Genomic DNA, 54,539 nt, shown 5'->3' with positions numbered 1-54,539 from the left:
CGCGGGCCGCAGCCCGCCCCGCCCGCCGATCCCGAGGAGGCCGTCCACCACCAGGTCCGCCCGCTGCGGCACGGCCTGCGCCACCCGCCCGCCGGCGGCCCGCAGCGCGGCCAGGCCGCCCGCGTGCATCCGTGCGGGGTCCATCGGCACGGCCGTCACCCCGGCCCCGCGCCGGGCCAGCCGCGCGCCGGCGTACAGGGCGTCGCCGCCGTTGTCCCCCGGGCCGACGAGCAGCACGACCCGGGACCCGTAGACCCGGCCGGGCCGCCGTGCCAGCAGGCCGGCGCACACGGCGGCCAGTCCGGCCGCCGCCCGCACCATCAGGGCGCCCTCCGGCAGGCGGGCCATCAGCTCCCGCTCGGCGGCCCGTACGGTCTCCACGCTGTAAGCAGTACGCATGAGGTCAACCCTCCGCGATCACCACCGCGGAGGCCACACCGGCGTCATGGCTCAGCGAGATGTGCCAGGACTTCACGCCCAGCTCCAGGGCCCGCGCCCGCACCGTCCCCGACACGCGCAGCCGCGGCTGCCCGGTGTCCTCCACATAGACCTCGGCGTCGGTCCACAGCAGACCGGCGGGCGCGCCGAGCGCCTTGGCCAGTGCCTCCTTGGCGGCGAACCGGGCGGCGAGCGAGGCGACACCGCGCCGATCGCCGCTCGGCAGCGTCAGCTCGGCCTCGACGAACAGCCGTCCGGCGAGGTTCGGCGTGCGCTCCAGCGCCGCGCCGAACCGCTCGATCTCCGCCACATCGATCCCGACGCCGACAATCACAAGGACTTCCCCACTACCCGACTACTCCACGGTCACGGACTTTGCGAGGTTACGCGGCTGGTCCACCTCGTTGCCGCGGGCCGTGGCCAGCTCGCAGGCGAACACCTGCAACGGCACCGTCGCCACCAGCGGCTGCAGCAGCGTCGGTGTCGCCGGGATCCGGATCAGGTGGTCCGCGTACGGCACCACCGCCTCGTCGCCCTCCTCCGCGATCACGATGGTCCGCGCCCCTCGGGCCCTGATCTCCTGGATGTTCGAGACGATCTTGTCGTGGAGCACGGAGCGGCCGCGCGGCGAGGGGACGACCACGACCACCGGCAGGTCCTTCTCGATGAGCGCGATCGGCCCGTGCTTGAGCTCGCCCGCCGCGAAGCCCTCGGCGTGCATGTACGCCAGCTCCTTGAGCTTGAGCGCGCCCTCCAGTGCCACCGGGTAGCCCACGTGCCGCCCGAGGAAGAGCACGGTGTTCTTGTCGGCGAGGGACCGCGCGAGCGCCCGTACCGGCTCCATGGTCTCCAGGACGGTGTCGACGGCGGCGGCGATGTCGGACAGTTCACGGACCACCGCCTCGATCTCGTCGCCCCACTTGGTGCCGCGGGCCTGCCCGAGGTACAGGGCGACCAGGTAGCAGGCCACCAGCTGGGTCAGGAAGGCCTTGGTCGAGGCGACGGCGACCTCGGGGCCGGCGTGCGTGTAGAGCACGGCGTCCGATTCGCGCGGGATCGTCGACCCGTTCGTGTTGCAGATGGCCAGCACCCTGGCGCCCTGCTCGCGTGCGTGGCGCAGCGCCATCAGGGTGTCCATGGTCTCGCCGGACTGCGAGATCGCGACCACCAGCGTGCGCTGGTCCAGGATCGGGTCGCGGTAGCGGAACTCGCTGGCCAGCTCCGTCTCGCACGGGATGCGGGTCCAGTGCTCGATGGCCAGCTTCGCGATCATGCCCGCGTGGTAGGCCGTACCGCACGCCACGATGACGACCTTGTCGACCTCCCTGAGCACCGAGACGGGGATGCGCACCTCGTCCAGGCTCAGCGAGCCGCCGGCGTCGATCCTGCCCAGGAGGGTGTCGGCGACGGCCTTGGGCTGCTCGGCGATCTCCTTGAGCATGAAGTAGTCGTATCCCCCCTTCTCGGCCGCCGAGGCGTCCCAGTCCACGTGGTAGGCGCGGACGGAGGCGGCCGAACCGTCGAAGTTGGTCACGGTGACGCCTTCACGGCGGAGTTCGACGACCTGGTCCTGGCCCAGCTCGATCGCGGAGCGCGTGTGGGCGATGAAGGCGGCCACGTCCGAGGCGAGGAAGTTCTCCCCTTCCCCGACGCCGACCACCAGGGGGGAGTTGCGGCGCGCGCCGACCACCACGTCCGGTTCGTCGGCGTGCGCGGCGACCAGGGTGAACGCGCCTTCGAGGCGGCGGCACACCTGCCGCATGGCCTCGGCGAGGTCGCCGGTGGCCGAGAACTGCTCGGCCAGCAGGTGGGCGACGACCTCGGTGTCGGTCTCGGACTCCAGGCGGTGTCCCCGCTCGGCGAGTTCGGTCCGGAGCGCGGCGAAGTTCTCGATGATGCCGTTGTGCACGACGGCCACGCGCCCCGAGTTGTCGAGGTGCGGATGGGCGTTGACGTCGGTGGGCCCGCCGTGGGTCGCCCACCGGGTGTGCCCGAGTCCCGTGGAACCGGCCGGCAGCGGGTGCGCGACCAGTTCCTTCTCCAGATTGACGAGCTTGCCGGCCTTCTTGGCGGCGGCCAGGCTGCCGTCTGCGAGTACGGCGACGCCTGCCGAGTCGTAGCCGCGGTACTCCAGTCGCTTGAGTCCGGCGATGACCACATCGAGCGCAGACTGCGCTCCCACGTAACCCACAATTCCGCACATAGGGCGCAGCGTACGCCGTGGCCGGCCGTCTGCCCCGTACCTGAACACGCCGAAAACCCCGCCCCGGCGGATGGGCCGGAGCGGGGTTGACGGTGCGTCGGACGGTGCCTCAGCCGAGCTTCTTCACCTGGGTGTCGACGACGTCCTTCGGCTGCTCCGCGGCACCCTTGATGCTCAGGGCCGAGAAGGTCGCGAGGGTGTTGCCCTTGCGCACGACCACGAGCTCCGTGGTCAGCGTCTCGCCGTCCGCCTCACCCGTCACGGTGTACGCGAGTGCCTCGTCTCCCGCGCTGACGGCAGCGCCCGGGGCCACCTTCGTGATCTTGAGGGAGTCGCCGGCCTGGCTGCCCGTGTAGCCGCCGGCGCAGGCCGTGCCCGCCGTCTTGAGGGAGGCGAAGGCCTCCGCGGCGCCCTTGCCCTCGTACGAGGCGAGGTACACGGAGGTGACCGTACCGCCCAGGGCGTCCAGGCCGGCCTTGAGCTTCTCCTCGGGGCTGGCGTCGGCGGCGGGCGCCTTGCCCTTGACGACGGCGCGGGTCCCGGCCGTGCCCGCGGCGGTGCCCACCGCATTCATGGACTGCGCCGACACCAGCGGCTGGCACTCCGGCTTGTCGCTCTTGGCGCCGGCCGCACCCGCGGTCTCGGCCGCGGTGGGGGCCTTGACCACGTGGTTGGGCAGGTCGGCCTGGACCACGATCACGCCTTCCAGCTCGGCGCTCGTCTTCGCCTTGGCGGCCGGGGCGGCGGACGTCGCGGGGACCTCGGACGGCTTGGTGTCGGCCTTGGTGTCGGACGTGTCGGAGCCGCACGCGGTGGCCAGCAGGGCCAGCGAGACGGCGGAGGCGGTCATGACGGAACGGCGGACCAGGGTGCTGCGCATGAAGAATCTCCCCCACAGGGTGAAGCGGTGACGATCGGGACGGCTCGTACGACGGCTCGTACGAGGGCTCGTACGGCGCCCCGCCCCCTCCCCAGGGGGCTCGCCCGAGCCGCGATGATCAAATGTACGTGTCCCCGCTGACATGCACCCGCCCGAATACGCCGTCCCGGAGCGATCGTGACCGGGGCGAGACCTCGTGCCTCCCGAATCGAGACGGTTGCCGCCTGCCGTCCCTTTGGCCACGTGACCGACCCCACCACCCACAACCGCCCCAGAGCCCCGACAATGGCGGTGTGATCACTTCGCCGCCACGAAGCAACACGCCCGGGGGTGCAACGGAGCACACCGGCCGGGAGGGGCAGCCCCCGCGCACCGCGCACCGCCGCGGCCCCGAGGTCTCGCCGTACGTGGACCTCACCCGCGCCGAGTGGAGCGCCCTGCGCGAGCGGACGCCGCTGCCGCTGACCGCCGACGAGGTGGAGCGCCTGCGCGGCCTCGGCGACGTCATCGACCTCGACGAGGTCCGCGACGTCTACCTGCCGCTCTCGCGCCTGCTGAACCTCTACGTCGGCGCCACCAGCAACCTCCGCGGCACGCTGAACACCTTCCTCGGCGACGCCGGCAACGGCCACGGCGCGCAGGCGGGCACCCCCTTCGTCATAGGGGTCGCCGGGTCGGTCGCCGTCGGCAAGTCCACTGTGGCCCGCCTGCTCCAGGCCCTGCTCGCCCGCTGGCCCGAGCACCCGCGCGTGGAGCTGGTGACCACCGACGGCTTCCTGTACCCGATGAAGGAGCTCCAGCGGCGCGGCCTCACCTCCCGCAAGGGCTTCCCCGAGTCCTACGACCGCCGCGCGCTGACCCGCTTCGTCGCCGACATCAAGGCCGGCAAGGACGAGGTGCGGGCCCCGGTCTACTCGCACCTGATCTACGACATCGTGCCGGGCGAGGAGCTCGTCGTCCGCCGCCCGGACATCCTCATCGTCGAGGGCCTCAACGTGCTCCAGCCGGCGCTCCCCGGCACCGACGGCCGCACCCGCGTCGCCCTCGCCGACTACTTCGACTTCAGCGTGTACGTGGACGCCCGCCCGGAGGACATCGAGCGCTGGTACCTCAACCGCTTCCGGAAGCTGCGCGAGACCGCCTTCCAGAACCCCTTCTCGTACTTCCGCAAGTACACGCAGGTCTCCGAGGAGGAGGCCATGGAGTACGCGCAGACGACGTGGCGGACGATCAACCGGCCCAACCTGCTGGAGAACGTGGCCCCCACCCGCGGCCGTGCCACCCTCGTCGTACGCAAGGGCCCGGACCACAAGGTCCAGAAGCTGAGCCTGCGCAAGCTGTAGCGTGGAGACGACGGACAGCCGGCCCACCGACGCTGGTCGGCTCGCCGGGCGCGAGCCGATGCGAGGCCAGCACGGATCGAGCCGCCATCAGGTCTCCGAGGCACCGGACCAGTGGGTCCACGTCCTCGATGAAGTCGCCCCACGTTCATCGGGCGACTGGCGTACTGGCGATCACGGTGCCACTTCCGGCAAGGGCATGCGCGCTCCTACCCGCCTTCTCCGGAATTCAGCCTCGGGGACGGAACGGCGTGGAGAAGGCTCGACCCAGGACCGGCACTTGCGCAGAACCACCACGGATCCACCGTCAGGAAATCCGGCGCCCATTGTTGCGCACACGTGAATCAGGCCCTTGAATCACACCTTGTCCCGATCCCAGGTTCGCGTAGGAGCGCCGTTTTCGTCCCATTCGAATGCCTGGAGGGAAAAGCGGCCGTCCTCGCTCTGAACCAGTCTTTGCGCGAGGACGCCGTTCTCATGCCACCGCCGGGCCTCCCCGGCCAAACGCCCCGTGCGCATCACGCCCTCGGCCTGCAGGACCCCGCTCGCGTACCACTGCCGATAGGGGCCGTCCTTGATGCCCTCCCTGTAGGTCGTCAGGCTCACGCGGCGCCCGGCGACGAACTCTTCGGCCTCGCCCGTGAACAGCTCTCCCCGGTAGAGCAACCGGTGAGCGTAGTCGCCGTCCACATCCGGGTCGTCAATGTCAATACGCTGCATGCCCTCACCAAGCCTGGAAGTTCGTGTTCATCTCCGGCGGGAATCCTGTGAACCTGCCAAAGCCCCCCTCGACGTCCTGAAGCACATGGGCTCAGTTGGCACAGAAAGGAGCCCGCCTCGGCGGCATCTTGGCTCCGGCGTCGTTCGCCTCCTTCATGAAGGGGAAGTAGACAGAGGCTTAACCTGGTCGCCGACCACTGGGACGACTTGGTGCGTCTTGCGGGGTCGCTGAAGTACGGGCACGCCACCGCCTCCCTGAGCGTGGGCAAGCTGTCGGCGTCCTCCCGGCAGAACGCGCCGTCAGCTCCACTACTCCCGTGAGGGCACGGTAGCCCGCCGCCGGCCCGAGCAGCAGAACGAGCAGGCGTGGTGCCTGACCGTCGTGACCAACAGCGTGGTCTGCTGGCACACCGAATATCTGGGCCTGGCCGTCGGCGAACTACGCACCGCCGGCCGCGAGGTGGACGCCGAGGTCCTCTCCCACATCTCCCCGGCCCGCAGCTCGTCCGTCAACTACTACGGCTCCATCACCGTCGACTACGAACGCGAACTCGCCCAGCTCGACGACCGGGGACACCGGCCGCTGCGGACCGTGTACCCGGGCGATCCCGGAGCCGGGCTGTAGAGCGGCGAATCGACCCCGACAAGGTGCCCGAAGCCAGAGCGTACGGGCCGGTCAGGGACTGGGCAGCGGAAGTCCGGACAGCTGCGGGTGCCGCAGTGCTGCCCTCTGTCGTACACGGTCGTCTCTCAGGCACGTGGACCCAACGGGGGAATCCTGGTGCGCCCGCAGGGGAACTCTTCTCGGGGGTCCTCCGCGGCAGCATTGCCCATGGAGACGTAGTGCCACAACCATCGCGATCGCACTTGGTCAAGCGACTTGAAATCGCTTGGCCACCAGTCGATTCGGTAGGTACTTTGCACGGCGTTCGAACACTCGAATCGCGTTATTGGCGTGGCCGGGGGGCATTCAGGCGCCGCATAATCCTCGTCTCGCGCCGTCCCGCTGCTGTCTCTCTGACTGGGATTGGATCGGCATGAGCCTCACGAATCGCACAACCGTACGGGGTGCTCTGGTCGGCGCCGCGCTTCTCGGCCTGGTGGCAACCACGCCCGCCTACGCGGAGGGCAGCTTCAACTCCTACATCGGCGGATGGCAGGTTGGCGGCGAATCGCGCCGCTGGGACGACCGTAACTCCGATGATGTTGCGACCTTGGTTGGCTTCGGAGGCTGCAGCACCGACAGTGGCAGCGGCTTCAGCAGTGCCTCGCTCACGCTGTACAAGGACGTCTTCGGCCCGGACGAGTCGCAGGGGACTCGGACGAACACCTGCAACTACGTCAGCTGGGGCGACAAGGCCACGGCGAAGTACTACTTCAAGCTGACGGGCCTGAAGTACGGCCAATACCTGACGGTGCAGGACGTCTACACCCAGTACTGATACACATCGCGTGACCGCCGCCTCAAGATGCCTGTTCCGCAGGGCTCTTGGGGCGGTACTCGCTCCAGCGGACCACTACCAGCCGCCCGCACGCCGGGCGGCGGATTGCGCAAGCTCATGGCTCTGGTATTCGACGGCGTAACCTTCCGGTACACCCGGAGGAACGACGTGTTCGACGGGTTCGACCTCCATCTGGACAGTCCCGCGACGGTCCTCCTGGGACCCAACGGCGCCGGCAAGTCGACGCTGATGGCGCTGGCCTCCTCGCAGCTGCGTCCCCACGGCGGCCGACTGTCCTTCAAGGACCTCGATCCCGCGAAGCGCCGCGAGAGGACTGCCTTCCGCCGCCAGGTCGCCTGGATTCCCCAGCAGGTGACGCCGATGCCCGGCCTCACCGTCCGGGAACAGGTCGCCTACGCGGGCTGGCTCAAGGGAATGTCCCGCGGTGACGCCTGGCAGGCGTCCGAACGGGCTCTTGACCGGGTACTGCTGAGCAAGCTCTCCAACCGCAAGAGCCATCAGGTCTCCGGGGGCCAGCTGCGCCGCATGGGCATCGCGGGGGCGCTGACGCACCGCAGCGAACTGATCCTCATGGACGAGCCGACCGCCGGCCTCGACCCGCAGCAGCGGTCGGTTTTCCGCAGGCTCGTCGAGGAGCTTACCGGGGACGTCCAGGTCCTGGTCTCCACCCACCAGACCGAAGACCTCTTCGACCTCTACAGCCAGGTCGTCGTCCTGGACGAGGGGACCGTCCGCTTCCAGGGCACGACCGCCCAGTTCCATGAGCTCGCCGATCACGGGGAATCGCCCCGTGCGCACGCGGAGAGCGCCTACGCCCGGCTCGTCGGCAAGGAGGTCTGAGATGCTGCTGCGCACCATCATCCGGTCCTCTTCGGCGACCTGGCTGCTGCCCCTGCTCGCCCTGTTCGTGGTCACAGCCCTGGGGGACGATCTCACCTCCTGGGTGACGCCGCTGTACTGGCCCTCCGCCACCGGCACCGCCACGTTCGCCCAGCCCTTCATCGCCGCCGCGTGCGCGGCTGCCGGCGCGTGGGAGGGTGCCCGCCTCCACCGGGGGCGGGTCTTCGACCAGGGTCCGGTCCGCTCCCCGCTCGCCATCACCTTCCCCGCCCTCGCCCCGGTCGTCATCATGGGCCTGCTCGCCCTCCTCGTCGCGTTCGCCACCGCGGCAGCCGCCGCCGACCTGGGCTTCGGCATCCCGGACCTGGGCATCCTCGCCGTCTCCACTGCCATGCTCATCGCGAACACGCTGGCGGGAGCCGTCCTGGGCCGAATTCTGCCCGGCGTCCTCGCAGCCCCCCTCGCACTGGTCGTGGGCTTCATCGCCAACGCCTACCCCGCGTCCTGGAGCGTCCGCTGGATCCGGCACATCGTCGCCAGCAGCCTCGACAACTGCTGCGCCGTCGACCAGGTCGTCGACCCTCGCGCCCTGTGGAGCGGCGCCGTCTTCGCCCTCGCCATCAGCTGCGCCGCCCTGATTCTGATCCACTTCCGGGGCACCCTCCCGGCAGGCGCGGCAGCCTTCGTCCTGGCGGTTGCGGGCGTCGGCATCGCGGGCTACCTGGCCCGGGACATCGACTACGACCCGGTGGTCGCCCGCCCCACCGCCGAGCTGGTCTGCGACGACGGCGCCCCGAAGGTGTGCTTGTGGCCAGAGCTGAAACCTCAAGCCGGCATGATCGCGACTGGTGCCCGGGCGGCGACCGATCGCCTGGCCAAGGCCGGTCTCACCATTGCGCCCGCCCTCACCATGGCGGCTGAACCCGGCCCGGGGCAGAGCAAGCTCGGCATCCCCACCCGTCCCACCCCCAGCGACCTCGCAGCCGGCGTCGCCTCCGGGTTCCTTCCGCAGCCGCCCGCCTGCGCCCTCGACGGAGACGTCTACCCCGCCGGTGCCGCCCGAGGCCCCGTCTCGGCGTGGCTCTATGCCACGGCCACCGGGGAAACCCGCCTCATCGAGGGCCGCTTCGACCCGCGCGACATCGCCTTCGTCGCCGAGAAGGTCCTCACCCAGCCGAAGAACGTCCAGCTCGACTGGTATCAGCGCAACGTCGCTGCCATGGCCAACTGCACCGACCAGCCGCCGATCGCCCTCATCGCCGGGAGCGGCCAGTGATCTGGTGGTGCAAGGCCCGCGCGGTCCCTGCCCTCGTGGCCACCCTTGTCGCCACGATCGCCCTCGGCCTCCTCATCGGCGACGCCCAGCTCCCCGTACCCGCGCTGACTGGCGCATCAGGAGACTTCCTCATCGGGCACCTGATCACCCTGGCCCCAGCGATCGTCCTCCTCTACGGCACGGGCCGCGGCGATCTTGCCACCGAGACGGTCGCGAGCCGACCTCTGCGAGCCTGGGACACCGCTCTCGCCGGGGCCATCGGCGCCCTCGGCCTCAGCACCGCGGTGGTCAGCCGCCTCGTCGGCGGAGACGGCCTCACCACCATCCTGGGCCGCAATCTCGCCGGATACACCGCGCTCGCCCTCCTTCTGATGCCCCTCTTCGGCCGACACCTGTCCACATCGGCGCTGGCCTGCGTCCCCCTCGTCTGCGCCGCCACAGGCTGGGCCCGCAACGGCCAACCCGAGCAATGGGCCTGGATCCTCCAGCCTGCCGGCTCCCTCCCCGCACTGCTCCTCGTCGCTGCTCTGCTCCCCGCAGGCATGGCGTTCGCACTGACATGGCGCCGCCCGCCCCTGACCATCCCGGGTCTTTAGTCCGCCATGCCCAGACCCGGCCTCCGCATGAGAGGCCGTCACCCCCTTCTATAAGGAGAAACGTGCATCACATACGCACGCGTGCGATCCGCGGCGCCGCCGCAGCGGCCGTCCTGACTCTGGCTGCCGGCATCGCCCCCGCGCACGCCGAGGGCTACTTCACCTCCTCGCTCAGCGGCTACACAGACGGTGGTGAGTCCCGCCGCTGGACAGACAAGAACACCGACGCCACCAGCACCTCCGTCTCCCTGTGGAGCTGCAGCGGATCGCCCCACCTGTCGACCGGGTTCCGCCTCGAAGTCTGGAAAGACGTCTTCGGACCGGACGAAGGCAAGGGATCCAAGCAGAACACCTGCAACACCAACTACTGGGGCGACCTCGCCTCCGGCACCTACTACTTCGAGACCCAACTGCCGTCCGGCTTCTCCGTGTCAGCATCCGGTGTGCGCGTCGACTACTAACACGCCAACCTGAGCCAGCATCTGGGGGCGGCTCGCGGACCCGGACCGCGAGCCGCCGTGCGGGCGGCAGGACGAGGCGAGCTGTTTCATAGGTGGTCACTCGTGAAACATCCGGCCGCCCGGCGATCCACCTGCGGCGATCATGTCTGGCATGGAACGCGAGTACATCCGCGACCGCACCCTGGAGGGCCAGGAGTCCGCCCGCAAACGGGGCAAGACCATCGGCGGCGCGGGCGTCACGGATGACGCCATGCTCTCCATGGCCCTCCACCTACGCGACCAGGAGATGAGCCTGCGCGACATCGCCGCCCGGCCAGTCATCACCACCGGCGCGGAAAAGGGCCAGCACCACCCATCCGGATCTGGTCGTCCTGGACGGCACCGCAGTTCCACGAGCACCTGCTGGGGAACGAACGGCCGGACACCGGCTTCATCCGGCAGCCCGACCCCTTCCCGTTCGTCGTGGCGCTACTCGCGGGCGCGGCCGGCATGCTCTCACTGACGTCCGCGAAGGCCGGCGCCCTGGTCGGCGTGGGGATCTCCGTGACCACCGTCCCGGCGGCCGCCAACGCCGTCGTGGCCCTCGGCTACGGCGACCTCGGCCAGATGCGGGGCTCCGGCGTCCAGCCGGCGCTCAACCTGGGCGGCATCGTCCTCTGGGCACGCTCTCCCTCATCGCCTGGAAACCGCTGTGGCGCACCCGGCAGAACCGGATGATCCGGAAACCGGGTGCGCCCCACAGGCCTGGCGGCGGCGCCCGCTAGCCGAGGGCCGACTTCACGGCGTCCGCGAGCCGGCCGGCGACCGAGCGGGCCTGCTCGATGTCGGCGGCCTCGACCATCACCCGCACGAGCGGCTCCGTGCCGGAGGGACGCAGCAGGACCCGGCCGGTGGTGCCCAGCTCGCGCTCGGCGTCGGAGACGGCCGCCGCCAGCTCGGCGGAGGTGGCGACCCGGGACTTGTCCACGTCGGGGACGTTGATCAGGACCTGCGGCAGCCGCTGCATGACGCCCGCCAGCTCCGCGAGGGACCTGCCGGTGGCCGCGACGCGGGCCGCGAGGAGCAGGCCGGTCAGGGTGCCGTCACCGGTCGTCGCATGGTCGAGGATGATCACGTGGCCGGACTGCTCGCCGCCGAGCGCGTAGCCGTGCTCCTTCATCGACTCCAGCACGTAGCGGTCACCGACACCGGTCTGCACGACCTGGATACCCTCGGCCTCCATGGCCAGTTTGAAGCCCAGGTTGGACATCACGGTGCCGACCACGGTGTTCTCGCGCAGCTGGCCGGCCTCACGCATGGCCAGTGCCAGCACCGCGAGGATCTGGTCGCCGTCGACCTCCGCGCCGCTGCCGTCCACGGCCAGGCAGCGGTCCGCGTCGCCGTCGTGCGCGATGCCGAAGTCGGCGCCGTGCTCGACCACGGCCGCCTTCAGCAGGTCGAGGTGGGTGGAGCCGCAGCCGTCGTTGATGTTCAGGCCGTCCGGCTCGGCGCCGATCGTGACGATCTCCGCGCCGGCCCGGGCGAACGCCTCGGGCGAGACGTAGGCGGCGGCGCCGTGCGCCTCGTCGAGGACGATCCTCAGGCCGTCGAGACGGTTGGGGAGGGCGCCGATGAGGTGGGAGACGTACTTCTCGAAGCCCTCGGTGTAGTCCGAGACACGGCCGACACCGGCCCCGGTGGGCCGGTCCCAGGGGGCCCCGGTGCGGTGCTCCTCGTAGACGGACTCGATGCGGTCCTCCAGCTCGTCGGCGAGCTTGTGGCCGCCGCGGGCGAAGAACTTGACACCGTTGTCGGGCATGGCGTTGTGGCTGGCGGAGAGCATCACGCCGAGGTCGGCACCCAGCGCACCGGTGAGATACGCCACCGCCGGGGTGGGCAGCACACCGACGCGCAGGACGTCCACGCCCGCGCTCGCGAGGCCGGCCACGACCGCGGCCTCCAGGAACTCACCGGAGGCCCGGGGGTCCCGGCCGACCACCGCGGTCGCCCGGTGGCCTTCGAAGGTGCCCGCCTCGGCGAGTACGTGGGCAGCCGCCACGGAGAGGCCGAGCGCGAGCTCCGCCGTCAGATCCGCGTTGGCGACGCCGCGTACACCGTCCGTCCCGAAGAGTCGTCCCACTGTTGTCCTCCCGAGTGTGCGCTTCGCGTATGACCGCTTGTGTCAGGTATGTGCCGCTTGTGGCGGTAAACGAACCGCCCCGGCAGCACAGACAGTGCTGCCGGGGCGGTTTCGTTGCGGAACAGCAGGCGCAGATTAGCGCTTGCTGTACTGCGGAGCCTTACGGGCCTTCTTGAGACCGGCCTTCTTGCGCTCGACCGCACGGTCGTCGCGGGAGAGGAAGCCGGCCTTCTTCAGCGCCGGGCGGTTGTTGTCGACGTCCGCCTCGTTCAGCGCACGGGCCACGCCGAGGCGCAGGGCGCCGGCCTGGCCGGAGACGCCGCCACCCGAGATGCGGGCGATGACGTCGTAGCGGCCGTCGAGCTCAAGGAGCTTGAAGGGCTCGTTGACTTCCTGCTGGTGCACCTTGTTGGGGAAGTAGTCCTCAAGGGTGCGACCGTTGATCTTCCACTTGCCGGTGCCCGGAACGATCCGGACGCGGGCGATGGCGTTCTTGCGACGGCCCAGGCCGGCGGCCGGCTGGGGGTCACCGAAGCGACCGGCAAGGGACTCGGAGGTGTAGTCGCCCTCGACGACGACCTCGGACTCGGTGGTGTACTCCTCGACGCCCTCGAACTCGTCGACGGGGGTCTCGGCGGTGGTCTCGGCCACGATGCTCCTCAGAATTCTCTGTGTCTTAGGGGGTGGCCGGAACTACTGCGCGACCTGGGTGATCTCGAACGGCACCGGCTGCTGGGCAGCGTGGGGGTGCTGGTCGCCCGAGTAGACCTTCAGCTTCGAGAGCATCTGACGGCCCAGGGAGTTCTTCGGGAGCATGCCCTTGACGGCCTTCTCGACGGCCTTCTCCGGGTTGTTCGCCAGCAGGTCGTCGTAACGCACGGAGCGCAGACCGCCCGGGAAACCGGAGTGGCGGTAGGCCATCTTCTGGGAGGCCTTGTTGCCGGACAGGTGCACCTTGTCGGCGTTGATGATGACGACGAAGTCACCCATGTCCATGTGGGGGGCGTAGGTCGGCTTGTGCTTGCCCTTCAGGAGGGCAGCGGCCTGGGTCGCCAGACGGCCGAGGACGACGTCCTGGGCGTCGATGACGAGCCACTGGCGCGAGATGTCGCCGGGCTTGGGGCTGAACGTACGCACGCGTATGCCTTCGCTTCTTCAGTGGTGGTATCCCACGGGCGCAAGCCCGGCGGGAAGGTCCTGACAGGGTCACCACGGACGATCACGACAGCCCACGTTCACATCAGGGACGCAACCCGAGTGAACGGCCAACTGCTGGTCATCGGTCCGGTGGACCGGCGTAAGGCCCTTTCACGTGAGAATGAGAAAGCCAATACGCATAACAAACCAGCAGGATACCCAAGCAGACCCGTACGGGTCAAAACGCGGTCCGCGATGCCGATTCTGCTGGCGTCGCGGCGCACTCCGGTTCGGTCCTGGGTGGGGACCCCGCAGTTGTTACGGGCTTCAGAATAACCCGATCCGGACGCAGTGCACGACGCGCCAGCAGGAACGCGACCCCGCACAGCGTGGCGCAGTCCTTGAAGGCGCGCCGCTTGTGGGCCAGCTCCGAGGGCCACGGGAGCAGAGCCAGCTGGGGCGTCAACGCCAGCCAGAACCAGGGCGAGCGGGGCATCGAGCCCGGCCGTACCGCCGAGGCCAGCAGCAGCGGCAGCACCACGAGCAGGTAGTGGTCGAAGGACGGCCGCGACACCAGGAATGCGGCGAGCATCACCATGCAGGCCGTCTCCACGAGACGCAGCTCACCCCGGTCGCCGTCCGCCCCGGTACGCCGCCACCGTGCCCAGGCCGCCCACAGCCCGGCCGCGGCACCCGCGAAGGCCACCGCCACCGCCACCGCCTGCGGCACCCCCAGCCGCGGCAGCACCGCTATCGGCGAGGCGTCCCAGGGCAGCGCGTACGCGTCCTGCCCCTGGAGCAGGAACGGCAGGGTCCTGGTGAAGAACAGCGTCGGGCTCGGCATCAGCAGCGCCCCGGCCAGCGAGATCGCCAGCGGCACCAGCACCGCCGCGGCCAGCCCCCGCCACCGGCGGGCGAACAGGAAGAGCAGCCCGATCGGCACCAGCATCGGCTTGCAGGCGATGGCCAGCCCGACCACCAGCCCGGCCCTCCCCCAGGCCCCCCGGTGCGCGAGCAGCAGCGCCACGGGCAGCGCGGCCGCCGAGACGGCCGTCCAGTTGCCGATCAGCACCAGGTTCACCCACGGCTTGTAGGCGAGGGCGAACACCGTGAGGACGCCGACCGCGAAGCGCGAGCGCAGCGGCACCGAGAACAGCCGCAGGGCGGCCAGCCAGCCGACGCCCAGCAGCCCCGCCATCCCGACCGGCAGGATCCAGCGCAGCACCCCCCGCGGCACCAGGGCCTCCGGCACCGCCATGAGCACGGCGCTGGGCAGGTAGAGGAAGCGCTTGTCCTCGTACGGCGACCCGCCCTCCAGCAGCGTCTGCGCCGCCTTGACGACGAAGGCGTTGTCCGAGCCCCAGTTCGCCCGCAGGCTCGTGGAGAGGCAGATCCCGAGGAGCACCGCCAGGGAGACCACCCGCCAGGACCGCGGGGCCGGCCGCAGCAGCCAGCCGACCAGCCGGTCCCCCGGGGCCGGGGCCTCCCACCTCATGAGCCAGATGCCAGGCCTCAGGCCCACGACGCCCCTCCCTCACCGCCGAGCCACCGCTCAGCGCTTGCGTTCGACCCTGCGTTCGTCCCAGACGGGCTCCTGAGTCTCCCGCACAACACCGTCCGAACCGAAGACCAGATAACGGTCAAATGTGCGCGCGAACCAGCGGTCGTGCGTCACGCACAGCACGGTCCCGTCGTAGGACTCCAGGCCGTCCTGGAGGGCCTCGGCCGACTCCAGGTCCAGGTTGTCCGTGGGCTCGTCCAGCAGCAGCGCCGTGGTGCCCGCGAGCTCCAGCAGCAGGATCTGGAAGCGCGCCTGCTGGCCGCCCGAGAGCTTCTCGAAGGGCTGCTCGGCCTGGCGCTCCAGCTCGTAGCGGCGCAGGGCCCCCATCGCCTGCCCCAGGGGCTTGGCCGCCTCCGTCCACAGGATGTCGACGAGGGTGCGGCCGAACAGCTCCGGGTGGGCGTGGGTCTGCGCGAAATGGCCGGGAACCACCCGTGCGCCCAGCTTCCAGTCACCGGTGTGCCCCACGTCCTCGCCCGCCAGCAGCCGTAGGAAGTGCGACTTGCCGGAGCCGTTCGAGCCGAGCACCGCGACCCGCTCCCCGTAGAAGACCTCCAGGGAGAACGGCTTCATGAGCCCGGTGAGCTCCAGGTTCTCCACGGTCAGCGCGCGCACGCCGGTACGGCCGCCCTTGAGCCGCATCGTGATGTCCTGCTCGCGCGGCGGCTCCGGCGGCGGGCCGGCCTCCTCGAACTTCTGGAAACGGGTCTGCATCGCCCGGTACCGCGAGGCCATGTCGGGGCTGATCGCGGCCTGGTTACGCAGCCGCAGCACCAGGGCCTTCAGCCGCGCGTGCTCCTCGTCCCAGCGCCGCTTGAGCTCCTCGAAACGCGCGAAGCGCTCCTTGCGCGCCTCGTGGTACGTGCCGAAGCCCGCCCCGTGCACCCACACGTCGGAGCCCGTCGGGCTCGCCTCCAGGCTGATGATCTTCTCGGCGGCCTGGGTCAGCAGCTCCCGGTCGTGCGAGACGAACAGCACCGTCTTGCGGGTCGCCCGCAGCTGCTCCTCCAGCCACCGCTTGCCCGGGACGTCGAGGTAGTTGTCCGGCTCGTCGAGCAGCAGCACCTCGTCCGGCCCGCGCAGCAGCGCCTCCAGCACGAGCCGCTTCTGCTCACCGCCGGAGAGCGTGCGCACCTCGCGGAACTGCGCGGAGTCGTACGGGATGGCCAGCGCGGCCGTCGTGCAGACGTCCCACAGGGTCTCCGCCTCGTAGCCCTGCACGTCGGCCCAGTCGCTGAGGGCCTGGGCGTAGGCCATCTGCGCGGCCTCGTCGTCCACCGTCATGATCAGGTGCTCGGCGCGGTCCACGGCCCTCGCGGCCTCGCGGATCCGCGGCTGGGCCACCGAGACCAGCAGGTCCCGTACGGTCGTCTCGTCGCGCACGGAGCCCACGAACTGGGACATCACGCCGAGGCCGCCGCTGATGGAGACGCCGCCGCCGTGCGGCTGGAGCTCCCCGGAGATCAGCTTCAGCAGGGTGGTCTTGCCCGCGCCGTTCGCTCCGACCAGGGCGGCCACCGCGCCCTCCCCCACGCGGAAGGAGACGTCGGGGAGCAGTACCCGCCCGTCGGGAAGGTAGTACTCCAGATGGCTGGCTTCGAGATGTCCCATGCCGGGCATTGTCGCGGTCGGCCCGCGATCCGCCCAAACGATTTGGCGGCGGCTCAGCAGCAGCCGGCGCCCGGCAGGGTCCGCATGTTGCGCGCCTCCCGGCTGCGGGCGGCCAGCAGCTCGTCGGCCGGGTAGCCGACCTCCTCCAGGGTCAGCCCGTGCGGCTTGACCACGTGCACCGAGGAGTCCCGTACGCCGGCGGCCAGCACCTTGCCGGGCCAGTCGGTGGGCCGGTGGCCGTCCCCGACGTGCAGCAGGGCGCCCACCAGGGAGCGGACCATGTTGTGGCAGAAGGCGTCGGCGCGGACGGTCGCGGTGACGATGCCGTCCTCGCCGCGCTCCCAGCCGAGCTGCTGGAGCGTACGGATCGTCGTGGCACCCTCGCGCTTCTTGCAGTACGCGGCGAAGTCGTGCTCGCCCAGCAGCGCGGCGCAGGCCTCGTTCATGGCGTCCACGTCGAGCGGCCACTGGTGCCACAGGACGTGCCCGCGGCGCAGCGGGTCCACCCCGCCCTGGTGGTCGCCCACGCGGTAGGCGTAGCGGCGCCAGACGGCCGAGAAGCGCGCGTTGAAGCCCTCGGGGGCCTCGGCGACCTTCCACACCCGTACGTCGTGCGGCAGCCGGCCGGCGAGGCGCCGCAGCAGCTTGTCGTGGTGCTCGACCCACACCTCCTCGGCGAGGTCGAACTGCGCGACCTGCCCGCGGGCGTGCACACCGGCGTCCGTGCGGCCCGCCACGGTCAGCTCGACGGGCTCCTTCAGCCGCATCACGGTCTGCAGGGCGCTCTCCAGCTCACCCTGGACGGTCCGCAGCGTGCGCTGCTTCGCCCAGCCGGAGAAGTCCTTGCCGTCGTAGCTCAGGTCCAGCCGCACCCGGACGTGCCCGGGCTCCACCTCGTCACTCACGTGACCGATCCTCTCAGAAGCACCCATATGCAGAACGGGCCCGCCCCGGGAGGGGGCGGGCCCGTTCAGAGCCGATCAAGCAAGCTCGATCCCGTAGCGGGATCAGGCCTCCTTGGTCTCCTCGGCGGGGGTCTCGACAGCCTCCGCCTCCTTGACCGCGCGCTTGGTGGCGGCCTCGGCCTCACCGGTGGCCTGCTGGGCGACCGTGAGGGCCTCGACCAGCTCGATCACGGCCATCGGGGCGTTGTCGCCACGACGGTTGCCGATCTTGGTGATGCGCGTGTAACCACCGGGGCGGTTCTCGTAGCGCGGGGCGATCTCGGTGAACAGCGTGTGCACGATGCTCTTGTCCGTGATCGTCTGCAGCACCAGGCGACGGTTGTGGATGTCGCCCTTCTTGGCCTTGGTGACCAGACGCTCGGCGTAGGGACGCAGGCGGCGGGCCTTGGCCTCGGTGGTGGTGATGCGGCCGTGCTCGAAGAGCGCCTTCGCGAGGTTCGCGAGCAGGTGCTTCTCGTGCGCGGCGGAGCCGCCCAGGCGGGCACCCTTAGCGGGACGCGGCATTGTTACTCCTTCATATCTGCACCGGCCGTGTCAGGTACCGGAGTCAGTTCCCTCAAGCGGTCGCGAGAGGGTGGGTGCGGGGGGCGCGAGCCCCCCGCAAGCTTGCTCAGTACTGCTCGGTCTCGACGAAACCGGCGTCCGCGTCGTCGTCGGCGCCGAAGGCGTCGGCGGCGGCGGTCGGGTCGAATCCGGGCGGGCTGTCCTTGAGGGCCAGGCCCATGCCGGCCAGCTTCGCCTTGACCTCGTCGATCGACTTCGCACCGAAGTTGCGGATGTCGAGCAGGTCGGCCTCGGAGCGGGCGACGAGCTCACCCACGGAGTGGATGCCCTCGCGCTTGAGGCAGTTGTACGACCGAACGGTGAGCTCCAGCTCCTCGATCGGCAGCGCCAGGTCGGCGGCCAGGGCGGCGTCCGTCGGGGACGGGCCCATGTCGATGCCCTCGGCGTCGATGTTGAGCTCGCGGGCCAGACCGAACAGCTCGACCAGGGTCTTGCCGGCGGACGCCATGGCGTCGCGCGGGCGCATGGCCTGCTTGGTCTCGACGTCGACGATGAGCTTGTCGAAGTCGGTGCGCTGCTCGACTCGGGTCGCCTCGACCTTGTAGGTGACCTTGAGGACCGGGCTGTAGATGGAGTCGACCGGGATGCGGCCGATCTCCTGGCCCAGCTGCTTGTTCTGGACGGCGGAGACGTAGCCGCGACCGCGCTCGACGGTCAGCTCCATCTCCAGCTTGCCCTTGCCGTTGAGCGTGGCGAGGACGAGGTCCGGGTTGTGCACCTCGACACCGGCCGGGGGCGCGATGTCGGCAGCGGTGACCAGGCCGGGACCCTGCTTGCGCAGGTACATCACGACCGGCTCGTCGTGCTCCGAGGAGACGACCAGCTGCTTGATGTTGAGGATGATGTCCGTGACGTCTTCCTTGACGCCCGGCACGGTGGTGAACTCGTGCAGGACGCCGTCCACGCGGATGCTGGTGACAGCGGCACCCGGGATGGAGGACAGGAGGGTACGGCGCAGGGAGTTGCCGAGGGTGTAGCCGAAGCCCGGCTCCAGCGGCTCGATCACGAACCGCGAGCGGTACTCGTCAACGACCTCTTCGGTCAGCGACGGACGCTGAGCGATAAGCATGTCTGTGTTCCTTCATTCGTGGACGCCCACTATTTGACGCCCGACGGGTAAAGCCAGGTACAGCAAGGGTACGGGCGGCACGGCCCCCCGAAGGGGTACGTACCGCCCGGACACTCAAGGACGCACAGGCGTCGCTGCGTCAGACGCGGCGGCGCTTCGGCGGACGGCAGCCGTTGTGCGGGGTGGGGGTGACGTCCTGGATCGAGCCGACCTCGAGGCCGGTGGCCTGGAGGGAGCGGATCGCGGTCTCACGGCCGGAGCCGGGACCCTTGACGAAGACGTCGACCTTGCGCATGCCGTGCTCCTGCGCGCGGCGGGCGGCCGACTCGGCGGCCATCTGCGCGGCGAAGGGGGTGGACTTGCGCGAGCCCTTGAAGCCGACGTGGCCGGCGGAGGCCCAGGAGATCACGTTGCCGGACGGGTCCGTGATCGAAACGATGGTGTTGTTGAACGTGCTCTTGATGTGGGCGTGCCCGTGAGCGACGTTCTTCTTTTCCTTGCGGCGCACCTTCTTGGCAGCGCCCTGACGACCCTTGGGGGGCATCTAAATCTCCTACGGGAGGTGGTCGGTCCTACAGCGCAAGACCGCTGAACAGGACTACTTCTTGCCCGGCTTCTTCTTACCGGCGATCGCGCGACGCGGGCCCTTGCGGGTACGCGCGTTCGTGCTGGTGCGCTGACCGTGCACCGGGAGGCCGCGACGGTGGCGGATGCCCTGGTAGCACTGGATCTCGATCTTGCGGCGGATGTCGCCCTGGATCTCGCGGCGGAGGTCACCCTCGGTACGGAGGTTGGCGTCCACGTACTCGCGGATCTTGACGAGGTCCTCTTCGGCCAGGTCACGAACGCGGGTGTTCGGGTTCACGCCGGTGGAGGCGAGGATCTCCTTGGACCGGGTGCGCCCGATACCGAAGACGTAGGTGAGTGCGATCTCCACACGCTTTTCGCGCGGGATGTCAACACCGGAAACGCGTGCCATGCAATGGCTCCTGTGTGTTCGGGGGTCTTCCACAGAACCGATCCCGACCGCCGACCACCCGAGTGGGTGATGGTACGTCCGGGTCCCCGGCCCCCGCCGGAGGTGCCGCCGGCCCTGTGCGGGGCTGGGCGGGTTCTGCGTATGTACGTTTTCTTACGTCGCGCGAAGAACTGCGTTAAGGCAGGTCGGTCGGCGTGCGTCAGCCCTGGCGCTGCTTGTGGCGCAGGTTGTCGCAGATGACCATGACCCGGCCGTGACGGCGGATCACCTTGCACTTGTCGCAGATCTTCTTGACGCTCGGCTTGACCTTCATGTTGGTGAGGTTCTCCGGGTCAGTGCCACCACCCGCACCGGGACGGACGCCCAGGCAGGAGTGAGAGCAAGATCTACTTGTATCGGTAGACGATCCGGCCACGCGTCAGGTCGTAGGGAGAGAGCTCCACGACAACCCGGTCATCGGGCAGGATACGGATGTAGTGCATACGCATCTTCCCGCTGATGTGCGCGAGGACCTTGTGACCGTTCTGGAGCTCCACCTTGAACATGGCGTTCGGGAGGGACTCGATCACGGTGCCCTCGATCTCGATGGCACCTTGCTTCTTGGCCACGCTTCGCCTTTCGAATCGGCTACCTTGATCGGCCTCGTGCGCCATGCGGACATGGAAGTGCACGAGAGCCGACGAGTCAGTCTACGTCAGGGCACCCAGAAAGACGAATCCGGAAAGTTTGCCCCAGAGTCTAGATCATTAACCGAGGGGGTCCGGGGCCGTGGTGACCCCGTACTCCGCCAGCTTCGCCTTGCCGCAGTCCGGGCTGGTCAGGACGATCGGACCGGCCTCCGTCAGCGCGATGGAGTGCTCCCAGTGCGAGGACCAGGTGCCGTCCGTGGTGATGACGGTCCAGTCGTCCGAGAGGACCTCCGTCTGGGCGGTGCCCAGGGAGACCATCGGCTCGATCGCCAGGCAGACGCCCGGGACCAGCTTGATCCCCTTGCCCCGCTTGCGCGAGACGTAGTTCAGCAGGTGGGGGTCCATGTGCATCTCGGACCCGATGCCGTGGCCGCCGTAGTCCTCGATGATCCCGAACTTGCCGCGGCTGTGCTCACCGGTGGCGGGGCGCGGCTGGCGCTTGATGTACGTCTCGATCGCCTTGGAGATGTCCACGAGGCGGTTGCCGAGCTTCATCGCGGCGATACCGGCCCACATGGACTCCTCGGTGACCCGGGACAGCTCCACCAGCTCCGCAGCGTGACCGGTGCCCACGAAGGCCGTGTACGCGGCGTCGCCGTGCCAGCCGTCCACGATCGCGCCGGCGTCGATCGAGATGATGTCGCCGTCCTTGAGGACCGTCTTGTCGTCCGGGATGCCGTGGACGACGACCTCGTTCACCGAGGTGCAGATCGTCGCGGGGAAGCCGCCGTAGCCGAGGAAGTTCGACTTGGCCCCGGCGTCCGCGATGACCTTGCGGGCCACCATGTCCAGGTCCCGTGTCGTGGCGCCCGGCACGGCCGCCTCACGGGTCGCCGCGTGGATCGCAGCGACGACCAGCCCCGCCTCGCGCATCTTCGCGATCTGCTCGGGGGTCTTGATCTGGACCATGGAACTGCCTTCCACCTCTGATGCGGGTCTTCTCAACAGTACGGCCGCGATGCCCTGGGGACACCGCGGCCGTACCTGTACTGCTGGGGACTACTTCTGCAGGGCGTCCATGGCGCGCTTGGTGACGTCCGCGACCTCGCCGAGGGCGGGGATGGTCACCAGCAGGCCCTGGGCCTTGTAGTAGTCGATGATCGGCTCGGTCTGCGTGTGGTAGACCTCCAGCCGGTTGCGCACCGTGGCCTCGGAGTCGTCACCGCGCTGGTAGAGCTCGCCACCGCAGTGGTCGCAGACGCCCTCGGTCTTCGGGGCGGCGTACACGACGTGGAAGACGTGCGCGGACTCATTGCGGCAGACGCGGCGGCCGGCGATGCGCTTGACGACCTCGTCCTCCTCGACCTCCAGGTCGAGGACGGCGTCGAGCTTCATGCCCGACTCCTGCAGCATCACGTCGAGGGCCTCGGCCTGGGAGACGTTGCGCGGGAAGCCGTCGAGCAGGAAGCCGCCTGCGGCGTCGGGCTGCTCCATCCGGTCCTTGGCCATACCGATGGTGATCTCGTCCGGGACGAGGTCGCCGGCGTCCATGAACGCCTTGGCGCGCAGGCCCAGCTCGGTGCCCTGACTGATGTTGGCCCGGAACAGGTCGCCCGTGGAGATGTGCGGGATCGACAGGTTCTTGGCAAGGAACGCGGCCTGCGTTCCCTTGCCCGCACCGGGCGGTCCGACGAGGACGATTCGCATCAGCGGAGGAACCCTTCGTAGTTACGCTGCTGGAGCTGGCTCTCGATCTGCTTCACGGTTTCCAGACCCACACCCACGATGATGAGGATGCTCGTCCCGCCGAACGGGAAGTTCTGGTTCGCTCCGAAGCCGGCCAACGCCATCGTCGGCACAAGAGCGATGAGACCCAGGTACAGCGACCCCGGCCAGGTGATCCGGTTGAGCACGTAGCTCAGGTACTCGGCGGTGGGTCGACCGGCGCGGATACCCGGGATGAACCCACCATACTTCTTCATGTTGTCTGCAACTTCCTCGGGGTTGAACGAGATCGCCACGTAGAAGAACGCGAAGAAGACGATCAGGAGGAAGTAGACCGCGATGTAGTACGGGTGGTCGCCCTTGACGAAGTGCTTCTGGATCCAGGTGGCCCAGCCCGCGGTGGACCCGCTGAACTGCACGACCAGCGCCGGGATGTAGAGCAGCGACGAGGCGAAGATGACGGGGATGATGCCCGCCTGGTTCACCTTGAGCGGGATGTAGGTGGAGGTCCCGCCGTAGGCACGGCGACCGATCATGCGCTTCGCGTACTGGACCGGGATCCGGCGCTGCGCCTGCTCGACGAAGACCACCAGGCCGACCATCGCGAGGCCGACCAGCATGACGACGCCGAACTCGACCCAGCCGTCGGCGATCTTGCCCTGGAGCTTGATCTGCCACAGGGCGCCGATGAAGCCGGCGGCGATCGAGATGAACATGAGGATCGACATGCCGTTGCCGATGCCGCGGTCGGTGATGAGCTCACCGAGCCACATGACGACGCAGGTACCGGCGGTCATGGTGACCACCATCACGACCGTGGTGAAGATCGACCGGTCGGGAACGATCTGGCTGGCGACCTGGCAGCCCTGGAACAGGGCCCCGGTCCGGGCGGTGGCGACGAGGCCGGTGCCCTGGAGGACCGCCAGCGCGACCGTCAGATAGCGCGTGTACTGCGTGATCTTCGCCGTGCCGGACTGGCCCTCTTTCTTGAGGGTCTCCAGCTTCGGGATGACCACGGTCAGCAGCTGCAGAATGATGCTCGCCGTGATGTACGGCATGATGCCGAGCGCAAAGATCGTGATCTGCAGCAGGGCGCCGCCGCTGAACATGTTGACGAGGCCGAACAGACCATTGCTGCTTCCGGCCTGTTCCACGCAGATCTGTACGTTCTTGTAGCTCACGCCGGGGACCGGGATGTGGGACCCGAGCCGGAACAGCACGATGATGCCGAGCGTGAAGAGCAGCTTCTTGCGCAGGTCGGGCGTCTTGAACGCCCGGGCGAACGCGGTGAGCACGGTGCCTCCTGCGACCCCCGCGCTACTGCGTCAGAGGTGACGGTCTGAGGGATCGACGTATACGACAAAGCAATGGTGCACGCCACCTTACCGGCGAGTGTGCCCCCCGTGGAACGACCAACCGGGGATGCCCCATATGTGAGGCATCCCCGGTCGGGTTTTGAGCTATTCAGCCACTGAAATCGTCTTAGACGAGCTCGGTGACGGTGCCGCCGGCAGCGGCAATCTTCTCCTTGGCGGAGGCGGAAACGGCGTCAACCGAAACCTGCAGCGCCACGGAGAGCTCGCCCTGGCCCAGGACCTTGACGAGGCTGTTCTTGCGAACCGCGCCCTTGGCGACCAGGTCGGCCACCGTGACTTCTCCACCCTCGGGGTAGAGAGCACCGAGCTTGTCCAGGTTGACGACCTGGAACTCGGTGCGGAACGGGTTCTTGAAGCCCTTGAGCTTCGGCAGGCGCATGTGGAGGGGCATCTGCCCACCCTCGAAGCGCTGCGGGATCTGGTAACGGGCCTTCTGGCCCTTCGTACCACGACCGGCCGTCTTACCCTTCGACGCCTCACCGCGACCGACACGGGTCTTCGCGGTCTTGGCGCCGGGGGCGGGACGGAGGTTGTGGGCCTTCAGCGGGCTGTTCTCAGCCATGATTAGTCAACCTCCTCAACCGTCACGAGGTGGCGGACGGTGTGCACCATTCCGCGGAACTCGGGGCGGTCCTCCTTGACGACGACGTCGTTCAGGCGCTTGAGCCCGAGCGAACGCAGCGTGTCGCGGTGGTTCTGCTTGCTGCCGATGTACGACTTCGTCTGCGTGATCTTGAGGCGGGCCATCAGACACCCGCCCCGGCGCGCGCACGAAGCAGGGCCGCGGGAGCGACGTCCTCAAGCGGCAGACCACGGCGAGCCGCGATCTCCTCGGGACGCTGCAGACCCTTGAGGGCCTCCACGGTCGCGTGCACGATGTTGATCGCGTTGTCGGAGCCGAGCGACTTCGACAGGATGTCGTGAACGCCGGCGCACTCCAGAACGGCGCGCACCGGGCCACCGGCGATAACACCGGTACCGGGGGAAGCAGGCTTCAGCAGGACAACGCCGGCCGCCTTCTCGCCCTGGATCGGGTGCGGGATGGTGCCCTGGATGCGGGGAACCTTGAAGAAGTTCTTCTTGGCTTCCTCGACGCCCTTGGCGATGGCCGCGGGAACTTCCTTGGCCTTGCCGTAACCGACACCTACGGTGCCGTCACCGTCACCCACCACGACGAGCGCGGTGAAGCTGAAGCGACGACCACCCTTGACAACCTTGGCGACACGGTTGATCGCGACAACGCGCTCAACGTAAGCGGTCTTCTCGGCGGCAGCGCCACCGTCGCGACCCTTCCGGTCCCGCCGCTCGCCGCCACCGGCACCGCTTCCGCGGCGCTGGGGTCCAGCCATTGGATTACCTCTCTCTGTTACGTCCGTGAGTCCCGGAACCGGGGCTTAGAACTTCAGCCCGGCTTCGCGGGCGGCGTCAGCCAGAGCGGCAATGCGCCCGGCGTATCGGTTGCCACCGCGGTCAAAGACGACGGTCTCGACACCCGCGGCCTTGGCACGCTCGGCGACGAGCGCGCCGACAGCCTGGGCCTGGGCGCTCTTGTCGCCTTCGCCACCGCGGATCGAAGCGTCCAGGGTCGACGCCGACGCCAGGGTGTGGCCCTGGAGGTCGTCGATGACCTGAGCAACGATGTTGCGGTTGGAACGCGTCACGACGAGGCGCGGACGCTCCGCCGTACCCGAGACGTTCTTGCGGATGCGGATGTGGCGGCGAGCCTTGGCAGCGCGCTTGTACGCGTCGCCCTTGGCGATCTTCACACCGTATGCCATGGCTACTTACCAGCCTTTCCGACCTTGCGGCGGATGACCTCGCCGGCGTACTTGACACCCTTGGCCTTGTACGGGTCGGGCTTCCGCAGCTTGCGGATGTTGGCGGCGACCTCGCCGACCTTCTGCTTGTCGATGCCCTCGACCGAGAACTTGGTCGGCGACTCGACCTTGAAGGAGATGCCCTCGGGCGCCTCCACCAGGATCGGGTGGCTGTAGCCGAGCTGGAACTCCAGGTTGGAGCCCTTCGCGGCCACGCGGTAACCGACACCGCTGATCTCGAGAGCCTTGACGTATCCCGTGGTCACACCGGTGATCATGTTCGCCACCAGCGTGCGGGACAGGCCGTGCAGGGCCTTGTTCTGACGCTCGTCATTCGGACGGGTGACGTTCAGAACGCCGTCCTCGTCCTTGACAACTGCGATGGGCGCCTTGACGGTGTGCGCGAGGGAACCCTTGGGGCCCTTCACGTTGACCGTCTGGCCATCGATGGTGACGTCCACACCGGCGGGAACCTGGATGGGGAGCTTGCCGATTCGCGACATTGCTTTTCCTCCGTTCCCGACTACCAGACGTAGGCGAGGACTTCCCCACCTACGCCCTTCTTGCCTGCCTGCTGGCCGGTCAGGAGACCGTGGGACGTGGAGATGATCGCCACGCCCAGGCCGCCGAGGACCTTCGGCAGGTTGGTGGACTTCGCGTACACGCGCAGACCGGGCTTCGAGATCCGCTTGATGCCCGCGATGGAGCGCTCACGGTTCGGCCCGAACTTCAGCTCGAGGACGAGGTTCTTGCCGACCTCGGCGTCCTCGACCTTCCAGCCGGTGATGAAACCCTCCTGCTTGAGGATCTCCGCGATGTGCGACTTGATCTTGCTGTGCGGCATCACGACGGTGTCGTGGTACGCCGAGTTAGCGTTACGCAGACGCGTGAGCATGTCTGCGATGGGGTCAGTCATGGTCATGAAGTGGCCTTCGGCCTCTCTCGCCGGGGTTTCCTGTATGCGCCATCCCTCTCCCCGCTCACTGGCGGGACGGGTGCGGCACGGGGACCTACGGCGTAGTAAGTCGATAGGGCGGCGGACGCCCAACCACACAAGCCTAAGGCATGCGCGGCTGGGCACCCACCGTCCAGATGCTTACCGAGAGTGCCTGGAAACGCCCAAGTCCTTGCGGACGAGGGTGATTACCAGGAGCTCTTGGTCACGCCCGGCAGCTCGCCACGGTGAGCCATCTCACGGAGGCACACGCGGCACAGGCCGAACTTGCGGTACACGGAGTGGGGGCGACCGCAGCGCTGGCAGCGGGTGTACGCACGCACACCGAACTTGGGCTTACGGGCAGCCTTCGCGATGAGAGCCTTCTTCGCCATCTCGCTTACGCCTCCTTGAAGGGGAAGCCGAGGTGACGAAGGAGCGCGCGGCCCTCAGCGTCGTTGGTCGCCGTGGTGACCACGGTGATGTCCATACCCCGGGTACGGTCGATCTTGTCCTGGTCGATCTCGTGGAACATGACCTGCTCCGTGAGACCGAAGGTGTAGTTGCCACGGCCGTCGAACTGCTTCGGCGACAGACCACGGAAGTCACGGATACGCGGCAGCGCGAGCGACAGCGTACGGTCCAGGAACTCCCACATACGGTCACCACGGAGGGTGACGTGGCAGCCGATCGGCTGACCCTCGCGCAGCTTGAACTGCGCGATGGACTTGCGGGCCTTCGTGACGGCCGGCTTCTGACCGGTGATCGTCGTCAGGTCGCGGATGGCACCGTCGATCAGCTTCGAGTCACGGGCGGCGTCGCCGACACCCATGTTCACGACGATCTTGACGAGGCCGGGGATCTGCATGACGTTCTCGTAGGAGAACTCCTCACGCAGCTTGCCCGCGATCTCCTCGCGGTACTTCGTCTTCAGACGCGGAGTGGTAGCCATCAGATGTCCTCACCCGTGCGCTTGGCAACGCGGATCTTGTTGCCCTCGTCGTCGAAGCGGTAACCGACGCGGGTGACGACCTTCTTGCCGTCCTTCTCCACGACCAGCTGGACGTTGGACACGTGGACCGGGGCCTCGGTGATCACGATGCCACCGGCCTGGTTCTGGCCAGCCTTGGTGTGCTTCTTGACCCGGTTGACACCCTCGACCAGGACGCGGTTCTCGGCGGGGAAGGCGACGATGACCTTGCCCTGCTTGCCCTTGTCCTTACCGGTGATGACCTGTACCAGGTCGCCCTTCTTGATCTTCATGCTTACAGCACCTCCGGCGCGAGCGAGATGATCTTCATGAACTTCTTCTCGCGCAGCTCACGGCCGACGGGGCCGAAGATACGGGTGCCGCGAGGGTCGCCGTCGTTCTTCAGAATGACGGCGGCGTTCTCGTCGAAGCGGATGTACGAGCCGTCCTGGCGGCGGCGCTCCTTGACGGTGCGAACGATGACCGCCTTGACGACGTCACCCTTCTTCACGTTGCCACCGGGGATCGCGTCCTTGACGGTGGCGACGATGACGTCACCGATGCCCGCGTAGCGGCGACCGGAGCCACCGAGAACACGGATGCAAAGGATCTCCTTGGCACCAGTGTTGTCGGCGACACGCAGTCGCGACTCCTGCTGGATCACGTCTATCTCCTGTTTGTCTGCCGGTTCCCGGCGGGGGCCTCGCTACGCGAGCGGAGCCCCCGCCGAGCCTGGCGGAACGAACCTAAGGGAAACCCCTCAGGTGCTTACTTGGCCTTCTCGAGGATCTCGACGATGCGCCAGCGCTTGCTCGCCGACAGCGGACGCGTCTCCATGATGAGGACGCGGTCGCCGACGCCGGCAGCGTTCTGCTCGTCGTGAGCCTTGAGCTTGTTCGTACGGCGGATGACCTTGCCGTACAGCGCGTGCTTGACGCGGTCCTCGACGGCGACGACGACGGTCTTGTCCATCTTGTCGCTGACGACCAGACCCTCACGGGTCTTGCGGAAGCCGCGCTCGGTCTTCTCAGTCACGTTGTTCTCGCTCATCAGGCGTTCTCCACCGTCTCGATACCGAGCTCACGCTCGTGCATCAGGGTGTAGATGCGAGCGATGTCCTTACGGACGGACTTGAGCCGGCCGTTGTTCTCCAGCTGGCCGGTGGCCGCCTGGAAACGGAGCTTGAACAGCTCCTCCTTGGCCTCGCGCAGCTTGGCAACGAGCTCCTCGTTGCCGAGCTCGCGGAGCTCGGACGCCTTGGTTCCCGTCGCCATCACGACTCACCTGCCTCGCGCTTGACGATCCGGCACTTCATCGGCAGCTTGTGGGCCGCACGAGTGAGGGCCTCACGCGCAATCTTTTCGTTCGGGTAGGACAGCTCGAACATGACCCGGCCCGGGTGCACGTTCGCGATCCACCACTCCGGGGAACCCTTACCGGAACCCATGCGGGTCTCGGCAGGCTTCTTCGTCAGCGGACGGTCCGGGTAGATGTTGATCCAGACCTTGCCGCCACGCTTGATGTGGCGGGTCATCGCGATACGAGCCGCCTCGATCTGGCGGTTCGTCACGTAGGCGGGGGTGAGCGCCTGGATGCCGTACTCGCCGAACGAGACCTCAGTACCGCCCTTGGCCATACCGCGGCGCTTCGGGTGGTGCTGCTTGCGGTGCTTGACCCTACGAGGGATCAGCATGTCGGTCAGGCCTCCGTTCCGGTGCTCTCGGCCGGAGCGGCGGCGGGGGCGTCGGCCTTGGGGGCCTCGGCACCAGCAGCCTGCTGCGGCTTGCGGCCACCACGGCCGCCGCGCTCGCCACCACGGCCACCACGGCCGGCGGGACGGTCGCCAGCGCCGGCACCACGGGCCGGGCGGTTACCCGCACGGGCCGCAGCGTTCTCGGCGCGAACCTCGGCGATGTTCTTGACGTCGCCCTTGTAGATCCAGACCTTCACGCCGATCCGGCCGAAGGTGGTCTTGGCCTCGAAGAAGCCGTAGTCCACGTTCGCGCGCAGCGTGTGCAGCGGCACACGACCCTCGCGGTAGAACTCGGAGCGGGACATCTCGGCGCCGCCGAGACGGCCGCCACACTGGATCTTGATGCCCTTGGCGCCGGCCTTCATCGTGCCCTGCATGCTCTTGCGCATGGCACGACGGAAGGAGACGCGGGAGGAGAGCTGCTCGGCAACGGCCTGGGCAACCAGCTGAGCGTCGAGCTCGGGGTTCTTGACCTCGAGGATGTTCAGCTGGACCTGCTTGCCCGTGAGCTTCTCGAGGTCACCGCGGATGCGGTCGGCCTCGGCGCCACGGCGGCCGATGACGATGCCAGGACGGGCGGTGTGGATGTCCACACGCACGCGGTCACGGGTGCGCTCGATCTCAACCTTCGAGATGCCGGCGCGCTCCATGCCGGACGTCATCATCCGACGGATGGCGACGTCTTCCTTGACGTAGTCCTTGTACAGCTTGTCGGCGTACCAACGGGACTTGAAGTCCGTGGTGATGCCGAGTCGGAACCCGTGCGGGTTTACCTTCTGGCCCATTACCGGGAACCTTCCTTGCTGCTGACGACCACGGTGATGTGGCTGGTCCGCTTGCGGATCCGGTAGGCACGGCCCTGGGCACGCGGACGGAACCGCTTCAGGGTCGGGCCCTCGTCCACGTACGCCTCGCTGATGACCAGCGTGGAGGCGTCCGGGTGGTTGTAGTTGTGCGCGGCGTTGGCGATGGCGCTGTCCAGCACCTTGCCGACCGGCACGCTCGCGGCCTGCGGGGCGAAACGCAGGACCGCCTGAGCCTCCGTGGCATCCATGCCACGGATAAGGTCCACCACGCGGCGGGCCTTCATGGGCGTGACGCGGATGTACCGCGCCTGGGCCCTGGCTTCCATGGTTGTCCCTTCGGTGTAAGTCATAGTCGTAACCACCCCGCCTTTAGCGGCGCTTCGACTTCCGGTCGTCCTTGACGTGGCCGCGGAAGGTGCGAGTCGGCGAGAACTCGCCGAGCTTGTGGCCGACCATCGACTCGGTGACGAACACCGGGACGTGGGTCTTGCCGTTGTGCACCGCGATGGTGTGACCCAGCATGCTGGGGATGATCATCGAGCGACGGGACCAGGTCTTGATGACGTTCTTGGTGCCGGCTTCGTTCTGGGCGTCCACCTTCTTTACGAGGTGGTCGTCGACGAAGGGCCCCTTCTTGAGACTGCGCGGCATCTAAACCCGCTCCTAGCGCTTCTTGTTCGTCTTGCGGCGGCGGACGATGTACTTGTTCGAAGCCTTCTTCGGCGAACGAGTACGACCCTCCTTCTGACCCCACGGGGAGACCGGGTGGCGACCACCACTGGTCTTGCCCTCACCACCACCGTGCGGGTGGTCAACCGGGTTCATCGCGACACCGCGGACGGACGGGCGAACGCCCTTCCAGCGCATGCGGCCGGCCTTGCCCCAGTTGATGTTCGACTGCTCGGCGTTGCCGACCTCGCCGACCGTGGCGCGGCAGCGCGCGTCGACGAGACGGATCTCACCGGACGGCATGCGGAGGTGGGCCATCACGCCCTCCTTCGCCAGCAGCTGCACGGAGGCACCGGCGGAACGCGCGAACTTGGCGCCGCCACCGGGGCGGAGCTCGATCGCGTGGATCGTGGTACCGACCGGGATGTTGCGGAGCGCGAGGTTGTTGCCCGGCTTGATGTCGGCCGTGGGGCCGTTCTCGATCCGGTCACCCTGCTGCAGACCGCGCGGCGCGATGATGTAGCGCTTCTCGCCGTCGGCGTAGTGCAGCAGCGCGATGCGCGCGGTGCGGTTGGGGTCGTACTCGATGTGCGCGACCTTGGCCGGCACGCCGTCCTTGTCGTGACGACGGAAGTCGATCACGCGGTAGGCGCGCTTGTGGCCACCGCCCTGGTGGCGAACGGTCACACGACCGGTGTTGTTACGGCCGCCCTTGCTGTGCAGGGGGCGGACCAGCGACTTCTCCGGCGTGGACCGCGTGATCTCGACAAAGTCGGCGACGCTGGAGCCACGACGGCCCGGGGTCGTCGGCTTGTACTTGCGGATACCCATTTCTCAGTCCTCGTCCGATTCCGGACGACTAGACCTCCGTTAGGAGGCCTGGCCGCCGAAGATGTCGATACGGTTGCCCTCGGCAAGGGTCACGATGGCGCGCTTGGTGTTGGCGCGCTTGCCGAAACCGGTCTTGGTGCGCTTGCGCTTACCCTGACGGTTGATCGTGTTGACCCCGGTGACCTTGACCGAGAAGACCGCCTCGACGGCCTGCTTGATCTGGGTCTTGTTGGCGCCGGGCGCGACGATGAACGTGTACTTGTTCTCGTCCAGCAGCGCGTAGCTCTTCTCCGAGACGACCGGCTTGATCAGCAGGTCGCGCGGGTCGGTGAAGGTCTTGCTGGTAACGGTCGCCTCAGACATCAGGCGTCGCTCCCTTCGGTCTCATCGGCCTTGGGGCCAGACACGAAGGACTCGAGCGCGGCCTGGGTGAAGACCACGTCGTCAGAGACGATCACGTCGTACGTGTTCAGCTGGCCCGGCTCCAGGATGTGAACCTGGGGCAGGTTGCGGGCGGACAGCCACGCGGCCTCGTCGGCACGCTCGACGACCAGGAGCAGGTTCTTGCGCTCCGAGATCTTGCCGAACAGCGTCTTGGCGGCCTTCGTGGAGACGGCACCCTCGACCACGCCGGTGACGACGTGGATGCGGGAGTGACGCGCACGGTCCGAGAGGGCACCGCGGAGGGCGGCGACCTTCATCTTCTTGGGGGTCCGCTGCGAGTAGTCACGCGGCTGCGGGCCGTGGACGACGCCACCGCCGGCGAACTGCGGAGCGCGGGTCGAACCCTGACGGGCGCGGCCGGTGCCCTTCTGGCGGTACGGCTTCTTGCCACCACCACGGACTTCGCCGCGGGTCTTGGTCTTGTGCGTGCCCTGACGGGCAGCTGCCAGCTGCGCGACGACGACCTGGTGGATCAGCGGAACGCTGGTCTTCGCGTCGAAGATCTCCGCGGGGAGCTCGACGGTACCGGCCTTGTCGCCTGCCGGCGAAAGGATGTCAATGGTGCTCATTAACCTCAAGCCCCCTTGGCCGCGGTACGGACCAGGACGAGGCCGCCGTTCGGACCGGGGACTGCGCCCTTGATGAGGAGCAGACCCTTCTCCGCGTCTACCGCGTGGATGGTCAGGTTCTGGGTGGTGACGCGCTCGTTACCCATGCGACCGGCCATGCGCATGCCCTTGAAGACACGCCCAGGGGTGGCGCAGCCACCGATCGAACCGGGGGAGCGGTGCTTGCGCTGCACACCGTGACCGGCGCCGAGGCCCCGGAAGTTGTGCCGCTTCATGACACCGGCGAAGCCCTTGCCCTTGCTGTTGCCCGTGACGTCAACCTTGACGCCGGACTCGAACACCTCAGCAGTGATCTCCTGGCCGAGCGTGTACTCGCCGGCGTCGGAGGTGCGGAGCTCCACCAGGTGGCGGCGGGGGGTCACGTCGGCCTTGGCGAAGTGGCCCTTGAGGGGCTTGTTCACCTTGCGCGGGTCGATCTCGCCGAAGGCGATCTGGACCGACTCGTAGCCGTCGATGTCGTTCGTACGGACCTGGGTAACGACGCAGGGCCCGGCCTTGACAACGGTCACCGGGACGACACGGTTGTTCTCGTCCCAGACCTGGGTCATGCCGAGCTTCTCGCCCAGGACGCCCTTGATCTGCTTAGCCATCTTCTCCGCGCCTCTCAGAGCTTGATCTCGATGTCAACGCCGGCCGGAAGGTCCAGGCGCATCAGCGAGTCAACGGTCTTGGGCGTCGGGTCGAGGATGTCGATCAGGCGCTTGTGCGTGCGCATCTCGAAGTGCTCGCGCGAGTCCTTGTACTTGTGCGGCGACTTGATGACGCAGTACACGTTCTTCTCAGTGGGCAGCGGCACCGGGCCCGCGACCGACGCACCAGTGCGGGTCACCGTCTCGACGATCTTCTTCGCCGAGGAGTCGATGACCTCGTGGTCGTAGGCCTTGAGCCGGATGCGGATCTTCTGTCCCGCCATGGCTACTCCGTAGTCCTGTCTCTGTGTGGAAACGCTCTGGCTCCCGGTCGGCTGCGGGACGGGGTCCCGCGGCCTCTCCTCCGACCCACGCGGTCGGGCGTGTCGCACTCCCTCCACAGAAAATTCCCATACGGAAATTCCCTCGTCCAAGGGGGTGCGGTCCCATGACCGCGATTCGGGGGAGAAACACCCACCGAGTGCCTGGTGGGCACCGTGCTGACACTTCCCAGAAGATTCCCGTACGTCCGTCCCCATTGCTGCCCGGAGGGGCAGATTAAGGACGACGAGTACTGTGGGACTCGCTTCCGGTCCTCCCGGCGGGAGGCGCGCAGCATCGGCACTCAGCCGAGCAACTTGAGTAGTCTGCCATACGAGACACGTACCTGGCCAATCGGGCCGAAGAGAATACCCCGCCACGCTGAGTGGTCAAACCGCGCCGCGCCCTTCGCGGGGCGGGGCCTCCCCCGGTCAGGAGCGGGTCACCGTCCCGCACGCCTTCGCGTCCCTGATATCCCTGCTGCGGTCGTACGGATCCACCGCCGGCCCGCTGGGCTGCGGCCCCGCGGGCACGTCCGCCGTGAACTGCGGGTGGAGGAACCCGTCGGCCGCCTCGCACTCCACGTTCGACCACTCCGAGTGGTACGCGCGCAGCTGCAGGCGGCCCCGCGTGGTCTCCCAGCGGGCCGGGTCGAGCAGGGCGAAGGTGGTCTGCCGCCGCACGATGGTGCGCTGCACGTCCGAGCCCCCCGTCGCCGGCGTCACGGGGTGGACGAAGGTGTAGTCCGCCACCACGAGCAGTTCGCCGGGCTCCCCCGGCTCCGCGCGCATGCTGCCGCGCACCTTGACGACCTCGCCGACCGGCTTGACCCGGGCGGGGTCGAAGCGGGTGAAGAGCAGGGCGGGCGTGTCCTGCGCGGTGGGCGCCTTCAGGTACTGCTCCACGTCCTTCAGCAGGTCGGGCTGACGGGGGTCGAGGAGCGCGATCGCGGAGGCGGGCCGCTCCCCCCGCAGGGTCGCCGGGTCCAGGTTGGCCGCGACGAGGAACTGCCGGGCCTTCTGGAACGCGTCCGCGACCGTCTCCTCGGACATCCCGGCCACGGGCTTCGCCGCGGGGACCTCGATACCGGCGGCGCCGTCCGCCCACTGGAGGGCCGGGGAGCCGCGGAAGGGCTCCTGCAGGGTCGGCCGGTCGGGCGGCAGCGACGGGGGCGCGGCGGTCGGCCGTACGGACTCCGCGGGCAGCGGGGCCGCCTTCGCGGCGTCCTCGCGGGCCTGGGTCCGGCCGGTGATCCGGTCGATGACCAGCTCGGGCCGTACGGCGATCAGTGTGAGCCCTGCGACCAGGACGACGGCCGCGAAGGCCTTGAGGCGCCTCCTGCGCCTGCCCCTGCCCTGCATCTCCTGCCACGCCGGGCCGGTGCGCCAGCCCGGCGGCTCCTGGCCCCGGCGGCGCTCCTCGCGCAGCCGCTCGGTCACCATGCGCGCCCGCGCGGACGGCTCCCTCGGCGCGTCCCCCGCCCCCTGCGCGGCCTGCTCCGCGAACCGGGCCCACTCCTCGTCGGAGATGCCCGGTGTGCCGTTGTCGTTGTTCCCCATGTCTGTCCTCCCCTTGGTCCGCCCGTACACGCGCGAGGGGCTCCGCACCGGGTGGTGCGGAGCCCCTCACCTGCACGAAGGCGTTTCTTCCGTCAGCGGAAGTACCCGGTGATGTCCGCGATGAGATCCACGGAGCCCGAGTTGTTGTAGAAGCTGACCTTGCCGTCCACCACGGGCACGACCACCAGGTTGGGGATCGTGACGCCGGCGGTGAAGTTCAGGTTCGACGCGCTGGAGCGGGTCGTGCCGCTCGGGTACACCGACACGTAGCTGGCCTCGGTCGGGTTCGTCGCGGTCACGTTCAGCACCACGGCCTTGATCCCGGTGGCCGGGATTCCGCCGACGCCCGCCACGGGCAGGGTGACGACGCCGCCGCCGGTGACCGGGCCCTTGCGGACGCCGGTGCCCGTGCGGGTGTCCATCAGGCGCTTCGGGCCGAAGTTGGCGTGCGTGGCGCCCGTGTCGCTGTCGGAGAAGTAGCCGGTGATGTCCGCGATCAGGTCGACGGTGCCCTGGTTGTTGTAGAAGCTGACCTTGCCGTCCACGACGGGCACCACCACCAGGTTGGGGATGGTCTGGCCCGGGGTGAAGTTCAGGTTCGACGCGCTGGAGCGGGTCGTGCCGCTCGGGTACACCGACACGAAGCTCGGCTGCGTCGGGTTCGTCGCCGTCACGTTCAGCACCACGGCCTTGACGCCGGTGGCCGGGATTCCGCCGACGCCCGCCACGGGCAGGGTGACCACCCCGCCGGTGCCGACCGGGGCGGCCGGGACGCCGGTGCCGTTACGGGTGTCCATCAGGCGCTTCGGGCCGAAGTTGGTCTGCGTGGCGCCGTCACCGGTGGAGGTGAAGTAGCCGGTGATGTCCGCGATCAGGTCGACGGTGCCCTGGTTGTTGTAGAAGCTGACGCTCCCGTTGACGACCGGCACGACCACCAGGTTGGGAATCGTCTTCCCCGGCGTGAAGTTCAGGTTCGACGCGCTGGAGCGGGTCGTGCCGCTCGGGTACACCGACACGAAGCTCGGCTGCGTCGGGTTCGTCGCCGTCACGTTCAGGACCACCGCGGTGGGCGTGCCGCCGGTCGCGGCGGCCACCGGCAGGGTGACCACTTCGCCGCTGCCGACCGGGCCCTTGCGGACACCGAGACCCTCACGGGTGTCCATCAGGCGCTTCGGGGAGAGCGGGACGAACTTGGCGCCCTTGACCTCCGCGTCGACGGTGACCGGAAGGCTCGTGGAGACCTTGCCGTTCGCGGCGGTCGCCCGGACCCGGACCTCGTGCTTGCCGTCGGCCACGACGGCGGTCGCCTTGCGGGCGGCGGCGTCGGTGACCGCGGTGGCCTCGCCGTCCACGAGCAGCTCGAACCTGGCCAGTCGGCCGGTGGCCGTGCTGGTGGTCCAGTCGACGGTGAGGGCGGCGCCGCTCGGGAGGGTGGCGCCCGGCGTGGCCGTCGCCCCGTTCACGGAGGCGATCTTCAGCTGGGCGGCGGGTCCCGTCTGGCGGAGCGCTTCGAGCTGCGGGTAGAGCGAGTTGCCGGGGCACTGGGTGTTGAAGCCGTCGCGGTGACCCGAGAGCGACTTGAACTCGTACTGCTGGCCGGCGGTGAAGCTCTTGCCGGAGAAGTTCGTCTGGGTGGCGCCCGCGGTCAGCGTCGCGGTGCCGTTCATGTCGCCGTCGTACTGGCCCAGCTTGTACGCCGCCACCTTGGAGATGCCGTCGAGCGCGGCGGCCGAGGCGCCGGCGCCCGTGTAGTCGCCGAGGACGGAGACGCTCGTCGACTCGGCGTTCCAGCCGTAGGTGTGGGCGCCCTGGACGGGCTGGTCCACACCGCCCTGGCGGCCCTCGAAGAGCGTTCCGCACTTGTCGACGAGGAAGTTGTAGCCGAGGTCGCGCCAGCCGTTGCCCTCCACGTGGTAGACGTGCAGGCTGCGGACGATCGCCGCGGACTCGGAGCAGTCGTACGGCGCCGTGGCCGCGGTGTGGTGGACGAAGACCGCCTTGATCTTCCCGCCGGGCAGGTAGACCGGGCCCTCGTCGTTCAGGGACTCGTCGGCGCCCCACTGCACGCGCGAGACCACGTTCGGCCGCGGGGCGGTCGATTCCGGTCCCGGCGTCGTCGGCGCGGGGTCCTCGGCGGGGAGGGCGAAGGCCGCCGGGCCGAGGCCCAGGTCGCCCTTCTTCTTCGCCTTCGCGGCGCCGGCACCCGGGTCCACCAGGTTCAGCTCCATGCCGGCGGGCAGCGTGCCGCCCCCGGTGACCCGTACCTCGGCGCCGTCGGACGGGCCGACCCAGACGGGTTCGGTGGCACCGCGCAGGCCCGGGCGCTTGCCGTCGAGGCCGGACTCGGCCTGCTCCAGCACGACCCACTTCGACCACTTGCCGCTGTCGGCGTCCCGGGTGCGGGCCTCGATCCTGCCCTTCACCTCGGCCTCGGGGTCGGTCCAGGAGACGCCGAGGAGCCCGAACGGCTCGGTGTCCTGCTGGGAGAGGACGGCCTCGCCCCGGCCCTTCGGCTTGAGGGCGAGCTTGTGCAGCTCTCCCTCGACCGGGCCCTTCTCGCGGGCGCGGGCGCTGTAGGGCGACACCTCTCCCCCGTCGGAACCGCCGGTGCCGCTTGCGACGCCCTGGATGCCCAGGACGGCGACGACGCCGAGCGCGGCGGCCAGAGCCGTTCCGCGCGCACGACCTATCTTCACGTTGTCCCCAACCCCCTGTAAGAACCTGCCAGATGACAGCACTGGCCGATCGGATCCTACTGGCCGCCGTGACGGCCGATCAGCGGGGGGCGGGGGCTGCGTACGTGATGCGCGTCGCAGTCGGGTCGTACAGGGGTGCTATTCCACCGACTTGTCCTTGAACGGCGCCTTGCGGCCGCAGATCGCGGGCCAGTCCTTCGCCACGATGTTGGCGCACCAGATCTCGCCGCGGTCCGGGTGCTGCTTCCACAGCTTGACCTGGACGTCCGCGCAGTCCTTGTTCGGGGCGAAGCGCGGGCACTTGCCGTTCGGCAGCTTGATGTTGTGCGCGCGCCAGGCGTCGAGGCCCATGAGGTCGGTGTCCTCGTGGGTCGGCATGTAGCGGTTGACCGACCAGGAGGCGCCCATGGTGGCGAACAGTGCGACCGCGCACACCATGCCCGCCGAGAGCTGACGGATCGTCCGCCGCGGAACGACCCGCGCCGACGGGGCGGCGGAGGCCGGGCGCAGGGTCCGCTCCGTCCAGCCCGAGCCCCGCTGGACCGCCACCATCACACCGAGGACGGCCAGGATCATCAGCGCGTACATGATGATCCAGGTGGTCCGCGGGAAGAGCTGGACCGCCTTGTCCTGCGCCATGTGCGAGGCGAACCAGAAGCGGGCCAGCCAGGCGCCCGCGAGGACCGCCGCCGCGGTACGGACCATGATGTTCCGCAGGCCGAGGCCGACTCCGAGGCCCACGCCGAGGATCAGCAGCAGCGCGAACCCGGTCTGGCCCGCCATCTCGCCGGAGACCGGCCACTGGTTGTACTTGATGTAGCCCGTCCGGTCGGAGATCCAGCCCAGGACGTACCCGGGGTCCGCGTACACCCCGAGGTAGGCGTACCGGTCCGGGGTCTGCGATCCCAGCCGCGCCATCTGGTAGAGGAGCGGGGCGCCGATGATCCCGGCGGTGACCAGGACGGAGCCGACGAACAGCGCCGCCCGCTTCACCGCGGGGGCGCCGGCCCGCCACGGGAAGAGGAAGAGGAAGAGGACGGCGGCGCCGGGCGCGGCCCAGACGTACCAGCCCGAGTACCAGAGGAAGAGCGCGCCGAAGACCGCGCCGAGGGCCGTGCCCCGCAGCACCAGGGACTTCGGGGTGCGGCCGGCCGACCGGCGCAGCTCACGGAAGAGGTACCCGAGGAGCGGCAGCAGCACGATCATCACGACGTGGCTGTACGGGCGGATCGGGTCGAGGAAGAGCACGGCCGCCGGGACGGCGATCAGCAGCGCCCAGAAGGGGCGCAGCAGCAGGCGCCAGGACAGGTACGCCATCGGGCCGACCAGGGCGCTGCAGACGATCTGCAGGTCGTGCAGGGCGAAGCCGGCGGTGCCGAGGCCGTCGTAGCGGACCTTGGCCCACAGGGCGATGAGCGCCGGGAAGGCGGGCGGGTAGATGCCCGACATGCCCTCGCCCGACAGGAACGAGTTGGCCATCTCCACCAGGACGCTCGGGTCGCCCTCCTGCCCGCCGAGCGGGTACGGGGTGCCGCGCAGCGCGACGACCACGCCGCCGGCCACGATGCCCGTGGCGAGCCCGGCCAGGGCTGCGCAGACCAGCCGCTTGACCAGCGCGTGGCGCCGGACCGAGCCGCGGTGGGCCGTGTAGAGCAGCAGTCCGAGCAGCGGGAGTCCGAGGACGGCCGCGTGCAGCTGGAGCCTGGCGAGTCCGCTGACCTGGCCCAGGCGGTTCATCGGGTTGACGCCGATGTGCCGGCTCAGCAGCGTGTACCCGAGGGCTGCCACCAGGCTGACGACCACCTCGGCCAGGATCTGCACCCACCGACGGGACAACCACCCCCCGCTCCGCGAAGGGGCGGGGTGGCTCTCGCCCTGCGCCGGTTCGCCAGGACGCCGGGCCGGGGCGTCGGCTTCGCCGACCGCCTCGGGGGCCAGGTGTGTCATCTCGGTCCGTTTCGTGGTGGGCGGGGTCTGATCAGTTCTGGCCGGAGGTGAAGGCGTGCTTGGCCAGGGTGCGGGCGCCCTCCTTGTTGCCGCTGCGCAGGGCTCCGGGGAGCATCGTCAGCGCGTGCAGCCGGGAGGCGCTGTGGAAGCGCGCGGCGCGCGCCGCCTTCGGCCAGCCGCGGGCGTCCATACGGGCGGCCACCGCGGAGAAGTAGCGCTCGGCCTCGGCGAAGCGGGTGCCGGAGAAGGCCTGTACCGACGACTCGCTGACGGCGTGCCGGCGGTACTGGAAGACGGTCGTCGAGTTGTCGACGACCATCTGCTCCCCGCCTTCGAGCAGGTCGACCACGAGCGCGAGGTCCTGGATGACGGAGTAGTCGTCCCGGAAGTTCACCTTGCGCAGCACCTCGCCGCGCCAGGCGATCGACGGGAAGTAGAGCCAGTTGCCGCGCAGCACGCTGGCGGCCAGCTCCTCCCCGCCCATCAGGCGGCGGCCCTTCACCTGCGGCGCGTACAGCCGCTTCTTGGTGTTGTCGGCGAGGCCGCCCTGGGTGACCTGGCCGGTGCCGTCGATGACCTCGACGCCCGGCTGGACCATGCCGGTGCCCGGGTGGGCCTCGACGATCGCGCGGACGGTCTCCAGGTAGTGCGGGTGCAGCACGTCGTCGCAGCCCATGATGACCACGTGGTCGGCCTCGGAGAGCCGCACGCACTTCTGGAAGTTCTTGGTGATGCCGAGGTTCTGCTCGTTGCGCGTGTAGTGCACGCGGTCGTCGCCGAGCGCGGCGAACCAGCCCGGCACGTCGGGCTCCTTGCCGTCGTCGATCACGACGAGGCGGAAGTCCCGGTCCGTCTGCGCGAGGACGCTGCGGACGGCGTCCTGCATCAGCTGCACGTCCCCGTAGTAGGGGAGCATGAAGTCGAAGGTCACCATGGAACGTCAGGCCTTCACGGAGTCGGAGTCGGCGTCCGCCGTGACGACCGCCTCGGCGCCGGGCTCGACGCTCAGGCGCTCGTCGTTGTGCCGCATGCCCTCGTTGATGGCCACGGTCCGGGCGAGGTCGGTGATCTTCTTCTCCAGCGAGCGGAACCGCAGGAAGGTGTTGAGCGTGAGGAAGCCCATCGCGAGGACCATCACGTAGAGCACCAGGTCGGTGCCGCGGCCGACGCCGAGCTGGTGCGCGAGCCAGGTGACGTCCGTCGGGCGGAGCACCGCGTACACGTTGACGAGGACGAACAGCGAGAACGCGATGCGCTTCCAGGCCCGGTTCTTCGCCTGGCTCCACGTGCGGATGAACACCAGGGCCATCGACACGGAGCCGACGATCAGGACGAGCTGGATCCAGAAGTACTTCATCGACGCCCACGCTCCCGCAGCGAAATGTCAAAGATGATGTTCACGCCGTTGATGAGGGACTGGCCCTTGGAGCGCGAGTATTCGGTGTAGAGGATGTCCACCGGGACCTCGGTGACCCGCAGGTCGGAGCCCGCCAGGAAACCGACGAGCTCGGACGCGTGCGCCATGCCGTTCATGGTGATGTTCAGCTGCTCGGCGGCCTTGCGGCTCAGGACGCGCAGACCGTTGTGCGCGTCGGTGAGCTTGAGCTTGCGGGCGGTCGGGCTGACGGCGGCGGCCGTACGCAGCACGACCTGCTTGATCCACGGCACCTGGCCGTTCTGCTCGATGAAGCGGGAACCGAGCACGACGTCGGCCTCGTCCCGCCGCAGCACGCCGACCATCGTCTCGACGTCCTTGGTCTGGTGCTGGCCGTCGGCGTCGAAGGTCGCGAAGTAGCGGGCGCCGGGCTGGGCGAGCGCGTACTTCAGACCGGTCTGGAGGGCCGCGCCCTGACCGAGGTTGACCGGGTGGCGGACCAGGTGGGCGCCCGTGGTGGCTATGTGCTCGGCCGAGTCGTCGGTGCTGCCGTCGTCGACGACGACGATGTTGGGGAACGTCTTGCGGGCCCCCTCGACCACCTCGGCGATCACCTGGCCCTCGTTATAGGCCGGTATGACCAGCCAGACATCGTCGTATTGGGACACGGTAGCTCCAGCGGAAAGTGGCACGTACGAGTGCTCGGTGATCGGTGTGGCGTCGTGGGCCGGCATGGTCATCTCCCGACCGCGCCCACGCCCGGGGCGTCGGTCTCGGCCGTCTGCCGGGGGGCTTCACCGGCTGCGGCCGCGGCTCCGGAGAAGCTCAGCCTGAGGGCTGTCAGCATAGCGAGCACGGTGGCGGTGGAGCCCAGGGCGTAGGCGACGATCACGCGCATCGACACCTCGCCGGGGATCAGGGTGATGCCCGCCAGGACCGCGGTGCCGAGGGCCCAGGAGAGCAACTGCAGGTTGTGCCGCTTGAATACCATGAGCGCCTGTCCCAGAACCATCGCGAACATGTACGCGGCGGTGCCTGCGGACAGCAGGAAGAAGTCGAAGCGTCCCAGCACCGGGTCCTGGATGCCGAACAGCACCTCGATGAGCCACGGGCCGAGGACCGTGGCGGGCACTCCGCCGAGCAGACCGAGCGCTGCGACGACCATGGCGATCCGGCGCAGCATCGCCCAGAAGGCCACGCGGTCGCCGGCGGTGAAGGCTGCGGTCAGGCCGCTGAGCAGCGAGGCCTGGAGCGAGCCGAAGACGAAGAGCGGCACCCGCGCGAGGACGGTCGCGCTCATCAGCGCCGCGATCAGCGCGCTGTCGGACGGAGCCAGCAGCTTGGTGCTCATCACGGCCGCGTTCACGACCAGTTGGGACAGCAGGGTCGCGCAGACCAGCAGGCCGAGGCCGCCCGTCAGGTCGCGCCAGGCGATCTGCTCGCCCGGGCCGACGGCGCGCAGCAGCGCGGGCAGCGTCACCAGCGTCGCGACGACGGGCGCGACGGCCAGGATGAGGCTGAAGGCCAGGGCCGAGTGCAGCCCGAGGAGGGCGCAGCCGAAGGCGAGCACGATCCGCAGGCCGCCGTCGACGGCGAGCTGGGTGCCGTACGCGCCGAAGCGGCCGAGCCCGGCCAGCACACCGCGGGTGAGGTAGCAGACGGCCATGCCGGCGAAGGCCCCGCCGAGCGCCGCCACCAGGGCGCGGTCCCCGTGGAACAGCAGGTCGGCGAGGGGGCCGGCGCCGAGGCCGAGGACCAGCAGGGTCGCGCCGAGGACGCCCGCGGTGAGCAGGCCGGCGCGGAGCAGCACCGGGGCCGCGCCCTGGCCGAGGACCACGCGGGCGGAGACGATCCGGGTGAGCTCCTGCTCCAGGGGGAAGAAGATGCCGATGCCGAGGGACATCACGATCGTCCACAGCACCGAGACGTTGGCATAGCCCGCGTCGGACAGGCTGTGGCCGGCCACGCCGAGGTGGGCGTAGGACGCGGCGCCGAGCACGACGGTGCCGCCGGCCACCGCGACGGTGCCCGGCGGCAGCGCCGCGGTCAGCTTGTTCAGCAGGGTTCTCATCCCGCGCGGCCGTCCCGGGCCGCCTTCGCGAGTGCGGCGAAGCCGGGGGTGGCGAGCGCCTGGGTCAGCTGTTCGCGCCAGTCGGGGAGCGGCTCCAGGCCGGCCTCCTCCTTCCAGGCGTCGTGCGCGAGCACGCTGAAGGCGGGACGGGCCGCGGGGCGGACGAACGCCTCGGACGTGGTCGGCCGGATCCGCTCGGGGTCCAGACCGCTCAGCCGGTAGGTCTCGCGGGCGAGCCCCATCCAGGTGGTCCGGCCGCTCGCGGTGCCGTGGTAGATCCCGCCCATGGCCCGGCCCTTGAGGGCGGCCAGGCCGAGGTCGACCAGGTGGCGGGCCAGCGCGTAGGACCACGTGGGCTGACCGTGCTGGTCGTCGACCACGTCGAGGGTGTCGCGCTGGGCGGCCAGCTTCAGCATGGTGGCGACGAAGTTGGGGCCGTGCTCGCCGTACAGCCAGGCCGTCCGTACGACGTATCCGTCCTGCGGCAGCAGCTCGGTGACGGCCTGCTCGCCGACCAGCTTGGAACGCCCGTAGGCGTTGACCGGGCCGGTCTCGGCGTCCTCGCGGTACGGCTCCGAGGCGTCGCCGGGCAGCACGTAGTCGGTGGAGACGTGGACCAGGCGCACGTGGGCGTCGGCGCACGCCCCGGCGAGGACGCGCACGGCGGCGCCGTTGACGGCGGTCGCGGCCTCCTCGGCGGTCTCGGCGCCGTCCACGTCCGTCCAGGCGGCGCAGTTCACTACCACGGTGACGCCCTCGACCGCGGCCCGGACGGCGGCCGGGTCGGTGATGTCGAGGTCGGCACGGCGCAGGCCCACGGCCTCGATCCCGGCGCGCTCCAGGACGGTCAGGACGTCCTGGCCGAGCATCCCGCCGGCGCCGGTGACGAGCCAGCGGCCGGCCAGTGAGTTGGTGCTCACTTCTGCAGGGCCGCCTTCGCCTTCAGCGGCTCCCACCAGGCGCGGTTCTCGCGGTACCAGTCGATGGTGGCCCTGATGCCGTCCTCGAAGGTGACCTGCGGGGCGTAGCCCAGCTCGGCACCGATCTTGCTGATGTCGATGGAGTAGCGCAGGTCGTGGCCCTTGCGGTCCTCGACGTGCTCGACCATGTCCCAGCCCAGGCCCGCGGCCTCCAGCAGGACACCGGTGAGCTCCTTGTTGGTGAGCTCGGTGCCGCCGCCGATGTTGTAGACCTCGCCGGCCCGGCCCCCCCGCATGGCCAGGTCGATGCCGCGGCAGTGGTCGGAGACGTGCAGCCAGTCGCGGACGTTGCCGCCGTTGCCGTACAGCGGGACCTTCTTGCCGTCCATCAGGTTCGAGACGAACAGCGGGATGACCTTCTCCGGGAACTGGTAGTGCCCGTAGTTGTTGGAGCAGCGGGTGACCACCACGTCCATGCCGTGCGTGCGCGCGTAGGCCAGCGCCAGCAGGTCGGAGGACGCCTTGGAGGCGGAGTACGGGGAGTTGGGCACCAGCGGCCACTCCTCGGTCCAGGAACCCTCGGTGATGGAGCCGTAGACCTCGTCGGTGGAGATGTGGACGAAGCGGCCGACGCCGTGCTTGCGGGCGGCGTCCAGCAGCACCTGGGTACCGACGACGTTCGTCATGACGAAGGGGCCCGCACCGGCGATCGAACGGTCCACGTGGGACTCGGCGGCGAAGTGCACGACCACGTCGTGGCCGGCCATCACCTGGTCGACGGCCTCGGCGTCGCAGATGTCGCCCTGCACGAAGCGGTATCCGCAGTGGCCCGCGACCGGGGCGAGGTTGGCCTCGACGCCCGAGTAGGTCAGCTTGTCGAAGACGGTGATCTGCGCCGTGGCGTCTGCACCGAGCTGCTGGCGGACGAATTCTGAACCGATGAAGCCGGCGCCGCCGGTCACGAGGATGCGCATAATACGAAGAGTCTAGCCGCCTGCCGAACGTCACACGCCGGACGGTCGGACCGCCCCGGCCCTCTCGCATAGGGTTCACCCATGCGTGGAATCCTTTTGGCCGGTGGCACCGGATCGCGACTCTGGCCGCTGACTCGGGCCGTCTCGAAGCAGCTGCTGCCCGTCTTCGACAAGCCGATGATCTACTACCCGCTCTCCACCCTGGTGATGGCGGGCATCAGCGAGATCCTGATCATCACCACCCCTGAGGACCGTGACCAGTTCGAGCGTCTGCTCGGCGACGGTTCGCAGTTCGGACTGCGGCTGGAGTACGCCGTCCAGGAGCGCCCGGAGGGCATCGCCCAGGCGTTCGTGCTCGGCGCCGACTTCATCGGCGACGAGTCCGTCGCGCTGATCCTCGGCGACAACATCTTCCACGGCAGCGGCCTCGGCACCCGCCTCGCCCAGCACACCGACGCCAAGGGCGGCCGCGTGTTCGCGTACCCGGTGGCGGACCCGACCGCCTACGGCGTCGTGGAGTTCGACGAGAAGGGCCAGGCCATCTCCATCGAGGAGAAGCCGGTCAAGCCCAAGTCCCGCTACGCGGTGCCGGGTCTGTACTTCTACGACAACCAGGTCGTCGAGATAGCCAGGGGTCTTGAGCCCAGCGCCCGCGGCGAGCTGGAGATCACCGCCGTCAACGACGCGTACCTCCAGGCCGGCGAACTGAACGTCACCATCCTGGACCGCGGTACCGCCTGGCTCGACACCGGCACCTTCGTCTCGATGGTCCAGGCCTCCGAGTTCGTCCGCGTGATCGAGGAGCGCCAGGGCTTCAAGATCGGCTGCATCGAGGAGGCGGCCTGGCGGGCCGGCCTGATCGACTCCGCCCAGCTGCGCGCGCTCGCCGAGCCGCTGACCAAGAGCGGCTACGGCACGTACCTGCTGGCCCTGCTCGACGAGGCGGAGGGCCAGTGAAGTTCCGCGAGCTCTCCATCGCGGGCGCCTTCGAGGTGACCCCGCAGCTGCACGGCGACCCGCGCGGCCTGTTCACCGAGTGGTACCGCTTCGACCGGCTGGCGGAGGTCGTCGGCCACCCGCTGAACCTGGCGCAGGCGAACCTCTCCGTCTCCGCCGCCGGCGTGGTCCGCGGCATCCACTTCGCCGACGTGCCGCGCGGCCAGGCCAAGTACGTGACCTGCGTGCGCGGCGCCGTGCTCGACGTCATCGTCGACCTCCGGGTGGGCTCCCCCACCTTCGGCAGGTGGGAGGGCGTCCGCCTCGACGACGTCGACCGCCGCGCCGTCTACATCCCCGAGGGCCTCGGCCACGGCTTCTGCGCCCTGACCGACGACGCGACCCTGTCGTACCTGTGCTCGGAGACGTACAACCCGACGGGCGAGCACTCGGTGCACCCGCTCGACCCGGACCTGGGCATCGAGTGGCCGGCCGACGTCCCGCAGCTGTCCGCGCGCGACGAGGCCGCCCCGTCGCTGGCCGAGGCCATCGCGACCGGGCTGCTGCCCGACCACGCCGCCTGCATCGAGTTCACCGAGTCCCTGCGCGCGAACTGACGCACCGCCACTCCGTACGGGAAGGGCCGCACCCACCGCTTGGGTGCGGCCCTTCCCGCGTACCCGCAGCACGTCCGCCGCGGGTCCGGCAACGCCGAAGGGCCCCGCCCCACCGCCGAAGCGATGGGCCGGGGCCCTCCAGTGCAACATGGTGCCCGTCAACGGGCTACCGGGTCAGAGCACGAATTACTTCGTGATCTTGGTGACCTGGCCGGCGCCCACGGTACGACCACCCTCACGGATGGCGAACTTCAGGCCCTCCTCCATGGCGACCGGCTGGATCAGCGCGACCGACATCTCGGTGTTGTCGCCCGGCATGACCATCTCCGTGCCGGCCGGCAGGGTGACGACACCCGTGACGTCCGTGGTACGGAAGTAGAACTGCGGACGGTAGTTGTTGAAGAACGGGGTGTGACGGCCACCCTCGTCCTTCGACAGGATGTAGGCCTGGGCCTCGAACTCGGTGTGCGGGGTGACCGAACCCGGCTTGATGATGACCTGGCCGCGCTCGACGTCCTCGCGCTTGATGCCACGGAGGAGCAGACCGACGTTCTCACCGGCCTGGCCCTCGTCGAGCAGCTTGCGGAACATCTCGATACCGGTGACCGTGGTGGTGGTCTTCTCTTCCTTGATACCGATGATGTCGACGGTCTCGTTGACCTTCAGGACACCACGCTCGATACGGCCGGTGACGACCGTACCGCGACCGGTGATCGTGAAGACGTCCTCGACGGGCATGAGGAACGGCTTCTCGGTGTCACGCGGCGGGGTCGGGATGGCCTCGTCGACGGCGGTCATGAGGCCGAGGAGCTTCTCGCCCCACTCCTTGTCGCCCTCGAGCGCCTTCAGCGCGGAGACGCGGACGACCGGCAGGTCGTCGCCCGGGAACTCGTACTCGGAGAGCAGCTCACGGACCTCGAGCTCGACGAGCTCCAGGATCTCCTCGTCGTCCACCATGTCGGCCTTGTTCAGGGCGACGACGATGTACGGAACGCCGACCTGGCGGGCCAGGAGCACGTGCTCCTTGGTCTGCGGCATCGGGCCGTCGGTGGCGGCGACCACGAGGATGGCGCCGTCCATCTGCGCGGCACCGGTGATCATGTTCTTGATGTAGTCCGCGTGACCCGGGCAGTCGACGTGGGCGTAGTGACGCGCCTCGGTCTGGTACTCGACGTGCGCGATGGAGATGGTGATACCGCGCTGGCGCTCCTCAGGAGCCTTGTCGATCTGGTCGAAGGCCGAGGCCTCGTTCAGGTCCGGGTACGCGTCGTGCAGCACCTTGGTAATGGCGGCCGTGAGGGTCGTCTTACCGTGGTCAATGTGACCGATGGTGCCGATGTTGACGTGCGGCTTAGTCCGCTCGAACTTCGCCTTCGCCACGGGGGTCCTCCTGGAGAGTGGTTCTGTACGCCTTACAGATCGGCGCCAGGTGATCTTTGCTGGAAAGCCGGCCGGTCCCCGGGGCAACGGGAGTGGCTCCTGTTGCCCCAGAGGCTGCCGGTGACAAGCCTAAAGCGTGTACTCCGAAGAGTTACTCGCCCTTGGCCTTCGCGATGATCTCCTCGGCGACGTTCCGGGGAACCTCGGCGTAGGAGTCGAACTGCATCGAGTAGCTGGCGCGACCCGAGGTCTTGCTGCGGAGGTCGCCGACGTAGCCGAACATCTCCGACAGGGGCACGAGGCCCTTGACGATCTTGGCTCCGTGACGGTCCTCCATGGCCTGGATCTGGCCACGGCGGGAGTTGATGTCACCGATGACATCACCCATGGACTCCTCGGGCGTGGTGACCTCAACGGCCATCATCGGCTCGAGCAGAACGGGCGACGCCTTGCGCGCGGCCTCCTTGAAGGCCTGCGAACCGGCGATCTTGAAGGCGAGCTCGGAGGAGTCGACCTCGTGGTAGCCACCGTCGAGAAGCGTGACGCGGACGCCCGTCATCTCGTAGCCGGCCAGGATGCCGAACTGCATGGCCTCCTGCGCACCCGCGTCCACCGAAGGGATGTACTCCTTCGGCACACGACCGCCGGTGACCTTGTTCACGAACTCGTACGCCGGGCCGTCGGCCTCGGTGATGGGCTCGATCGCGATCTGCACCTTGGCGAACTGACCGGTACCACCGGTCTGCTTCTTGTGGGTGTAGTCGTGACGCTCGACGGCCTTGCGGATCGTCTCGCGGTACGCGACCTGCGGCTTGCCGACGTTGGCCTCGACCTTGAACTCGCGCTTCATACGGTCGACCAGCACCTCGAGGTGCAGCTCGCCCATACCGCCGAGGATGGTCTGGCCCGTCTCCTCGTCCGAGTGAACGTGGAAGGAGGGGTCCTCCTCCGCGAGACGCTGGATGGCGACACCCAGCTTCTCCTGGTCACCCTTGGACTTGGGCTCGATGGCGACCTGGATGACCGGAGCCGGGAAGTCCATGGACTCCAGGATCACGGGCTGCTTGTCGTCGCACAGCGTCTCACCGGTGGTGGTCTGCTTCAGGCCCATCACGGCGACGATGTCGCCGGCGCCCACCGAGTCGATCTCCTCACGCTTGTTCGCGTGCATGCGGTAGATCTTGCCGATGCGCTCCTTCTTGCCCTTGACGGAGTTCAGCACCGCGGTGCCGGCCTCCAGGCGGCCCGAGTAAACCCGGACGAAGGTGAGCTTACCGAGGTGCGGGTCGCTCATGATCTTGAACGCGAGCGCGGCGAGGGGCTCCTCGTCGGACGGCTTGCGCTTCACGACCGTCTCGGCGTCGCGGACGTCGTGGCCCTCGATGGCCTCGATGTCCAGCGGCGACGGCAGGTAGCGGACGACGGCGTCGAGCAGGGGCTGAACGCCCTTGTTCTTGAACGCCGTGCCACAGAACACCGCGGTGATCGTGGGCTCGCCCTTGCCCTTGCCGGAGCCGAGGATGATGCGACGGACAGCGGCGTGCAGCTGCTCCTCGGTGGGCTCGATGCCCTCGAGGAAGAGCTCCATCATCTCTTCGTCGTTCTCGGCGACGGTCTCGACGAGCTTGCCGCGCCACTCTTCAGCGGCCTCGGTGTGGCTGGCCGGGATGTCGATGACGTCGTACATCTCGCCCTTGGTCGCCTCGGCGGACCAGACGAGCGCCTTCATGCGGACGAGGTCGACGACACCCTGGAAGTCGGCCTCGGCACCGATGGGGAGCTGCATGACGATCGGGACGGCGCCGAGGCGGTCCGTGATCATGTCGACGCAGCGGTGGAACTCGGCGCCGGTGCGGTCGAGCTTGTTGACGAAGCAGATGCGCGGGACGCCGTAGCGGTCCGCCTGACGCCAGACGGTCTCGGACTGCGGCTCCACGCCGGCCACACCGTCGAAGACGGTGACGGCGCCGTCGAGCACGCGGAGCGAACGCTCCACCTCGACGGTGAAGTCGACGTGACCCGGGGTGTCGATGATGTTGATGGTGTGGTCAACATCCTCGAGCGGCCAGTGACAGGTGGTGGCGGCAGACGTGATGGTGATACCACGCTCCTGCTCCTGCTCCATCCAGTCCATCGTGGCGGCGCCGTCGTGGACCTCACCGATCTTGTAAGACACACCGGTGTAGAACAGGATGCGCTCGGTGGTGGTCGTCTTGCCCGCGTCGATGTGGGCCATGATGCCGATGTTGCGCACCTTGGCCAGGTCAAGCGAAGTGGTAGCCATAAGGCTTCGGTCTTCTCTCGGTCTCGATGTGGGTTGCGACTACCAGCGGTAGTGCGCGAAGGCCTTGTTGGACTCGGCCATCTTGTGCGTGTCCTCGCGCTTCTTGACGGCAGCGCCAAGACCGTTGGAGGCGTCGAGCAGCTCGTTCATGAGGCGCTCGGTCATGGTCTTCTCACGGCGGGCGCGGGAGTAACCCACGAGCCAGCGCAGCGCCAGGGTCGACTGGCGACCCGGCTTGACCTCGACGGGGACCTGGTAGGTCGCGCCACCGACACGGCGGGACTTGACCTCGAGGGACGGCTTGACGTTCTCCAGCGCGCGCTTCAGCGTGATGACCGGGTCGTTGCCGGTCTTCTCGCGGAGGCCTTCCATGGCGCCGTAGACGATGCGCTCGGCGGTGGAGCGCTTGCCGTTCAGGAGGATCTTGTTGATGAGCGACGTCACCAGAGGAGATGCGTAGACCGGGTCGATGATGACCGGGCGCTTCGGGGCGGGGCCCTTACGAGGCATTCTTACTTCTCCTTCTTGGCGCCGTAGCGGCTGCGGGCCTGCTTGCGGTTCTTGACAGCCTGGGTGTCAAGCGCACCGCGGATGATCTTGTAACGAACACCCGGCAGGTCCTTCACACGGCCACCACGCACGAGCACGATGGAGTGCTCCTGCAGGTTGTGTCCCTCACCCGGAATGTAAGCGGTGACCTCGATGCCGGAGGTCAGACGCACACGCGCGACCTTACGGAGCGCCGAGTTCGGCTTCTTCGGGGTGGTCGTGAACACACGCGTGCAGACACCACGACGCTGGGGCGAGGCCTCAAGCGCGGGAGTCTTTGTCTTCTCGACCTTGTCCTGCCGGCCCTTACGGACCAGCTGCTGGATCGTAGGCACTACTTCTCCGGTTTCTGTGTGCCGTGTAGTGAAGCTAACCTGGAACTTTGCCGACCCACGCGGTCGGGTGTGTCGGACCCTGCACACTTCCACCGAGGTGAGAGAGGCACGGATCGCGGTGTGGTCTTCTCGGCTCACCGCGGGTCTGAGGCGCACGCGGGAGCCCAGGGCACACCCCAGGCACAAGGTCAGAGCGTACCTACCTCACAGAGGTAGGTCAAAACAAATGCCCAGCACGAAAACCCGCCGCGCGCAAGCGGGACGGGGGCCGTTCAGCCCGGCGGCCCGCCCCGGCACCCTAAACTGACAGCTTGCCCGGGCCGGGGCGCCCGCGAGTCGATCAGCAGGGAGCAGCACATTGGGGACCGTGGCACCCGAGCCGACCACAGTCGACGCCCGGCCCCCCGCTCCGGACCACCCCTCGGACGCCCGCCGGTCCCTCGGCCGGTCCGTCCGCCGCTCGACCCGCCCGCGCGGTCCCCTGCTGGCCTTCCTGCTGACCACGACGGCCTTCTGCGCGGCCTGGGCGGCGCGCGGCACCTTCCCCTTCGGCAACACCGGGCGGGCCGTCAACGACCAGGCCAACCAGTACGTGCCCTTCCACCGGGCGCTGTGGGACCTGGTCCACGGGCAGGCCGCCGGGGACCTGTTCTTCACCTGGCGCGGCGGATTCGGACAGCAGTCCCTGTCCGATTACCACACCTACCTCGGCAACCCGTTCTCCTGGCTGGCCGTGCTCGTCCCGCGCGACCACGTCGACCTCGCCGTCTTCGCGGTCACCCCGGTCACGATGGGCACCGCCGCCGCCGTGATGACCGTGTACCTCGGCAAGCTGCACGCCGGCCCGTGGTGGCAGCGGGGCGTGCTGGGAGCGACGTACGGGCTGTGCGGCTGGGCCCTCAGCGACGCCTCGTACATCCCGATGTGGCTCTGGGGCCTGGTCGCCCTCCCGATGCTCGGCATCGCCGTCGAGTGGTGCCTGGAGGGGCGCCGCTGGCCTGGCGCGGCCCTGCTGGTCGCGCTCGCCTGGTTCGGGAACTTCTACACCGCGATGATGGCCACGATGGCCGCCTGCGTCCTGCTGGCGGTCCGCCTGGCCACCCGGGACACGACGGCCCGGAACCGGCTGCTGGCCCTGTGGCGGGCCGCGACGGCCGCCGGGACCGGCATCCTGCTCACGCTCCCGCTGCTGCTGCCCTCGTTCCTGTCCAGCGGCGCTGCGCAGCCCACCAGGGCCGCCGCCTTCGACCCCGTACGGATCGAGGTCTTCTTCGCGGGCATGCTGCCGGCCACGCACCTGTGGGGCGGCCGCCCCCGGCTCTACGTGGCCTCGCTCGGCCTGATCCTGGCCGGCTCCTTCCTCCTCAACACCTCCGTCGCGCGCCGCACCCGCCTGGTCTGGGGGGCCGCGACCGCACTGGTGCTGGCCTCCTTCCAGTTCCCGCCCACGCAGTACGTCTGGCACGGGCTGGCGGTGCCGAACGGCAACCCGTACCGCGAGACCTTCGTGTTCAGCGCGATGGTGGTGGTCATGGCCTGGCTGGCGCTGGCCAACCGGCCGCGCCCGCGGCACCTGGCACTGATGGCCGGCCTGCTGGTCGCGGCCGCCTTCGTGCTGCGCCGCACCGACGACTTCGGCGGCTGGACCTGGCCGGCGGTGCTCGGCGGCGGGGCCGTCTCCCTGCTGGCGCTGGTCCTGCTGCGGCTCGGCGACAAGCGCCGCTTCCTGGTCCCGGTGGCCGCCGTGCTGATGATCGGCGTCGTCCTCGCCGAGTCGGCCGCGGCCGCCGCCGGCGCCGACGCCCGCCGGGCCCGCGAGCGCTGGGCGAAGCCGATCCCCACCTCGAACGGGTCGATCGCCCGGCACTTCGACGCCGTCCGCGGCGTCGAGGACTGGCCCGCCCACCGCACCGACTCGGGCGCGCCGCAGACCTCGTACAACGACGCCCTGGCGCTCCGCGCGGAGGGCCCGCAGTACTACAGCAGCTACCTCCCCGAGGCCACCTACAAGGCCCTGGAGCCCCTCGGCTACGGCTTCAAGAACGACGGCCGGACCTTCTTCGGCGCCGACAACCCGGTGCTCGACGCGATCTTCTCGATCGGTGCGCGGGTCCGCCCGGGGGCCGCCCCGGGCAGCTGGACGGCCGAGCGGTTCCCGGCGCCTGCGCTGGTCACCGTACGCACCGGTGCGTACGCCTCGCCGAACCCGGCGGACAGCGTCTACGCCCGGCAGGAGAACGTCCTGGGCGCCACCGTCTACGAGGTCCCGCACGTCACCCGCGACGGTGACCCCGGGAACCGGACGTACACGGCGCGGTGCCGGCCCGGCTCCGAGGCCTTCTGGTACTCCCCCGGCCTCCACGGCTCCCTCCGCGCCGGCGCCACCGAGAAGCCGCTGGCGGGCGCGGTGACGGGGGTGACCCCGCTCGGCCCCGTCCCCGCCTCCGGCACGGTGGACGTCACCGTGCGGACCCGTACGGAGGGCGCCGACGCGGGCGCCCACCCGCTGGGCTGCCTGGACCGCGCGGCGCTCACCGCCGCCGTCGACCGGCTGAAGGCCACCGGGGCCACCGCGGTCGCGGTCGGCGGCCACTCGATCGGGGCCACCCTCCCGGCGGACACCCGGGGCACGGCGGTCGTCGCCACCACGGCCGTCCCCGGCTGGAGCTGCTCCGCCCCGGTCAGGCCCTTCCACGGCCTCCTGGCCGTGGACCTCCCCCCGGGCACCACCGGGTTCTCCTGCACCTTCACCCCGAAGGGCCTGTACCCCGGCCTGGCCGCCGCCGCCCTGGCCTTCCTGACCCTGACCGCGGTCCCGACCTGGACGCGCCTGCGCCGCCGGCGCTGACCCGCGGTGTGCTCACGGCGGCCGGACGGGCCTGCCGGAGCACCCGACGGACCGCCCCGTGGGAACGGGGAAGCCCCCCGCACTCCTCTCGGAGTGGCGGGGGGCTTCTTCTGACGAGCTCTCAGCCGTTGTACGGGCCGTAGTCGTAGTCCTCCAGCGGGACGGCCTGGCCGGAGCCGGTGCCGAAGGGCGAGTAGTCGATGTCGTCGTAGCCGACGGCCGAGTACATCGCGGCCTTCGCCTCCTCGGTGGGCTCCACCCGGATGTTGCGGTAGCGGGCGAGGCCCGTACCG

At 69.1% G+C, this 54,539-nt stretch carries 64 protein-coding genes and 2 pseudogenes (1 of these 66 running past the window's edge); 12 read left to right on the top strand and 54 right to left on the bottom strand.

The genetic code is table 11. The features are described from left to right. From ACIPXC_RS28060 to ACIPXC_RS28045, 4 genes are all read right to left on the bottom strand, one after another. Positions 1–399: the start of an NAD(P)H-hydrate epimerase gene (locus ACIPXC_RS28060; protein ID WP_401623668.1), read on the bottom strand. The gene continues 1,005 nt to the left of window position 1, outside the view; the window shows 399 of its 1,404 coding nt (coding positions 1–399); it begins with the start codon at positions 397–399; its stop codon lies off the left edge, out of view. A gap of 4 nt (positions 400–403) precedes the next feature. Further along, entirely contained in the window at positions 404–772 is a 369-nt protein-coding gene (locus ACIPXC_RS28055) for a holo-ACP synthase (protein WP_401623666.1), read from the bottom strand. Positions 773–793: 21 nt separating this feature from the next. Further along, a complete protein-coding gene (gene glmS, locus ACIPXC_RS28050) occupies positions 794–2,641 on the bottom strand; it encodes a glutamine--fructose-6-phosphate transaminase (isomerizing) (protein WP_401623664.1) in 1,848 nt (615 codons plus the stop codon). 109 nt (positions 2,642–2,750) lie between these two features. Beyond that, positions 2,751–3,521, bottom strand: coding sequence for a hypothetical protein (locus tag ACIPXC_RS28045; protein WP_401623662.1), 771 nt, complete (start codon positions 3,519–3,521; stop codon positions 2,751–2,753). A 293-nt stretch (positions 3,522–3,814) separates the two neighbouring features. Here ACIPXC_RS28045 and coaA point away from each other — a divergent pair, with 293 nt between their 5' ends. Next, entirely contained in the window at positions 3,815–4,864 is a 1,050-nt protein-coding gene (gene coaA, locus ACIPXC_RS28040) for a type I pantothenate kinase (RefSeq protein WP_401623660.1), read from the top strand. A gap of 354 nt (positions 4,865–5,218) precedes the next feature. On the opposite strand, the gene ACIPXC_RS28035 is transcribed toward coaA, so the two are convergent. After that, positions 5,219–5,581: a toxin-antitoxin system YwqK family antitoxin gene (locus ACIPXC_RS28035; RefSeq protein ID WP_401623658.1), complete on the bottom strand. Its 363-nt coding sequence runs from the start codon at positions 5,579–5,581 to the stop codon at positions 5,219–5,221. Between the two features lie 210 nt (positions 5,582–5,791). Between ACIPXC_RS28035 and ACIPXC_RS28030 the strand changes: the two are divergent. The 8 genes and pseudogenes from ACIPXC_RS28030 to ACIPXC_RS27995 all read left to right on the top strand — a co-directional run. Then, positions 5,792–6,206: pseudogene (locus tag ACIPXC_RS28030) on the top strand (Tn3 family transposase). Between the two features lie 412 nt (positions 6,207–6,618). Next, complete coding sequence (locus ACIPXC_RS28025) at positions 6,619–7,023, top strand: hypothetical protein (RefSeq protein ID WP_401623656.1); 405 nt, start codon at positions 6,619–6,621, stop codon at positions 7,021–7,023. A gap of 117 nt (positions 7,024–7,140) precedes the next feature. Beyond that, complete coding sequence (locus ACIPXC_RS28020; RefSeq protein ID WP_401623654.1) at positions 7,141–7,884, top strand: ATP-binding cassette domain-containing protein; 744 nt, start codon at positions 7,141–7,143, stop codon at positions 7,882–7,884. Position 7,885: 1 nt separating this feature from the next. After that, positions 7,886–9,160, top strand: coding sequence for a hypothetical protein (locus tag ACIPXC_RS28015; RefSeq protein ID WP_401623652.1), 1,275 nt, complete (start codon positions 7,886–7,888; stop codon positions 9,158–9,160). Between the two features lie 35 nt (positions 9,161–9,195). Beyond that, the gene (locus ACIPXC_RS28010) at positions 9,196–9,756 is read left to right on the top strand and encodes a hypothetical protein (RefSeq protein ID WP_401623651.1); all 561 of its coding nucleotides are present in this window, start codon (positions 9,196–9,198) and stop codon (positions 9,754–9,756) included. Positions 9,757–9,818: 62 nt separating this feature from the next. Continuing rightward, positions 9,819–10,217 (top strand): hypothetical protein, encoded by a 399-nt coding sequence (locus ACIPXC_RS28005; RefSeq protein ID WP_401623649.1) that lies wholly within the window; start codon positions 9,819–9,821, stop codon positions 10,215–10,217. A gap of 151 nt (positions 10,218–10,368) precedes the next feature. Further along, complete coding sequence (locus ACIPXC_RS28000) at positions 10,369–10,719, top strand: hypothetical protein (protein WP_401623647.1); 351 nt, start codon at positions 10,369–10,371, stop codon at positions 10,717–10,719. Then, positions 10,605–10,981 (top strand): annotated as a pseudogene (locus tag ACIPXC_RS27995) (DUF389 domain-containing protein); the annotation flags it as partial. The gene ACIPXC_RS28000 and the pseudogene ACIPXC_RS27995, both read left to right, overlap by 115 nt. Here the strand turns inward: ACIPXC_RS27995 and glmM are convergent. The 45 genes from glmM to rfbB all read right to left on the bottom strand — a co-directional run bounded on the left by glmM (position 10,978) and on the right by rfbB (position 45,297). Then, on the bottom strand, positions 10,978–12,336 hold the full coding sequence (gene glmM, locus ACIPXC_RS27990) for a phosphoglucosamine mutase (RefSeq protein WP_401623645.1): 1,359 nt from the start codon (positions 12,334–12,336) through the stop codon (positions 10,978–10,980). The pseudogene ACIPXC_RS27995 and the gene glmM overlap by 4 nt on opposite strands. Positions 12,337–12,471: 135 nt before the next feature. Beyond that, positions 12,472–12,987 carry a 30S ribosomal protein S9 gene (rpsI, locus tag ACIPXC_RS27985; RefSeq protein WP_030773858.1) on the bottom strand — a complete coding sequence of 172 codons (516 nt, stop codon included), beginning with the start codon at positions 12,985–12,987 and terminating at the stop codon, positions 12,472–12,474. Between the two features lie 42 nt (positions 12,988–13,029). Beyond that, positions 13,030–13,473 carry a 50S ribosomal protein L13 gene (gene rplM, locus ACIPXC_RS27980; protein ID WP_030959034.1) on the bottom strand — a complete coding sequence of 148 codons (444 nt, stop codon included), beginning with the start codon at positions 13,471–13,473 and terminating at the stop codon, positions 13,030–13,032. 238 nt (positions 13,474–13,711) lie between these two features. Beyond that, entirely contained in the window at positions 13,712–14,995 is a 1,284-nt protein-coding gene (locus ACIPXC_RS27975) for a glycosyltransferase family 87 protein (protein WP_401623642.1), read from the bottom strand. Between the two features lie 30 nt (positions 14,996–15,025). Beyond that, positions 15,026–16,645, bottom strand: a complete 1,620-nt coding sequence (locus tag ACIPXC_RS27970) for an ABC-F family ATP-binding cassette domain-containing protein (protein WP_401623640.1) — start codon at positions 16,643–16,645, stop codon at positions 15,026–15,028. 53 nt (positions 16,646–16,698) lie between these two features. After that, entirely contained in the window at positions 16,699–17,550 is an 852-nt protein-coding gene (gene truA, locus ACIPXC_RS27965; RefSeq protein ID WP_401623638.1) for a tRNA pseudouridine(38-40) synthase TruA, read from the bottom strand. A gap of 102 nt (positions 17,551–17,652) precedes the next feature. Continuing rightward, a complete protein-coding gene (gene rplQ, locus ACIPXC_RS27960) occupies positions 17,653–18,114 on the bottom strand; it encodes a 50S ribosomal protein L17 (RefSeq protein WP_030154710.1) in 462 nt (153 codons plus the stop codon). 106 nt (positions 18,115–18,220) lie between these two features. Then, on the bottom strand, positions 18,221–19,243 hold the full coding sequence (locus ACIPXC_RS27955; protein ID WP_007265920.1) for a DNA-directed RNA polymerase subunit alpha: 1,023 nt from the start codon (positions 19,241–19,243) through the stop codon (positions 18,221–18,223). A gap of 139 nt (positions 19,244–19,382) precedes the next feature. Then, positions 19,383–19,787 carry a 30S ribosomal protein S11 gene (rpsK, locus tag ACIPXC_RS27950; RefSeq protein ID WP_003956432.1) on the bottom strand — a complete coding sequence of 135 codons (405 nt, stop codon included), beginning with the start codon at positions 19,785–19,787 and terminating at the stop codon, positions 19,383–19,385. A gap of 54 nt (positions 19,788–19,841) precedes the next feature. Then, the gene (gene rpsM, locus ACIPXC_RS27945) at positions 19,842–20,222 is read right to left on the bottom strand and encodes a 30S ribosomal protein S13 (protein ID WP_007265919.1); all 381 of its coding nucleotides are present in this window, start codon (positions 20,220–20,222) and stop codon (positions 19,842–19,844) included. A 199-nt stretch (positions 20,223–20,421) separates the two neighbouring features. After that, positions 20,422–20,535, bottom strand: coding sequence for a 50S ribosomal protein L36 (gene rpmJ / locus ACIPXC_RS27940; RefSeq protein ID WP_003956441.1), 114 nt, complete (start codon positions 20,533–20,535; stop codon positions 20,422–20,424). A 73-nt stretch (positions 20,536–20,608) separates the two neighbouring features. After that, entirely contained in the window at positions 20,609–20,830 is a 222-nt protein-coding gene (gene infA, locus ACIPXC_RS27935) for a translation initiation factor IF-1 (RefSeq protein WP_003956442.1), read from the bottom strand. A gap of 138 nt (positions 20,831–20,968) precedes the next feature. After that, entirely contained in the window at positions 20,969–21,820 is an 852-nt protein-coding gene (gene map, locus ACIPXC_RS27930; RefSeq protein WP_401623636.1) for a type I methionyl aminopeptidase, read from the bottom strand. A 90-nt stretch (positions 21,821–21,910) separates the two neighbouring features. After that, entirely contained in the window at positions 21,911–22,558 is a 648-nt protein-coding gene (locus ACIPXC_RS27925; protein WP_030959027.1) for an adenylate kinase, read from the bottom strand. Next, positions 22,558–23,871, bottom strand: coding sequence for a preprotein translocase subunit SecY (gene secY, locus ACIPXC_RS27920; RefSeq protein ID WP_037918939.1), 1,314 nt, complete (start codon positions 23,869–23,871; stop codon positions 22,558–22,560). The genes ACIPXC_RS27925 and secY overlap by 1 nt, the downstream gene beginning before the upstream one ends. Positions 23,872–24,058: 187 nt before the next feature. Beyond that, entirely contained in the window at positions 24,059–24,514 is a 456-nt protein-coding gene (gene rplO, locus ACIPXC_RS27915) for a 50S ribosomal protein L15 (protein WP_008739693.1), read from the bottom strand. A gap of 2 nt (positions 24,515–24,516) precedes the next feature. Then, positions 24,517–24,699 carry a 50S ribosomal protein L30 gene (gene rpmD, locus ACIPXC_RS27910; RefSeq protein WP_005313525.1) on the bottom strand — a complete coding sequence of 61 codons (183 nt, stop codon included), beginning with the start codon at positions 24,697–24,699 and terminating at the stop codon, positions 24,517–24,519. Further along, on the bottom strand, positions 24,699–25,301 hold the full coding sequence (rpsE, locus tag ACIPXC_RS27905; protein ID WP_007265914.1) for a 30S ribosomal protein S5: 603 nt from the start codon (positions 25,299–25,301) through the stop codon (positions 24,699–24,701). Before rpsE ends, rpmD begins: the two co-directional genes overlap by 1 nt. Before the next feature lie 45 nt (positions 25,302–25,346). Then, positions 25,347–25,730, bottom strand: coding sequence for a 50S ribosomal protein L18 (gene rplR, locus ACIPXC_RS27900; protein ID WP_030026334.1), 384 nt, complete (start codon positions 25,728–25,730; stop codon positions 25,347–25,349). Positions 25,731–25,732: 2 nt separating this feature from the next. Next, complete coding sequence (gene rplF / locus ACIPXC_RS27895) at positions 25,733–26,272, bottom strand: 50S ribosomal protein L6 (protein ID WP_030653648.1); 540 nt, start codon at positions 26,270–26,272, stop codon at positions 25,733–25,735. A gap of 20 nt (positions 26,273–26,292) precedes the next feature. Continuing rightward, complete coding sequence (gene rpsH, locus ACIPXC_RS27890; protein WP_007265911.1) at positions 26,293–26,691, bottom strand: 30S ribosomal protein S8; 399 nt, start codon at positions 26,689–26,691, stop codon at positions 26,293–26,295. A gap of 221 nt (positions 26,692–26,912) precedes the next feature. Continuing rightward, positions 26,913–27,098 (bottom strand): type Z 30S ribosomal protein S14, encoded by a 186-nt coding sequence (locus ACIPXC_RS27885; protein WP_003956452.1) that lies wholly within the window; start codon positions 27,096–27,098, stop codon positions 26,913–26,915. A gap of 5 nt (positions 27,099–27,103) precedes the next feature. Next, positions 27,104–27,655 (bottom strand): 50S ribosomal protein L5, encoded by a 552-nt coding sequence (gene rplE, locus ACIPXC_RS27880; protein WP_030026331.1) that lies wholly within the window; start codon positions 27,653–27,655, stop codon positions 27,104–27,106. Next, entirely contained in the window at positions 27,655–27,966 is a 312-nt protein-coding gene (rplX, locus tag ACIPXC_RS27875) for a 50S ribosomal protein L24 (protein ID WP_030026329.1), read from the bottom strand. The genes rplE and rplX overlap by 1 nt, the downstream gene beginning before the upstream one ends. A gap of 2 nt (positions 27,967–27,968) precedes the next feature. Beyond that, the gene (rplN, locus tag ACIPXC_RS27870) at positions 27,969–28,337 is read right to left on the bottom strand and encodes a 50S ribosomal protein L14 (protein ID WP_003956455.1); all 369 of its coding nucleotides are present in this window, start codon (positions 28,335–28,337) and stop codon (positions 27,969–27,971) included. A 104-nt stretch (positions 28,338–28,441) separates the two neighbouring features. After that, positions 28,442–28,723 (bottom strand): 30S ribosomal protein S17, encoded by a 282-nt coding sequence (gene rpsQ, locus ACIPXC_RS27865; protein ID WP_030008467.1) that lies wholly within the window; start codon positions 28,721–28,723, stop codon positions 28,442–28,444. Beyond that, complete coding sequence (gene rpmC / locus ACIPXC_RS27860) at positions 28,723–28,947, bottom strand: 50S ribosomal protein L29 (RefSeq protein ID WP_007265907.1); 225 nt, start codon at positions 28,945–28,947, stop codon at positions 28,723–28,725. The genes rpsQ and rpmC overlap by 1 nt, the downstream gene beginning before the upstream one ends. Beyond that, positions 28,947–29,366 (bottom strand): 50S ribosomal protein L16, encoded by a 420-nt coding sequence (gene rplP, locus ACIPXC_RS27855; protein WP_030653642.1) that lies wholly within the window; start codon positions 29,364–29,366, stop codon positions 28,947–28,949. Before rplP ends, rpmC begins: the two co-directional genes overlap by 1 nt. Positions 29,367–29,371: 5 nt before the next feature. Then, a complete protein-coding gene (gene rpsC, locus ACIPXC_RS27850; RefSeq protein WP_007265905.1) occupies positions 29,372–30,211 on the bottom strand; it encodes a 30S ribosomal protein S3 in 840 nt (279 codons plus the stop codon). Further along, positions 30,211–30,558, bottom strand: a complete 348-nt coding sequence (gene rplV / locus ACIPXC_RS27845; protein ID WP_007265904.1) for a 50S ribosomal protein L22 — start codon at positions 30,556–30,558, stop codon at positions 30,211–30,213. The genes rpsC and rplV overlap by 1 nt, the downstream gene beginning before the upstream one ends. A 43-nt stretch (positions 30,559–30,601) precedes the next feature. Next, a complete protein-coding gene (gene rpsS, locus ACIPXC_RS27840) occupies positions 30,602–30,883 on the bottom strand; it encodes a 30S ribosomal protein S19 (RefSeq protein WP_007265903.1) in 282 nt (93 codons plus the stop codon). 12 nt (positions 30,884–30,895) lie between these two features. Then, complete coding sequence (gene rplB / locus ACIPXC_RS27835) at positions 30,896–31,732, bottom strand: 50S ribosomal protein L2 (RefSeq protein ID WP_030026325.1); 837 nt, start codon at positions 31,730–31,732, stop codon at positions 30,896–30,898. Between the two features lie 39 nt (positions 31,733–31,771). Then, positions 31,772–32,095: a 50S ribosomal protein L23 gene (rplW, locus tag ACIPXC_RS27830; RefSeq protein WP_007265901.1), complete on the bottom strand. Its 324-nt coding sequence runs from the start codon at positions 32,093–32,095 to the stop codon at positions 31,772–31,774. Beyond that, a complete protein-coding gene (gene rplD, locus ACIPXC_RS27825; protein WP_030653638.1) occupies positions 32,095–32,745 on the bottom strand; it encodes a 50S ribosomal protein L4 in 651 nt (216 codons plus the stop codon). The genes rplW and rplD overlap by 1 nt, the downstream gene beginning before the upstream one ends. 5 nt (positions 32,746–32,750) lie before the next feature. Further along, the gene (gene rplC, locus ACIPXC_RS27820) at positions 32,751–33,395 is read right to left on the bottom strand and encodes a 50S ribosomal protein L3 (RefSeq protein ID WP_361312436.1); all 645 of its coding nucleotides are present in this window, start codon (positions 33,393–33,395) and stop codon (positions 32,751–32,753) included. A gap of 14 nt (positions 33,396–33,409) precedes the next feature. Beyond that, positions 33,410–33,718, bottom strand: a complete 309-nt coding sequence (gene rpsJ / locus ACIPXC_RS27815) for a 30S ribosomal protein S10 (protein WP_003948644.1) — start codon at positions 33,716–33,718, stop codon at positions 33,410–33,412. A 468-nt stretch (positions 33,719–34,186) separates the two neighbouring features. Further along, positions 34,187–35,314 carry a hypothetical protein gene (locus tag ACIPXC_RS27810; RefSeq protein ID WP_401623630.1) on the bottom strand — a complete coding sequence of 376 codons (1,128 nt, stop codon included), beginning with the start codon at positions 35,312–35,314 and terminating at the stop codon, positions 34,187–34,189. A gap of 92 nt (positions 35,315–35,406) precedes the next feature. Beyond that, positions 35,407–38,010: an N-acetylmuramoyl-L-alanine amidase gene (locus tag ACIPXC_RS27805; protein WP_401623628.1), complete on the bottom strand. Its 2,604-nt coding sequence runs from the start codon at positions 38,008–38,010 to the stop codon at positions 35,407–35,409. A gap of 138 nt (positions 38,011–38,148) precedes the next feature. Then, complete coding sequence (locus tag ACIPXC_RS27800; RefSeq protein ID WP_401623626.1) at positions 38,149–39,831, bottom strand: hypothetical protein; 1,683 nt, start codon at positions 39,829–39,831, stop codon at positions 38,149–38,151. A 157-nt stretch (positions 39,832–39,988) separates the two neighbouring features. After that, complete coding sequence (locus ACIPXC_RS27795) at positions 39,989–40,891, bottom strand: glycosyltransferase family 2 protein (RefSeq protein WP_401623624.1); 903 nt, start codon at positions 40,889–40,891, stop codon at positions 39,989–39,991. Positions 40,892–40,897: 6 nt separating this feature from the next. Then, entirely contained in the window at positions 40,898–41,314 is a 417-nt protein-coding gene (locus ACIPXC_RS27790) for a DUF2304 domain-containing protein (protein WP_401623622.1), read from the bottom strand. Next, entirely contained in the window at positions 41,311–42,000 is a 690-nt protein-coding gene (locus ACIPXC_RS27785) for a glycosyltransferase family 2 protein (protein WP_401623620.1), read from the bottom strand. The genes ACIPXC_RS27790 and ACIPXC_RS27785 overlap by 4 nt, the downstream gene beginning before the upstream one ends. 68 nt (positions 42,001–42,068) lie before the next feature. After that, positions 42,069–43,403, bottom strand: coding sequence for a lipopolysaccharide biosynthesis protein (locus ACIPXC_RS27780; RefSeq protein WP_401623618.1), 1,335 nt, complete (start codon positions 43,401–43,403; stop codon positions 42,069–42,071). Next, positions 43,400–44,272: a dTDP-4-dehydrorhamnose reductase gene (gene rfbD / locus ACIPXC_RS27775; RefSeq protein ID WP_401623698.1), complete on the bottom strand. Its 873-nt coding sequence runs from the start codon at positions 44,270–44,272 to the stop codon at positions 43,400–43,402. Before rfbD ends, ACIPXC_RS27780 begins: the two co-directional genes overlap by 4 nt. A gap of 47 nt (positions 44,273–44,319) precedes the next feature. Then, on the bottom strand, positions 44,320–45,297 hold the full coding sequence (rfbB, locus tag ACIPXC_RS27770; protein ID WP_401623616.1) for a dTDP-glucose 4,6-dehydratase: 978 nt from the start codon (positions 45,295–45,297) through the stop codon (positions 44,320–44,322). Positions 45,298–45,378: 81 nt separating this feature from the next. On the opposite strand from rfbB, the gene rfbA reads away from it, so the two are divergent. Both rfbA and rfbC read left to right on the top strand, forming a co-directional pair. After that, entirely contained in the window at positions 45,379–46,254 is an 876-nt protein-coding gene (gene rfbA, locus ACIPXC_RS27765; RefSeq protein ID WP_401623615.1) for a glucose-1-phosphate thymidylyltransferase RfbA, read from the top strand. Beyond that, positions 46,251–46,850, top strand: coding sequence for a dTDP-4-dehydrorhamnose 3,5-epimerase (gene rfbC / locus ACIPXC_RS27760; protein WP_401623613.1), 600 nt, complete (start codon positions 46,251–46,253; stop codon positions 46,848–46,850). Before rfbA ends, rfbC begins: the two co-directional genes overlap by 4 nt. Positions 46,851–47,036: 186 nt before the next feature. Here rfbC and tuf read toward each other — a convergent pair whose 3' ends face one another. The 4 genes from tuf to rpsL all read right to left on the bottom strand — a co-directional run bounded on the left by tuf (position 47,037) and on the right by rpsL (position 51,398). After that, on the bottom strand, positions 47,037–48,230 hold the full coding sequence (gene tuf / locus ACIPXC_RS27755; protein ID WP_030026472.1) for an elongation factor Tu: 1,194 nt from the start codon (positions 48,228–48,230) through the stop codon (positions 47,037–47,039). 151 nt (positions 48,231–48,381) lie between these two features. After that, on the bottom strand, positions 48,382–50,514 hold the full coding sequence (fusA, locus tag ACIPXC_RS27750; RefSeq protein WP_401623611.1) for an elongation factor G: 2,133 nt from the start codon (positions 50,512–50,514) through the stop codon (positions 48,382–48,384). Positions 50,515–50,553: 39 nt separating this feature from the next. Beyond that, positions 50,554–51,024 (bottom strand): 30S ribosomal protein S7, encoded by a 471-nt coding sequence (gene rpsG, locus ACIPXC_RS27745; RefSeq protein ID WP_007265894.1) that lies wholly within the window; start codon positions 51,022–51,024, stop codon positions 50,554–50,556. Between the two features lie 2 nt (positions 51,025–51,026). After that, positions 51,027–51,398: a 30S ribosomal protein S12 gene (gene rpsL / locus ACIPXC_RS27740; protein ID WP_007265893.1), complete on the bottom strand. Its 372-nt coding sequence runs from the start codon at positions 51,396–51,398 to the stop codon at positions 51,027–51,029. A 367-nt stretch (positions 51,399–51,765) separates the two neighbouring features. On the opposite strand from rpsL, the gene ACIPXC_RS27735 reads away from it, so the two are divergent. Beyond that, complete coding sequence (locus tag ACIPXC_RS27735) at positions 51,766–54,246, top strand: YfhO family protein (protein ID WP_401623609.1); 2,481 nt, start codon at positions 51,766–51,768, stop codon at positions 54,244–54,246. The last annotated feature ends 293 nt before the right edge of the window (positions 54,247–54,539 follow it).

The organism is Streptomyces sp. NPDC090021, from assembly GCF_044748225.1.
In the GTDB taxonomy this organism is placed as follows: Bacteria; Actinomycetota; Actinomycetes; order Streptomycetales; family Streptomycetaceae; genus Streptomyces.
The sequence above is the reverse complement of the archived record's forward strand: the minus strand, read 5'-3'. Positions and strand labels throughout refer to the sequence as shown.

Excerpts from the sequence above, each read along its gene's own strand:
- glmS (WP_401623664.1), bottom strand. The coding sequence starts at position 2,641 with ATGTGCGGAATTGTGGGTTACGTGGGAGCGCAGTCTGCGCTCGATGTG.
- ACIPXC_RS28045 (WP_401623662.1), bottom strand. The coding sequence starts at position 3,521 with ATGCGCAGCACCCTGGTCCGCCGTTCCGTCATGACCGCCTCCGCCGTC.
- ACIPXC_RS28035 (WP_401623658.1), bottom strand. The coding sequence starts at position 5,581 with ATGCAGCGTATTGACATTGACGACCCGGATGTGGACGGCGACTACGCT.
- ACIPXC_RS28025 (WP_401623656.1), top strand. The coding sequence starts at position 6,619 with ATGAGCCTCACGAATCGCACAACCGTACGGGGTGCTCTGGTCGGCGCC.
- ACIPXC_RS28020 (WP_401623654.1), top strand. The coding sequence starts at position 7,141 with ATGGCTCTGGTATTCGACGGCGTAACCTTCCGGTACACCCGGAGGAAC.
- ACIPXC_RS28015 (WP_401623652.1), top strand. The coding sequence starts at position 7,886 with ATGCTGCTGCGCACCATCATCCGGTCCTCTTCGGCGACCTGGCTGCTG.
- ACIPXC_RS28000 (WP_401623647.1), top strand. The coding sequence starts at position 10,369 with ATGGAACGCGAGTACATCCGCGACCGCACCCTGGAGGGCCAGGAGTCC.
- ACIPXC_RS27970 (WP_401623640.1), bottom strand. The coding sequence starts at position 16,645 with ATGGGACATCTCGAAGCCAGCCATCTGGAGTACTACCTTCCCGACGGG.
- rplQ (WP_030154710.1), bottom strand. The coding sequence starts at position 18,114 with ATGCCGCGTCCCGCTAAGGGTGCCCGCCTGGGCGGCTCCGCCGCGCAC.
- ACIPXC_RS27955 (WP_007265920.1), bottom strand. The coding sequence starts at position 19,243 with ATGCTTATCGCTCAGCGTCCGTCGCTGACCGAAGAGGTCGTTGACGAG.
- rpsK (WP_003956432.1), bottom strand. The coding sequence starts at position 19,787 with ATGCCCCCCAAGGGTCGTCAGGGCGCTGCCAAGAAGGTGCGCCGCAAG.
- rpsM (WP_007265919.1), bottom strand. The coding sequence starts at position 20,222 with ATGGCACGCGTTTCCGGTGTTGACATCCCGCGCGAAAAGCGTGTGGAG.
- rpmJ (WP_003956441.1), bottom strand. The coding sequence starts at position 20,535 with ATGAAGGTCAAGCCGAGCGTCAAGAAGATCTGCGACAAGTGCAAGGTG.
- map (WP_401623636.1), bottom strand. The coding sequence starts at position 21,820 with ATGGTCCAGATCAAGACCCCCGAGCAGATCGCGAAGATGCGCGAGGCG.
- ACIPXC_RS27925 (WP_030959027.1), bottom strand. The coding sequence starts at position 22,558 with ATGCGAATCGTCCTCGTCGGACCGCCCGGTGCGGGCAAGGGAACGCAG.
- rplO (WP_008739693.1), bottom strand. The coding sequence starts at position 24,514 with ATGGCTGAGAACAGCCCGCTGAAGGCCCACAACCTCCGTCCCGCCCCC.
- rpmD (WP_005313525.1), bottom strand. The coding sequence starts at position 24,699 with ATGGCCCGCCTCAAGATCACGCAGACGAAGTCGTACATCGGCAGCAAG.
- rpsE (WP_007265914.1), bottom strand. The coding sequence starts at position 25,301 with ATGGCTGGACCCCAGCGCCGCGGAAGCGGTGCCGGTGGCGGCGAGCGG.
- rplR (WP_030026334.1), bottom strand. The coding sequence starts at position 25,730 with ATGGCATACGGTGTGAAGATCGCCAAGGGCGACGCGTACAAGCGCGCT.
- rplF (WP_030653648.1), bottom strand. The coding sequence starts at position 26,272 with ATGTCGCGAATCGGCAAGCTCCCCATCCAGGTTCCCGCCGGTGTGGAC.
- rpsH (WP_007265911.1), bottom strand. The coding sequence starts at position 26,691 with ATGACCATGACTGACCCCATCGCAGACATGCTCACGCGTCTGCGTAAC.
- ACIPXC_RS27885 (WP_003956452.1), bottom strand. The coding sequence starts at position 27,098 with ATGGCGAAGAAGGCTCTCATCGCGAAGGCTGCCCGTAAGCCCAAGTTC.
- rplE (WP_030026331.1), bottom strand. The coding sequence starts at position 27,655 with ATGGCTACCACTCCGCGTCTGAAGACGAAGTACCGCGAGGAGATCGCG.
- rplX (WP_030026329.1), bottom strand. The coding sequence starts at position 27,966 with ATGAAGATCAAGAAGGGCGACCTGGTACAGGTCATCACCGGTAAGGAC.
- rpsQ (WP_030008467.1), bottom strand. The coding sequence starts at position 28,723 with ATGAGCGAGAACAACGTGACTGAGAAGACCGAGCGCGGCTTCCGCAAG.
- rpmC (WP_007265907.1), bottom strand. The coding sequence starts at position 28,947 with ATGGCGACGGGAACCAAGGCGTCCGAGCTCCGCGAGCTCGGCAACGAG.
- rplP (WP_030653642.1), bottom strand. The coding sequence starts at position 29,366 with ATGCTGATCCCTCGTAGGGTCAAGCACCGCAAGCAGCACCACCCGAAG.
- rpsC (WP_007265905.1), bottom strand. The coding sequence starts at position 30,211 with ATGGGCCAGAAGGTAAACCCGCACGGGTTCCGACTCGGCATCACCACG.
- rplV (WP_007265904.1), bottom strand. The coding sequence starts at position 30,558 with ATGGAAGCCAGGGCCCAGGCGCGGTACATCCGCGTCACGCCCATGAAG.
- rpsS (WP_007265903.1), bottom strand. The coding sequence starts at position 30,883 with ATGCCGCGCAGTCTCAAGAAGGGGCCCTTCGTCGACGACCACCTCGTA.
- rplB (WP_030026325.1), bottom strand. The coding sequence starts at position 31,732 with ATGGGTATCCGCAAGTACAAGCCGACGACCCCGGGCCGTCGTGGCTCC.
- rplW (WP_007265901.1), bottom strand. The coding sequence starts at position 32,095 with ATGTCTGAGGCGACCGTTACCAGCAAGACCTTCACCGACCCGCGCGAC.
- rplD (WP_030653638.1), bottom strand. The coding sequence starts at position 32,745 with ATGAGCACCATTGACATCCTTTCGCCGGCAGGCGACAAGGCCGGTACC.
- rplC (WP_361312436.1), bottom strand. The coding sequence starts at position 33,395 with ATGGCTAAGCAGATCAAGGGCGTCCTGGGCGAGAAGCTCGGCATGACC.
- rpsJ (WP_003948644.1), bottom strand. The coding sequence starts at position 33,718 with ATGGCGGGACAGAAGATCCGCATCCGGCTCAAGGCCTACGACCACGAG.
- ACIPXC_RS27810 (WP_401623630.1), bottom strand. The coding sequence starts at position 35,314 with ATGGGGAACAACGACAACGGCACACCGGGCATCTCCGACGAGGAGTGG.
- ACIPXC_RS27795 (WP_401623624.1), bottom strand. The coding sequence starts at position 40,891 with ATGGTGACCTTCGACTTCATGCTCCCCTACTACGGGGACGTGCAGCTG.
- ACIPXC_RS27790 (WP_401623622.1), bottom strand. The coding sequence starts at position 41,314 with ATGAAGTACTTCTGGATCCAGCTCGTCCTGATCGTCGGCTCCGTGTCG.
- ACIPXC_RS27780 (WP_401623618.1), bottom strand. The coding sequence starts at position 43,403 with ATGAGAACCCTGCTGAACAAGCTGACCGCGGCGCTGCCGCCGGGCACC.
- rfbD (WP_401623698.1), bottom strand. The coding sequence starts at position 44,272 with ATGCTCGGCCAGGACGTCCTGACCGTCCTGGAGCGCGCCGGGATCGAG.
- rfbB (WP_401623616.1), bottom strand. The coding sequence starts at position 45,297 with ATGCGCATCCTCGTGACCGGCGGCGCCGGCTTCATCGGTTCAGAATTC.
- rfbA (WP_401623615.1), top strand. The coding sequence starts at position 45,379 with ATGCGTGGAATCCTTTTGGCCGGTGGCACCGGATCGCGACTCTGGCCG.
- fusA (WP_401623611.1), bottom strand. The coding sequence starts at position 50,514 with ATGGCTACCACTTCGCTTGACCTGGCCAAGGTGCGCAACATCGGCATC.
- rpsG (WP_007265894.1), bottom strand. The coding sequence starts at position 51,024 with ATGCCTCGTAAGGGCCCCGCCCCGAAGCGCCCGGTCATCATCGACCCG.